Source organism: Dyella sp. BiH032 (genome assembly GCF_031954525.1).
GTDB lineage: Bacteria > Pseudomonadota > Gammaproteobacteria > Xanthomonadales > Rhodanobacteraceae > Dyella_D.
Window position 1 is genome coordinate 173,015 of sequence record NZ_CP134867.1, and the last position, 55,837, is coordinate 228,851.

At 68.0% G+C, this 55,837-nt stretch carries 52 protein-coding genes and 1 pseudogene (1 of these 53 only partly in view); 19 read left to right on the plus strand and 34 right to left on the minus strand.

All coding sequences use genetic code 11. The features are described from left to right. On the minus strand, window positions 1–212 hold the start of the coding sequence (locus tag RKE25_RS00690) for an AraC family transcriptional regulator (RefSeq protein ID WP_311840350.1). The gene continues 751 nt to the left of window position 1, outside the view; the window shows 212 of its 963 coding nt (coding positions 1–212); the start codon lies at window positions 210–212; the stop codon falls past the left edge of the window. Between the two features lie 91 nt (window positions 213–303). On the opposite strand from RKE25_RS00690, the gene RKE25_RS00695 reads away from it, so the two are divergent. Then, entirely contained in the window at window positions 304–1,506 is a 1,203-nt protein-coding gene (locus tag RKE25_RS00695) for an MFS transporter (RefSeq protein ID WP_311840351.1), read from the plus strand. Between the two features lie 57 nt (window positions 1,507–1,563). On the opposite strand, the gene RKE25_RS00700 is transcribed toward RKE25_RS00695, so the two are convergent. Beyond that, complete coding sequence (locus RKE25_RS00700) at window positions 1,564–2,889, minus strand: NAD(P)/FAD-dependent oxidoreductase (RefSeq protein WP_311840352.1); 1,326 nt, start codon at window positions 2,887–2,889, stop codon at window positions 1,564–1,566. Between RKE25_RS00700 and RKE25_RS00705 the strand changes: the two genes are divergently transcribed. Together RKE25_RS00705 and RKE25_RS00710 are read left to right on the plus strand one after the other, a co-directional pair. Then, the gene (locus RKE25_RS00705) at window positions 2,888–3,703 is read left to right on the plus strand and encodes a helix-turn-helix transcriptional regulator (RefSeq protein ID WP_311840353.1); all 816 of its coding nucleotides are present in this window, start codon (window positions 2,888–2,890) and stop codon (window positions 3,701–3,703) included. The two genes, RKE25_RS00700 and RKE25_RS00705, sit on opposite strands and share 2 nt — an antisense overlap. 84 nt (window positions 3,704–3,787) lie before the next feature. Next, a complete protein-coding gene (locus RKE25_RS00710; protein ID WP_311840354.1) occupies window positions 3,788–4,333 on the plus strand; it encodes a hypothetical protein in 546 nt (181 codons plus the stop codon). On the opposite strand, the gene RKE25_RS00715 is transcribed toward RKE25_RS00710, so the two are convergent. The 3 genes from RKE25_RS00715 to RKE25_RS00725 form a co-directional block, all read right to left on the minus strand. Continuing rightward, the gene (locus RKE25_RS00715) at window positions 4,310–5,143 is read right to left on the minus strand and encodes an AraC family transcriptional regulator (protein WP_311840355.1); all 834 of its coding nucleotides are present in this window, start codon (window positions 5,141–5,143) and stop codon (window positions 4,310–4,312) included. The genes RKE25_RS00710 and RKE25_RS00715 overlap by 24 nt on opposite strands. A gap of 232 nt (window positions 5,144–5,375) precedes the next feature. Next, window positions 5,376–6,785 (minus strand): type I glutamate--ammonia ligase, encoded by a 1,410-nt coding sequence (gene glnA / locus RKE25_RS00720; protein WP_311840356.1) that lies wholly within the window; start codon window positions 6,783–6,785, stop codon window positions 5,376–5,378. Window positions 6,786–7,000: 215 nt separating this feature from the next. Further along, window positions 7,001–7,891, minus strand: coding sequence for a LysR family transcriptional regulator (locus RKE25_RS00725; RefSeq protein WP_311840357.1), 891 nt, complete (start codon window positions 7,889–7,891; stop codon window positions 7,001–7,003). A gap of 111 nt (window positions 7,892–8,002) precedes the next feature. Here RKE25_RS00725 and RKE25_RS00730 point away from each other — a divergent pair, with 111 nt between their 5' ends. From RKE25_RS00730 to RKE25_RS00740, 3 genes are all read left to right on the plus strand, one after another. Then, window positions 8,003–8,695: a glutathione S-transferase family protein gene (locus RKE25_RS00730; RefSeq protein ID WP_311840358.1), complete on the plus strand. Its 693-nt coding sequence runs from the start codon at window positions 8,003–8,005 to the stop codon at window positions 8,693–8,695. 670 nt (window positions 8,696–9,365) lie between these two features. Beyond that, window positions 9,366–10,163, plus strand: coding sequence for an undecaprenyl-diphosphate phosphatase (locus RKE25_RS00735; RefSeq protein ID WP_311840359.1), 798 nt, complete (start codon window positions 9,366–9,368; stop codon window positions 10,161–10,163). Window positions 10,164–10,313: 150 nt separating this feature from the next. Next, complete coding sequence (locus tag RKE25_RS00740) at window positions 10,314–11,894, plus strand: winged helix-turn-helix domain-containing protein (RefSeq protein WP_311840360.1); 1,581 nt, start codon at window positions 10,314–10,316, stop codon at window positions 11,892–11,894. An 11-nt stretch (window positions 11,895–11,905) separates the two neighbouring features. On the opposite strand, the gene RKE25_RS00745 is transcribed toward RKE25_RS00740, so the two are convergent. Then, complete coding sequence (locus RKE25_RS00745; RefSeq protein ID WP_311840361.1) at window positions 11,906–13,033, minus strand: serine hydrolase; 1,128 nt, start codon at window positions 13,031–13,033, stop codon at window positions 11,906–11,908. 223 nt (window positions 13,034–13,256) lie between these two features. After that, window positions 13,257–14,219 (minus strand): LysR family transcriptional regulator, encoded by a 963-nt coding sequence (locus tag RKE25_RS00750; RefSeq protein WP_311840362.1) that lies wholly within the window; start codon window positions 14,217–14,219, stop codon window positions 13,257–13,259. A 142-nt stretch (window positions 14,220–14,361) separates the two neighbouring features. Here RKE25_RS00750 and RKE25_RS00755 point away from each other — a divergent pair, with 142 nt between their 5' ends. The 4 genes from RKE25_RS00755 (at window position 14,362) to RKE25_RS00770 (ending at window position 21,123) form a co-directional block, all read left to right on the plus strand. Then, the gene (locus RKE25_RS00755) at window positions 14,362–15,552 is read left to right on the plus strand and encodes an efflux RND transporter periplasmic adaptor subunit (RefSeq protein WP_311840363.1); all 1,191 of its coding nucleotides are present in this window, start codon (window positions 14,362–14,364) and stop codon (window positions 15,550–15,552) included. A 115-nt stretch (window positions 15,553–15,667) separates the two neighbouring features. Then, window positions 15,668–18,865 (plus strand): efflux RND transporter permease subunit, encoded by a 3,198-nt coding sequence (locus RKE25_RS00760; protein ID WP_311840364.1) that lies wholly within the window; start codon window positions 15,668–15,670, stop codon window positions 18,863–18,865. Window positions 18,866–18,876: 11 nt separating this feature from the next. Next, entirely contained in the window at window positions 18,877–20,346 is a 1,470-nt protein-coding gene (locus RKE25_RS00765) for a TolC family protein (protein WP_311842296.1), read from the plus strand. A 9-nt stretch (window positions 20,347–20,355) separates the two neighbouring features. Further along, a complete protein-coding gene (locus RKE25_RS00770) occupies window positions 20,356–21,123 on the plus strand; it encodes an SDR family oxidoreductase (RefSeq protein WP_311840365.1) in 768 nt (255 codons plus the stop codon). Between the two features lie 76 nt (window positions 21,124–21,199). Here RKE25_RS00770 and RKE25_RS00775 read toward each other — a convergent pair whose 3' ends face one another. The 7 genes from RKE25_RS00775 to RKE25_RS00805 all read right to left on the minus strand — a co-directional run bounded on the left by RKE25_RS00775 (window position 21,200) and on the right by RKE25_RS00805 (window position 25,679). Then, window positions 21,200–22,351 (minus strand): AI-2E family transporter, encoded by a 1,152-nt coding sequence (locus RKE25_RS00775; RefSeq protein ID WP_311840366.1) that lies wholly within the window; start codon window positions 22,349–22,351, stop codon window positions 21,200–21,202. Further along, window positions 22,348–22,638: a hypothetical protein gene (locus RKE25_RS00780; RefSeq protein WP_311840367.1), complete on the minus strand. Its 291-nt coding sequence runs from the start codon at window positions 22,636–22,638 to the stop codon at window positions 22,348–22,350. Before RKE25_RS00780 ends, RKE25_RS00775 begins: the two co-directional genes overlap by 4 nt. Next, window positions 22,635–23,087, minus strand: a complete 453-nt coding sequence (locus RKE25_RS00785) for an ABC transporter ATP-binding protein (RefSeq protein ID WP_311840368.1) — start codon at window positions 23,085–23,087, stop codon at window positions 22,635–22,637. The genes RKE25_RS00780 and RKE25_RS00785 overlap by 4 nt, the downstream gene beginning before the upstream one ends. Window positions 23,088–23,180: 93 nt before the next feature. Beyond that, window positions 23,181–23,564 carry a hypothetical protein gene (locus RKE25_RS00790; RefSeq protein ID WP_311840369.1) on the minus strand — a complete coding sequence of 128 codons (384 nt, stop codon included), beginning with the start codon at window positions 23,562–23,564 and terminating at the stop codon, window positions 23,181–23,183. Window positions 23,565–23,638: 74 nt separating this feature from the next. After that, entirely contained in the window at window positions 23,639–23,794 is a 156-nt protein-coding gene (locus tag RKE25_RS00795; protein ID WP_311840370.1) for a DUF1328 domain-containing protein, read from the minus strand. 143 nt (window positions 23,795–23,937) lie between these two features. Beyond that, window positions 23,938–24,567 (minus strand): YbhB/YbcL family Raf kinase inhibitor-like protein, encoded by a 630-nt coding sequence (locus RKE25_RS00800; RefSeq protein ID WP_311840371.1) that lies wholly within the window; start codon window positions 24,565–24,567, stop codon window positions 23,938–23,940. A gap of 20 nt (window positions 24,568–24,587) precedes the next feature. After that, window positions 24,588–25,679, minus strand: coding sequence for a PQQ-dependent sugar dehydrogenase (locus RKE25_RS00805; RefSeq protein WP_311840372.1), 1,092 nt, complete (start codon window positions 25,677–25,679; stop codon window positions 24,588–24,590). Between the two features lie 181 nt (window positions 25,680–25,860). On the opposite strand from RKE25_RS00805, the gene RKE25_RS00810 reads away from it, so the two are divergent. Further along, window positions 25,861–26,475 carry a 2OG-Fe(II) oxygenase gene (locus RKE25_RS00810; protein ID WP_311840373.1) on the plus strand — a complete coding sequence of 205 codons (615 nt, stop codon included), beginning with the start codon at window positions 25,861–25,863 and terminating at the stop codon, window positions 26,473–26,475. A 15-nt stretch (window positions 26,476–26,490) separates the two neighbouring features. On the opposite strand, the gene RKE25_RS00815 is transcribed toward RKE25_RS00810, so the two are convergent. The 3 genes from RKE25_RS00815 to RKE25_RS00825 all read right to left on the minus strand — a co-directional run bounded on the left by RKE25_RS00815 (window position 26,491) and on the right by RKE25_RS00825 (window position 28,988). Continuing rightward, a complete protein-coding gene (locus RKE25_RS00815; RefSeq protein ID WP_311840374.1) occupies window positions 26,491–27,492 on the minus strand; it encodes an alpha/beta fold hydrolase in 1,002 nt (333 codons plus the stop codon). After that, a complete protein-coding gene (locus RKE25_RS00820; RefSeq protein ID WP_311840375.1) occupies window positions 27,489–28,289 on the minus strand; it encodes a lysophospholipid acyltransferase family protein in 801 nt (266 codons plus the stop codon). The genes RKE25_RS00815 and RKE25_RS00820 overlap by 4 nt, the downstream gene beginning before the upstream one ends. An 81-nt stretch (window positions 28,290–28,370) precedes the next feature. Then, window positions 28,371–28,988 (minus strand): TetR/AcrR family transcriptional regulator, encoded by a 618-nt coding sequence (locus tag RKE25_RS00825; RefSeq protein ID WP_311840376.1) that lies wholly within the window; start codon window positions 28,986–28,988, stop codon window positions 28,371–28,373. Window positions 28,989–29,058: 70 nt separating this feature from the next. Here RKE25_RS00825 and RKE25_RS00830 point away from each other — a divergent pair, with 70 nt between their 5' ends. Further along, window positions 29,059–30,351: an MFS transporter gene (locus RKE25_RS00830; protein ID WP_311840377.1), complete on the plus strand. Its 1,293-nt coding sequence runs from the start codon at window positions 29,059–29,061 to the stop codon at window positions 30,349–30,351. A 36-nt stretch (window positions 30,352–30,387) separates the two neighbouring features. Here the strand turns inward: RKE25_RS00830 and RKE25_RS00835 are convergent, their stop codons facing one another. Beyond that, the gene (locus RKE25_RS00835; RefSeq protein WP_311840378.1) at window positions 30,388–30,864 is read right to left on the minus strand and encodes an Lrp/AsnC family transcriptional regulator; all 477 of its coding nucleotides are present in this window, start codon (window positions 30,862–30,864) and stop codon (window positions 30,388–30,390) included. Window positions 30,865–31,020: 156 nt separating this feature from the next. Between RKE25_RS00835 and phhA the strand changes: the two genes are divergently transcribed. Continuing rightward, a complete protein-coding gene (gene phhA, locus RKE25_RS00840) occupies window positions 31,021–31,914 on the plus strand; it encodes a phenylalanine 4-monooxygenase (RefSeq protein ID WP_311840379.1) in 894 nt (297 codons plus the stop codon). 217 nt (window positions 31,915–32,131) lie between these two features. After that, the gene (locus RKE25_RS00845; protein ID WP_311840380.1) at window positions 32,132–32,737 is read left to right on the plus strand and encodes an OmpW family outer membrane protein; all 606 of its coding nucleotides are present in this window, start codon (window positions 32,132–32,134) and stop codon (window positions 32,735–32,737) included. A 79-nt stretch (window positions 32,738–32,816) separates the two neighbouring features. On the opposite strand, the gene RKE25_RS00850 is transcribed toward RKE25_RS00845, so the two are convergent. The 5 genes from RKE25_RS00850 to RKE25_RS00870 form a co-directional block, all read right to left on the minus strand. Continuing rightward, window positions 32,817–33,515 (minus strand): RES family NAD+ phosphorylase, encoded by a 699-nt coding sequence (locus tag RKE25_RS00850; protein WP_311840381.1) that lies wholly within the window; start codon window positions 33,513–33,515, stop codon window positions 32,817–32,819. A 78-nt stretch (window positions 33,516–33,593) separates the two neighbouring features. Further along, window positions 33,594–33,989: an MbcA/ParS/Xre antitoxin family protein gene (locus RKE25_RS00855; protein ID WP_311840382.1), complete on the minus strand. Its 396-nt coding sequence runs from the start codon at window positions 33,987–33,989 to the stop codon at window positions 33,594–33,596. Window positions 33,990–34,089: 100 nt separating this feature from the next. Beyond that, window positions 34,090–35,868 carry a DUF885 family protein gene (locus RKE25_RS00860; protein ID WP_311842297.1) on the minus strand — a complete coding sequence of 593 codons (1,779 nt, stop codon included), beginning with the start codon at window positions 35,866–35,868 and terminating at the stop codon, window positions 34,090–34,092. Between the two features lie 14 nt (window positions 35,869–35,882). After that, window positions 35,883–37,541, minus strand: coding sequence for a SulP family inorganic anion transporter (locus tag RKE25_RS00865; RefSeq protein WP_311840383.1), 1,659 nt, complete (start codon window positions 37,539–37,541; stop codon window positions 35,883–35,885). Next, window positions 37,538–38,155, minus strand: coding sequence for a ParB-like protein (locus RKE25_RS00870; RefSeq protein ID WP_311840384.1), 618 nt, complete (start codon window positions 38,153–38,155; stop codon window positions 37,538–37,540). Before RKE25_RS00870 ends, RKE25_RS00865 begins: the two co-directional genes overlap by 4 nt. 145 nt (window positions 38,156–38,300) lie before the next feature. Between RKE25_RS00870 and RKE25_RS00875 the strand changes: the two are divergent. Continuing rightward, a pseudogene (locus tag RKE25_RS00875) lies at window positions 38,301–39,494 on the plus strand (lytic murein transglycosylase); the annotation flags it as partial. A 703-nt stretch (window positions 39,495–40,197) separates the two neighbouring features. Here the strand turns inward: RKE25_RS00875 and RKE25_RS00880 are convergent. The 6 genes from RKE25_RS00880 to RKE25_RS00905 all read right to left on the minus strand — a co-directional run bounded on the left by RKE25_RS00880 (window position 40,198) and on the right by RKE25_RS00905 (window position 43,408). Further along, a complete protein-coding gene (locus tag RKE25_RS00880; protein WP_311840385.1) occupies window positions 40,198–40,902 on the minus strand; it encodes a YafY family protein in 705 nt (234 codons plus the stop codon). Between the two features lie 67 nt (window positions 40,903–40,969). Beyond that, window positions 40,970–41,611 (minus strand): glutathione S-transferase, encoded by a 642-nt coding sequence (locus RKE25_RS00885; RefSeq protein ID WP_311840386.1) that lies wholly within the window; start codon window positions 41,609–41,611, stop codon window positions 40,970–40,972. A 25-nt stretch (window positions 41,612–41,636) separates the two neighbouring features. Then, complete coding sequence (locus RKE25_RS00890) at window positions 41,637–42,041, minus strand: GFA family protein (RefSeq protein WP_311840387.1); 405 nt, start codon at window positions 42,039–42,041, stop codon at window positions 41,637–41,639. A gap of 10 nt (window positions 42,042–42,051) precedes the next feature. Beyond that, window positions 42,052–42,267, minus strand: a complete 216-nt coding sequence (locus RKE25_RS00895) for a hypothetical protein (protein WP_311840388.1) — start codon at window positions 42,265–42,267, stop codon at window positions 42,052–42,054. A 10-nt stretch (window positions 42,268–42,277) separates the two neighbouring features. Further along, window positions 42,278–42,889 carry a DJ-1/PfpI family protein gene (locus RKE25_RS00900; protein ID WP_311840389.1) on the minus strand — a complete coding sequence of 204 codons (612 nt, stop codon included), beginning with the start codon at window positions 42,887–42,889 and terminating at the stop codon, window positions 42,278–42,280. A gap of 147 nt (window positions 42,890–43,036) precedes the next feature. After that, window positions 43,037–43,408, minus strand: a complete 372-nt coding sequence (locus RKE25_RS00905) for a VOC family protein (protein WP_311840390.1) — start codon at window positions 43,406–43,408, stop codon at window positions 43,037–43,039. Window positions 43,409–43,599: 191 nt separating this feature from the next. On the opposite strand from RKE25_RS00905, the gene RKE25_RS00910 reads away from it, so the two are divergent. The 4 genes from RKE25_RS00910 (at window position 43,600) to RKE25_RS00925 (ending at window position 48,538) form a co-directional block, all read left to right on the plus strand. Further along, on the plus strand, window positions 43,600–44,616 hold the full coding sequence (locus RKE25_RS00910) for a class 1 fructose-bisphosphatase (protein ID WP_311840391.1): 1,017 nt from the start codon (window positions 43,600–43,602) through the stop codon (window positions 44,614–44,616). Between the two features lie 54 nt (window positions 44,617–44,670). Continuing rightward, on the plus strand, window positions 44,671–45,369 hold the full coding sequence (locus tag RKE25_RS00915; RefSeq protein WP_311840392.1) for a 2OG-Fe(II) oxygenase: 699 nt from the start codon (window positions 44,671–44,673) through the stop codon (window positions 45,367–45,369). Window positions 45,370–45,468: 99 nt separating this feature from the next. Next, a complete protein-coding gene (locus RKE25_RS00920) occupies window positions 45,469–46,401 on the plus strand; it encodes a patatin-like phospholipase family protein (protein WP_311840393.1) in 933 nt (310 codons plus the stop codon). 109 nt (window positions 46,402–46,510) lie between these two features. Further along, window positions 46,511–48,538 carry a S9 family peptidase gene (locus RKE25_RS00925; RefSeq protein ID WP_311840394.1) on the plus strand — a complete coding sequence of 676 codons (2,028 nt, stop codon included), beginning with the start codon at window positions 46,511–46,513 and terminating at the stop codon, window positions 48,536–48,538. A gap of 57 nt (window positions 48,539–48,595) precedes the next feature. Here the strand turns inward: RKE25_RS00925 and RKE25_RS00930 are convergent, their stop codons facing one another. From RKE25_RS00930 to RKE25_RS00950, 5 genes are all read right to left on the minus strand, one after another. Further along, entirely contained in the window at window positions 48,596–49,384 is a 789-nt protein-coding gene (locus RKE25_RS00930) for a hypothetical protein (RefSeq protein ID WP_311840395.1), read from the minus strand. Between the two features lie 111 nt (window positions 49,385–49,495). After that, window positions 49,496–50,590, minus strand: a complete 1,095-nt coding sequence (locus tag RKE25_RS00935; RefSeq protein WP_311840396.1) for a PA0069 family radical SAM protein — start codon at window positions 50,588–50,590, stop codon at window positions 49,496–49,498. Window positions 50,591–50,982: 392 nt separating this feature from the next. After that, window positions 50,983–52,047, minus strand: a complete 1,065-nt coding sequence (locus RKE25_RS00940; protein ID WP_311839232.1) for an IS30 family transposase — start codon at window positions 52,045–52,047, stop codon at window positions 50,983–50,985. Window positions 52,048–52,275: 228 nt separating this feature from the next. Continuing rightward, window positions 52,276–53,355 (minus strand): PA0069 family radical SAM protein, encoded by a 1,080-nt coding sequence (locus RKE25_RS00945; protein WP_311840397.1) that lies wholly within the window; start codon window positions 53,353–53,355, stop codon window positions 52,276–52,278. A gap of 79 nt (window positions 53,356–53,434) precedes the next feature. Continuing rightward, entirely contained in the window at window positions 53,435–55,666 is a 2,232-nt protein-coding gene (locus tag RKE25_RS00950; RefSeq protein WP_311840398.1) for a hypothetical protein, read from the minus strand. Window positions 55,667–55,837 lie beyond the last annotated feature (171 nt).

Here is a 55,837-nt window from a genome sequence, read left to right on the forward strand (position 1 = left end):
TCCAGGCGATGCATGGCGCCGTTCGGGCTGCGCAGGAACACCGGTCCGCGCGCCACGAAATGGAACTGCGCGCGCTCCGGCGCTTCGCCGAAGGCCAGCCCGAACGGCGGCGCCACTTCGATGCGCCGGTACTGCACGCCCACCAGGCGCATGCCCAGCAGCAGCTCGCTGGCCAGGTCGTGGGGGATGGACGGAGAAAGCGGTGCGTCCATGGCGTTCCGGACGATCGATCAACAATCAAGGAGCCGACATCATAGACCGTCCGTACGCTACGCTGCATCGCAACATACGATGGGATGACTGATGGACACGAACGTACGGAGCTTGGAACCCGGCGCAGCCCCGGACCGGCCCGCCTGGGGCGCGGTGTGGTCGTTGACGCTGGGTGTGTTCGGCCTGGTCACGGCGGAATTCCTGCCGGCCAGCCTGCTCACGCCGATGGCCGCCAGCCTGGGCGTGACCGAGGGCCTGGCCGGCCAGGCGGTGACCGCCACCGCGGTGGTGGCGATGGTGACCAGCCTGCTGATCTCGACCGTGACACGAAACATTGATCGGCGCTGGGTGCTCGTCGCCTTCTCGGTGCTGCTGATCCTGTCCAACCTGCTGGTGGTGTTCGCGCCGAACCTTGTCGCGGTGCTTGCCGGACGCGTGTTGCTGGGCATCGCCATTGGCGGTTTCTGGACCATGTCCGCGGCGACCGCGATGCGGCTGGTGCCCGAGGCGCACGTGCCGCGCGCACTGTCGCTGATCTTCGCCGGCGTCTCGCTCGCCACCATCGCCGCGGCGCCGATGGGCAGCTACTTCGGCGCGCTGATTGGCTGGCGGAACGTGTTCCTGCTGGCGACCGTGCTGGGCGCGGTCGCGCTGGTGTGGCAGCTGGTCACCTTGCCGCGCATGCCGCCCAACGGCACCACCAGCCTGCGCACGCTGGTGGAGGTGCTGCAGCGGCCCGGCATGGCGCGCGGCATGCTGGCCTGCACGCTGGTGTTCACCGGCCACTTCGCCTTCTTCACCTACCTGCGCCCGTTCCTGGAGAACGTCACCGGCGTGGGCGTGAGCGGCCTATCGGCGATTCTGCTCGGCTTCGGCATCGCCAATTTCGTCGGCACGTCGTTGGCCGGCATGGTGCTGGAGCGCAACCTGCGCGCGATGCTGCTGGCGATGCCTCTATTGATGAGCGCGATCGCCATCGCCTTGGTCACGATCGGCCGCGTGCCGGCCGCCCATGCGGTGCTTGTCGCGCTGTGGGGCATGGCCTTCGGCGGCGTGCCGGTGGCGTGGTCCACCTGGATCACGCGCACGGTGCCCGACCAGGCCGAGAGCGGCGGCGGCCTGATCGTGGCCGGCGTGCAGCTGGCGATCAGCCTGGGCGCGGCGCTGGGCGGCGCGATCTTCGACGCCGGCGGCGCGCGCGGCGTGTTCGCGGGCAGCGCGCTGGTACTGGCGGGAGCGGCGCTGCTGATTCTGTTCGGCTTCCGCGTGCGCGCGGCCGCCACGGCGTCCTGATCGCCGCGGTGAAAGCGGAACGGGCGCCGAAGCGCCCGTTCCCTCTGGCACGCGTTTCTATGCATCGCTCGCTGCGGTACCCGACAGCAGTCGCTCGGCGGCTTCCCGCGTCGCGTGCAAGGCCCGCCGCGCTCTTTCGCGCATCGCTTCTTCGTAGTGGCGCACGGCGTCGATCAACGTGCCCGGGCCATCCACCCGCACCAGCAGGCTCGCCAGGCTCGCTGCGTCCGACAGCGCCGTGTTCGCGCCGAGGCCGCCCGCGGGGCTCATGGCATGGATCGCATCGCCGAGCAGCGTGACGCGACCGGTGGGCCAGACTGGCACGTCGCGCGCCATTCGCACAGGACGCGCGCTCAGCGAAGCGGTATCGCTCAGTGCGACCATGCGGCGTACCGCCGGATGCCAGCCTCGCGCGGCCTCCAGCGCGCGTTCCATCAGGTCGGTCGCAGCGATCCCGCGCGCCAGCGGGCCGCCGAGCCGCTCGGCGCGGCCGACGAAGGCCCAGTACAGATAATCCTCCACCACGCCCAGTTTGCAGCCCGGCAGATAGGCGTGCGCGAGTTCCGGCAGCGGCGCGCGGAAGCGCATGGGTTCGACCACGAGGCTGACGCCGTCGCCGAAGACTACCGTGACGCCTTCGAGCCACCTGGCATCCGGTAGCGCGCCGGCTGAAGGCGCGAGCGGGACCTTGCCGTAGATCGTGATCGCTCCCGTGTCGTCAGGCGCCGCCTCCGCGAGCAGGCGATCGCGCAGTCCCGACGACACGCCATCGGCGGCGACCAGCAGATCGAATCGGCGGCGCCCGCCGTCGGCGAGAATGGCGTCCACGCTGTTCTCCGCCGGCAAGACATCGAGCACCGGTCGGCCGAGATGAATTCGCTCCTCCAGACCGTGGCGCAGGATGTCGCGCAGCGTCTGCCGGTGTGCGCTCAAATCACCCACCTGACCTTCGTCCCCGGCCTCGCTCGTCGCCTTCCAATGAAGCGGTCGTCGTTCTGCCAGCAGGCCAAGCTGCGGATCGACGAAGCGGCTGGTCGTGTTGCGCGCCGCGCAGCTGTGGCGGAACAGATCGTAGGCGCCGGATGACAGGCAGGCGGTCAGTGCGCGCTGGCCGTCGGGATCGATGCGCAGGCGATAGCCCTGCCCGCGCGCGTCCAGGGTCGCGTCGCGCTCGAAGACATCCACGCGGTGACCCGCTTTCGTCAGGCCCTGGGCGAGGCAAAGGCCGCCCAGGCCGGCCCCGACAATGCCGATATGCAAGACATGCATGCCGTTCTCCATGTTGGCTGATGCGCCGAAGGGCGCGCGCCCGGTCATCGTCCGGGCTGGCGGGCGTGACGCGATAGCGGCACAAGCGCAGGAAATGATGAAATCCAACCACATGCACGCCCAGCCCCCTTCCATCTCCGTCGACCTGAGCGAAGCGCTCGACGGCCCCTCGCTGATCGCCTTGCGCGGCGACGACGCTGCCGGCAACGAATACCGGCTCGGCACGCGCGAGTACGCCTGGCACCAGCACGCCCGTGGCCAGGTGTTCTGCGTCGACAGCGGCTTCCTGGACGTGCGGACGCCGCACGGGGCCTGGCTGCTGCCGCCGCACCGCGCCGGCTGGATACCGCCGGGCCTGCCGCACGAGGTACGGGTCAGCGGCGCGCTGGCCGGATGGAGCCTGCTGGTCGCGCCGCGCGCGGCACGCCGGTTGCCCGCACAACCCTGCGTGATCGGCGTGTCCGATGTGCTGCGTGCCCTCGTGCGGCGTGCCGAGACGTGGGACAAGCGCGCTCCGCTGACACCTGCGCAGGCGCGCGTGGCCGCCGTGATCCTTGACGAGATCGGCCGGTCGCCACGCGAGTCGCTGCATCTGCCGATGCCCCGCGACGCCCGGCTTCGGCGCGTCGCCCAGGCCTTGCTCGATGCGCCCGGAGATCCCCGCACGCTCGACGCCTGGGCCGCGTGGGGCGCCATGTCGCCCAGCACCTTGCGGCGCCGGATGGCGGCGGAAACCGGCCTTTCCTTCGCGCAATGGCGCCAGCAGGCGCAGCTGGCCCGTGCGCTGGCGATGCTTGCGGATGGCCAGCCGGTCGCGCAGGTTTCCGATGCGCTCGGCTACGCCTCGCCAAGCAATTTCATCGCGATGTTCCGGCGTGCGTTCGGCACATCGCCGGCGCGCTATTTCGCGATGCGGGCGCGCTCCTGAAAAAGCCCGCCGGAGCAATTTTCTCCAAGCCGCCGCCGCGGCACGGCGCGAGCATGGCGTTCCCTTTGCGATGGAGCGAACGCCATGCCCGACACTTCACCCATGCTCGAAGCCCTGCACGCCGATGGCCCCGCCCCGGATCGCGCCGAAGCCATGCGCCTGTATGGCCGCTTCGTCGGGTCCTGGCGCGGCACGCTGAGCTATCCGGAAACCGACGGTAGGCGCCGAGAAACTAGCGCCGAGGTGCATTTCGACTGGGCGCTGCAAGGCCGCGCGGTGCAGGACGTATGGATCGCACCGGCGCGCGACCTGCGCCAGCCCGGCGAGCCGGAAGTGATCTACGGCACCACGCTGCGCATCTACGATCCCGCGCAGGATCATTGGCACATCGTGTGGAACGACCCGGTGCGCCAGGCCTACGATCATCTGATCGGCCGCGCCGTGGGCAACGACATCGTGCAGGAATTCCGCCTGCCGTCCGGCGCGCGCTGCCAGTGGATCTTCACCGATATCGCGGAGGACTCTTTCCGCTGGCTGCGGCGCGAGTCGAGCGACGAAGGCGCAACCTGGGAACGGCGTGGCGAATTCCTCCTGCGCCGCGTCGCTTCACGCCCGGCCAGGGCGGCCTGAACGCGGTCCCTGCGCACGCTGGCGGAAGCGCCCGGGCGATTCTCCGGCGGCGCGGCGGAAACTGCGCGTGAAATGGGAGAGATCGGCGAAGCCGACGTCGTAGGCGATGTCGGTGACCGGTCGCGCGCTCTCCGCCAGCTGCCGCGCGGCGCGGCGCAGGCGCGCGCGGATCAGGTACTGGTGCGGCGTCACGCCGAGCGTCCGCCCGAACACGCGCAGGAAGTGGAAGGCGCTGAGACCGGCCTCGCGCGCCAGCGTGTCGAGATCGACCGTCTGCTCGGCATGCGCATCGATCCACAGCGCGGCCTCTACCGCGCGGCGACGGTCGGCGGCGCGCGCGGCCAGGGGCCGGCGCGTGCGTCCGCCGGCGAGTTCGACAAAGCGCATCGCGAGCGCGTGGCCCGCTTCGTCCAGGCCGACGTCGCTGTCGCCGTTCGCCACGGCCTGCGCGAGTTCGCCCAGCACCATCAGCTCGGCCAGCGGCGGCATGGCACCCACCCGCCAGGTGGAGGACGCCTCGTCCAACGCCTGCACTAGCTCGGGCGATAGATGGAACGACAGGCATTCGTCGCCGCAGGCATGGTGCTCGTGCGTGCACATGAACTCGTCGCCGCGGTGCCCCACCAGCACCGCGCCGGCCACCAGGTCGTAGCTGCGTCCGCGCATGCGGCAGCCGAAGCTGCCGCGCCGGACGTAGGACACCGAGTGGCTGCCGAACCGTTCCACGAAGGGGACGTCGCCCGGACCGGCGTTGCACCGGTAGTCGATCACCGACAGCAGGTCATTGCGCCAGAGCGTGGTGGACGGCATGCGCCGAGTGTATCGCGCCGGTGCGAGCGCGGCCCGCCGCGACCGCCTGCCTGCGCTGTCGGCCAGCGGCTTCGTGATGACGCACGTGCATTACCGGCGAGGCAAGGAAGGGAAGGCACGCTCTTCCGGCAGCCGCTCGCCCTCGCCTCGCCGCAAGCAGCGCTGCATCAGCCGGCGCGCAAAAAGAACGGGCGCCGAAGCGCCCGTTCCTTCCCCCACATGCCGACGCGCGTCAGAGCGCGTAGTACATCTGGAACTCCAGCGGATGCGTGCTGGCGCGGTAGCGGGTGACTTCCTGCATCTTCAGCGAGATGTACGCGTCGATGAAGTCGTCGGTGAACACGCCGCCGGCCTTCAGGAAGTCGCGGTCCTTGTCCAGCGCTTCCAGCGCCTGGTCGAGGCTGGAGCACACCTGCGGGATGTTCTTCTCTTCTTCCGGCGGCAGGTCGTAGAGATCCTTGTCGGCCGGCGCGCCCGGGTCGATCTTGTTAATGATGCCGTCCAGTCCGGCCATCATCAGCGCGGTGAACACCAGGTAGCCGGAGTTCATCGGATCGGGGAAGCGCACTTCGATGCGGCGGCCCTTCGGGTTGGACACGTACGGGATGCGGCAGCTGGCCGAGCGGTTGCGGGCCGAGTAGGCCAGCATCACCGGCGCCTCGAAGCCCGGCACCAGGCGCTTGTAGCTGTTGGTGGTGGAGTTGGCGAACGCGTTGATGGCCTTGGCGTGCTTGAAGATGCCGCCGATGTACCACAGCGCGGTCTGGCTCAGGCCGCCGTACAGGTCGCCGGCGAACAGGTTCTTGCCGTCCTTCGAGAGCGACTGGTGCACGTGCATGCCGCTGCCGTTGTCGCCGACGATCGGCTTGGGCATGAAGGTGACGGTCTTGCCGTTCTGGTGGGCGACGTTCTTGATGACGTACTTGAGCGTCATCAGTTCATCGGCCTTCTTCAGCAGCGTGTTGAACTTCACGCCGATCTCGCACTGGCCCGCGTTGGCCACTTCATGGTGGTGCACTTCCACCACCTGGCCCAGGGACTCCAGCACCTTGCACATGTCGGCGCGCAGGTCGCCCAGCGAGTCGACCGGGCTGACCGGGAAGTAGCCCCCCTTCACGCCCGGACGGTGGCCGGTGTTGTTGTCTTCGTACTTGTAGCGCGACGACCAGGCGGCCTCTTCGGAACCGATTTCGTAGAACACGCGGCCCATGTCGTTCTGCCAGCGCACGGAGTCGAATACGAAGAACTCCGGCTCCGGACCGAAGAAGGCGGTGTCGGCAATGCCGGTGGACTTGAGGAACGCCTCGGCGCGCTTGGCGATGGAGCGCGGGTCGCGGCCGTAGGCCTGCATCGTGCTCGGCTCCAGCACGTCGCAGTGCAGGACCAGCTGGGTGTGCGCGCTGAACGGATCGAGGTAGGCCGTTTCCGCGTCGGGCAGCAGGACCATGTCCGACTCGTTGATGCCCTTCCAGCCCGAGATCGAGGAACCGTCGAACATCTTGCCGTCCTCGAAGGTCGACTCGTCGATGGCATGGGCCGGGAACGTGACGTGGTGGTGCTTGCCGAGCATGTCGGCGAAACGCAGGTCGACGAACTCGACGTCGTGTTCCTTGATCAGGTCGAGCACTTTCTGGGCGGACATGACAAACCTCGGCGGGTAGAGATGTGGGAAAACGCAAAGCTCTTTGGCAAGCAGCGTGCCAAGCTCGGGACCACCGGCGCATCAGTGACTTGCGTCGCGGCGGCGTGAAGATCGTTCCGGCGTTCGCACCATCATCGCCCTAAGGGCTGAAGCCGTTTGCACCAGAATCGATCATCACGCCGGACCTGCCCGAGGCCGGTCCGCCATCCTAGCCTTCAAGCCTCGCCCAGGCACGTGACCAGGAACTCGATCGCCACGCGCACGCCCGGCAGCAGGCCCCGGCGATGCGGCATGACCAGCGTCGTGGCAACGCTGCCAGCGGTCCAGTCGGGCAGGACGCGCTCAAGCGCGCCGGCCTCCATGGCCGCCCGGCACATGCGTGCGGGCAGGCAGGTCACGCCCAGTCCCGCCGTCGCCGCATGCAGGAGCGCGACGGATTCGTTGGCGGTCATGCGCGGCCGTGGCGCCACGCGGACGCCACGCCCCTCGCCGTCGGCGAGCTGCCATTGGTCGGCGCCGGGCGCGGTGAGCAGGCCGTCGTGTCCAGCGAGCGCCTCCGGCGTCGCAGGTGTGCCGTGCTGCGCGAGATACGCTGGCGCCGCGACCAGTACGATCGGATCCACGCGCACACGCCGCTGCACCAGTCCGGAATCGGGCAAGGGCGCGAAGTGGCTGCGCACCGCGATGTCGTAGCCCTCCTGCACCACATCGACGAACCGGTCGGTGACGTCGAGCCGCAGGTGCAGCCGCGGGTACATGCGGGCAAGCCGCGGCAGATGCGGCGCGAGATCGAACTGCGCCGTGGGCACGGCAGCGGTGATGCGCACCGTGCCGCTCGGCTCGCTGGCGCGGCTGCGCACGACGTCCTCGGCGGCCTCCGCCTCGATCAGGGCGGCGCGCGCGTGTTCGTGGAAATCCCGTCCGGCCTCGGTCAGGGCGAAGCTGCGCGAGGTGCGCAGGATCAGGCGCGCACCCAGCGCCGTTTCCAGCTCGGCGACCCGCTTGCTCACCGTGGACTTGGGCACACCCAGCCGACGCCCCGCCGCCGCAAAGCCACCATGCTCGACGGCCGCGGCGAAGAATTTCAGGTCGTTGAGATTGAGCACGCAAAGGCCATAGATGTGGACGATAAGTCCATTCTTGGCCGGCTACTGCCGCGAAGTCCACGCCGGTAGCTTCACCGCCACGCCGGGACGTCCCCGGCATGGAGAAATCGCATGACACCCATCCTGTTCTACGGCGTGCCCTCGGGCTGCTCCTTCGGCTCCATCGTGGCGCTCGAATGGCTGGGCCAGCCCTACCGGCTGTGCCGCGTCGAGATGCCCCGCGACGTCACCACCGACACCTTCAAGCGCATCAACCCCGTCGCGGAAACACCCGCCCTGCTCACCGCGGACGGCCGCACGCTCAGCGAAAGCGCCGCCATCCTCCACCACCTCGGCGCCCTCGGCCTGGACCGCGGCCTGGCCTTCCCGCAAGGCAGCCCCGGCTTCGACCGGTTCAACCAGGTGCTGGGCTTCCTCAACACCACGTTCTTCAGCGCCTTCGGCCCGCTGTGGCACGTGCTGGAACATGGCAGCGAAGGCGAGGAGAAACGCGTACTCACCGACTACGGTCGCGCCCGCGTAGCGCGTGCGCATGCCCTGCTGGATGAGATGCTCGGCGACCGCCCATGGCTGGCCGGCGAACAGCGCACGGTCGCGGATGCGTACTTCGCAGGCATCGCACGCTGGACCGACTACCACGATGTGGCCGGCCGCATGGGTTATCCGCGCCTGCAACGTTTGTTCGAGAAGTTGGAAGCCGACCCCGCGGTGGCGTTTGCACATGCGATCGAGGGGCAGCGGGAGGCGCGGAGTGCGGGTGGATTTCTGGGGGAAGTGGCGTTGGAGGCGGCGGTGGCAGCGTAAGGAGGTTTTGGGCGGCGTTGCAGCAGTGTCGCCGTGGAGTTCGCATTGGCTCTGGCCAAGTTCCCGCGAGCCCCCGCCCCTCATCCCGCCTTCTCCCCAGAGGGGAGAAGGAGAAGTGCGGTACCGCGGCGAGCAAAAACAAAACAAGAGCGAGCGAAGCGACGCTCCGTCGCGCTCTTGATCTCCCGGGTTCCCTTCGCGGCGGTGAGGGCTGGACGATCAGGCCGCCGCAGGCGGGCGGGGACAGGACGTCCCCGCCTTTTCGATCAGGGCAGGATGCCCTGTCGAAAAGCCCGGCCAGCCCTCAACGCACCCGGAGGTGGCGAAGGCCACCGGAGGGCGCCGCGCAGGGTGCCTTTTCTTCTTGGTTACTTCTTCTCGAGGTCCCCCTTGAGGGGATTGGGCAAGCAAAGAAGATGTAACTCGCTCTCCGGCAGGAGAGCGAAACCCTCGCCCCGCGAGGGGCGAGACAAGGCTGGCGACCACGTCGCGACAACGAGCGCTATCACCGCAAGAGATGACAACGCGACGACAACCCACGCAACAACACCAGCCAATCCACCGCAAAAACATTCGCATGAACCGGCCACGAGCGACCTGACACATCCACACGCCCCAAGACGCAAACGACCGCTTAAGCTATGACGCTTTGCAGCCCGGAGTCGCCCGCGTGCCCGATATCGTCAACGTCGTCCTGCTCGGCATCATCGAAGGCATCACCGAATTCCTGCCCATCTCCAGCACCGGTCATCTGCTGATCGCGGAAAAGCTGGGCCTGGGTGCGCGCTCGGACCTGTTCAACGTGGGCATCCAGGCGGGCGCGATCCTTGCCGTGACGCTGATCTACTGGAAGCGTATCTGGCTGCTGCTCACGCAGTGGCGCGAGCCGGCCAACCGCGACTACGTGCTGAAGCTGTTCGTCGCCTTCATGATCACCGCGGTGCTGGGCTATGTGGTCACGCACATGGGCTTCAAGCTGCCGGAAGCGGTGACGCCCGTGGCCTGGGCCCTCGTGGTGGGCGGTTTCTGGATGATCGGCGCGGAGCAGATGGCAGCGCGCAAGACCGACCGCACCGAGGTGACCTGGACAGTGGCGATCCTGGTCGGCGTGGCGCAGATCGTCGCCGGCGTCTTTCCCGGGACGTCCCGCTCGGCCGCAACCATCTTCGCCGCGATGCTCGCCGGCACCAGCAATCGCCCCGCCGCGACCGAGTTCGCCTTCCTGGTGGGCATTCCCACCATGTACGCGGCCACCGGCTACGAGCTGCTGAAGGTGCTGAAGAACGGCGGTGCCGCGCACGAGGACTGGACCGCACTGGCGGTGGGCTTCGTAGTCTCGGCCATCGTGGCGTTCGTCGCGGTGAAGTGGCTGCTGGGCTATATCCGCACGCATCGCTTCACGCCGTTCGCGATCTACCGCATCGCGCTGGGCGTGGCCCTGCTCTTGCTGATGCCCGCCGGTGCGTAAGCTTGGAGTGAGCCGCAGGCGGACCCCGGCATCGGCGACTCGCCCATCGAAAACGGCTCGTTCAAAGCCAGCACGTTCAAAACATATCTCAGCGTGGGAGTGCGCCTTTGGCTCACCCCGACCTGCGGTTCCATGACATAGTCCGCGCGCATGGAACAGCCGCGCCACTATCGACTCCTCGACCTGCATGTCGACCTCGCTCGCCAGCACGTGATGCGCGATGGCGAGCCGCTCGACGTGCAGGGGCTGAGCTTCCAGCTGCTGGCCTGCCTGCTGCGGCACGGCGACGCAGTAGTGGATTTCGACACGCTGATGACCGAAGTCTGGGCGCCGGCGGTGGTCAACGAGGAGACCGTCACCCAGCGCGTGAAGCTGCTGCGCCAATCGCTGGGCGACGATGGGCGCAATCCACGCTATATCCGCTCGGTACGCGGCCGCGGCTATCAGTTGTGCGAACCGCCCCAGGTCGCCGAAGCGCTGATCGCGGATGAGCCGGCAGTCCGGCAACGTTGGCCCGGCGTATGGGCGATCGGGCTGGGTGTGCTGGTCCTCGCGACGGCAGGTGGCGCGTGGTGGTGGCATCGCGCGTCGGTGGACGCTGGTCGCGTCGACCCCGAACGGACGTTGTTGAACCGTGCGATGTATTACGCGGGCATCGGCCAGAAGGACAACAACGAGCGCGCGATCAACCTCTATCAGCAGCTGCTGGCGCGCGCGCCAGGCAACGCGCCGGCCCACGTCGGCCTGAGCCGCGCGTATAGCGCGCGCGTCTGTCTCTACAACTTCCCTTACGAATGGGCACGGCGCGCGCAGGACGAGGCGGAGGCGGTGCTGCGGACCGAACCCGGCAACGCCGCGGCCTGGGCCGCGCTGGGTTATGCGCACGATTGCAGCGGCGAGTTGAGCCAGGCGCTGCGCGCCTATGAGAAGGCCGTGGCGCTGGATCCGAAGGACGACGCCACGCGCGCATCGGCGGCCTATCTCTATCAGGAACAGGGCCGGCTGGCCGATGCGTTGCGCGCCAACCTGGACATGCGCGGCGATCCGGCGCGGGTGCGTTTCCGCGACGTGCAGATCGCGCGCGAACTGGAGCTGCTGGGTTTCGAGGAAGCGGCGGAACGGCGTTTTCGCGAGAGCTTCCAGCTCTATCCCGACAGCGTGTTCTCCAACATCGCCTGGCCGCGCCATCTCTTTCTGCAGGGGCGTTTCGAGGACGCGCGCACGGCGCTGGACCAGGCCCTTGCGCGCAACACGCCGCATGTGGACCTGTACCTGCTGGCCGGCGAACTGGCCTTGTTGCGCGGCGATCGTGCCGCGGCCCATCTCGCGTTCGCGCAGGCGCAGCAGCTGCGCCCGCAGATGAGCCTGCCCGGGACGCTGGCGGCGCTCTATGCCGACACGCCGCCGGCACCGGCCTGGCTGGACGGGCGCATCGCCGAGCTGAGCAAGCAGTTCGACGCGGGCGCGGGCTTTCCCGTCGACCGGCTCGAACTAGCCTTGCTGCAGGATGCCCGCGGGCGACGCACCGATGCGCTGCGCAGCGTGGCCGACGCGGTGCGGGAGGGCTACAGCGACCGCTTCTATCTGCAGACTTCGCCGCTGCTGCGCGGGCTGGCGGGCGAACCCGCCTATGCCGAGGCCATCGATGCGCTGAGCCGGCGCGTCGCCGCGCTGCGCGCGCAGGTGCTCGCGGCCGACTGGCGGCCCGCGGACCTGCGCGAGGCCCGCTGATCGGCATTACTTCACTTCGGGGCGAACGCCTTCAGCACGTAATCGCGCAGGATTTCCTGCGACTGCGGATGGGCATAGCGCTGGTTGTAGGCCGTACTGGTGACCACGGCGACCAGCCGTCGCGATGGAATCACGAAGACGTAGTTGCCGCCGTTGCCGCCCATCGCCCACACCGGCTCGTCGATGCCGGTCACGGGCTTGCGGAAGCACCACCACAGATAGCCGTAGTCCGCATCCTCGCGCGCCTGCGCGTGCACGGCGAGCATGGCGCGGATCCATGCGGCGGAAATCACCTGCTTCCCGCGCCAGCGGCCTTCCTCCAGGGCCAGTTCGCCGAGCTTGGCCAGGTCGCGGCTGCGATAGCGCGTGCCGCCGCCGCCCATGCCGATGCCGAGCGGCGAAGCGTTCCATTGCGCGCGGTCGATGCCCAGCGATTTCTCCAGCGCTTCGGCGGCGAAGCGCGACAGCGGCATGCGTGCGGCGCGCTCCACGACCGCGCCGGCGACGAAGGCGCCCGCCGTGCAGTAGGCGAACGCGCGCCCGTGCGGGCTGTCCGCCGGCTTCGTCATCCACGGGGCGAAGCCCTTGATGGGGAGGTCCAGCGCGAACTGCAGCCAGTCCTCGGTGACGTACATGCGTTCCTCGTTGCCCGAGGAGAACTCGTTCTCGTCGTTGCATTCCCACAGGGAACTCATGGTGAGCAAGTCTTCCAGCGTGATCGCCTGCTTGCGCGGGTCCGGGTGTTGCACGGGCTGCTTGTCGGGAAAGAAGCCGTAGACCTTCGCTTGCGCGCCCGGGATCAGGCCCCGATCGATGGCCGCGCCGACCAACAGCGCGGTGACGCTTTTGCTGGCCGAGCGCACGTCGTTGAGGCGGTCGGCATCGCTGCCGTTGAAGTAGCGCTCGTAGGCCAGCTTGCCGTCGCGCGCGACGAGGACACTGGTGATGCCCTTGTAGCTGCCGTCGGCGATCTTCGCCTCCAGCGCATCGAGCCGCGCGGTATCCGCGTGCGCGGCCCGGGCGTCGGCGACCGGCCAACCGTCGTCCCGCGTGACGGGCGGTCGGTAGTCGGCGGCGACCAGCGGAAGGGCCGCGGCGAGCAGCAAGGCGGCGGTGAGGGAACGGCGGGTGCGATGCATCGATGAGCTCCGTGACGGGTGTGCCGGGAGTTCATCGGAGGGAAGAATGAAGCGCCGGAAAGGCGAATGAAGAATAGTGAAGGCCTTGCGGCTCAGGGGGTTGCGCGGGTCGGCGTGGAGAGCCCCCATTAGGGAGGTCGGGTTGCGGAGGACGCGCTTCGCTCCGTAGACCCCCTCACCCCAGCCCTCTCCCCAAAGGGGAGAGGGAGTTAATGGTGTGCCGTCAGGCCGTCATGCGTTGCGGGGGTTGTTCCGCCTTCTCGGCGGGAACCGGCAGCTTTTTGTATCCGGGTTCATTGGTGCGATCGAACAACTCGCGCACCCATTCGATGAACGCCTGCACGCGGGCGGAGAGATGCTTCTTCTGCGGATAGACGATCCACACCGGCTTGCCGGTGGAGATGGTGTCGGTCATCACCAGTTCGAGCATGCCTTTGTCGAGCATGCAGCAGACCAGCATGTGCGGCGCCTGGGTGATGCCGAGGCCGGCGGCGGCGGCCTGGATCACCGATTCGCCGTCGTTGATCAGCAGGTGCGCATCGATGTCCACGCTGACCTGGCCGCTGGGCGTCTCGAATTGCCACTGGCGCGGACGGCCGTTGGGATAGACGTAGTTGATGCAGCGGTGTTGCTTGAGGTCTTCGATGCTGCGCGGCGCGCCGTACTTGGCCAGATAGTCCGGCGAGGCGCAGACCACGTTGCGCAGATAACCGATCTTGCGGGCGATCAGGCTGGAATCTTCCAATTCGCCCACGCGGATGGCGCAATCGATGCCTTCTTCATTGAGATCGGCCGGGCTGTCGCTCATGGACAGTTCCAGGCGGATATCCGGGTAGCGGCGCTCGAATTCGTCCAGGCGGGGAATGACCGCCGCCCGCCCTACGGCCAGCGAGATGCCTACGCGGAGCCTGCCCGTCGGCTTGCGGTTGGCGTAGTTCAGGGCCTCGGTGGCCTCGGCCAGATCGGCGAGGATTTCCTTGCAACGCGAGTGGAACGCGGCCCCATCGTCGGTCAATCGCAGCGAACGTGTCGATCGGAACAGCAGGCGGGCACCGAGCCGTTCCTCCAGGCGGGACACGGCCCGGCTCACGCCGGACGGGGTCATGCCCAGCTGCGCGGCGGCGGCGGCGAAACTCTTGGCCTCGACTACCCGGACGAAGGCCGATATTGCGGCGAAGTCTTCCATAGGGACGATTCTCTGCTGATTCGTGACTCGGCGTCACTACTGCATTGCACAAGAAAGGGATTTTCTATACCGGAAGGTACACCTATTCTCTCGCGCCTCGAACGGTTTGAACGAATCGGTTCACTAATTCTCGGAGCGCATCATGAAGAAACGATGGATCTTCGCCACCCTCGCCGTGGTTGCCGTGGCCGGCAGCTGGGCGGTGCTCGGCAGCCGCGGCGAAACTCATGCCCAGGCCGCCGCCGGCGGACCGCCGGAAGTGACCGTCGCCCAGGTGCTGGTCCGCCCGGTCAGCGATTCCAACGAGTTCACCGGCCGCCTGCAGGCGGTAGACACCATCCAGCTGCGGCCCCGCGTGAACGGCTATGTCGACTCGGTGCATTTCACCGAAGGCGCCATGGTCAAGAAGGGCCAGCTGCTGTTCCGCATCGATCCGCGTCCCTATCAGGCTGAAGTGGATCGTCTGCAGGCCAATCTCAACCAGGCCCGCTCGGAATTGAACCTGGCCGAGGCCAATGCGGCCCGCGGCCAGCGGCTGCTGGAGCAGCACGCCATCTCCCGCGAGGAAGGCGACCGCCTGACCACTGCGGCGCAGAGCGCGAAGGCCCAGCTGGCCTCGACCGGCGCGGCGCTGGAGGCGGCCAAGCTCAACCTGGGCTTCACCGAGGTGCGCGCGCCGATCGACGGCCGCGTCAGCAATGCCCTGGTCACCCCCGGCAACCTGGTCACTAGCAACGACGTGCTGACCAGCGTGGTCAGCGTGAACCCGGTGTACGCCTACTTCGACGTGGACGAGAACAGCTACCTGAAGCTCGAACAGCTGCGCCGCGAACGCGGCGTGGCGCCGAAGGTGGCGATGGCGCTGGCCAACGAGCAAGGCTTCCCGCATGCCGGCCGCATCGACTTCGTCGATAACCAGCTGCGCGCGGGCTCCGGCACGATCCGCCTGCGCGCGGTGTTCGACAACGCCGATGGCAGCTACACCCCCGGCCTGTACGTGCGCGTGCAGCTGCGCAGCGACACCCAGCGCCCGCGCGCGTTGATCGATGACCGCGCCGTCGCTTCCGACCTGGGCAACAAGTACGTGCTGGTGCTGAAAGACCGCAAAGTCGAGTACCGCCGCGTCGTCACCGGTCCGCTGCTGGACGGCCTGCGCGTGGTCGAGGACGGCCTGGGCAAGGACGACGTCGTGGTGGTCAACGGACTGCAGCACGTCCGCCCCGGCGTCGAGGTGAATGCCACCAAGGTGGCCATGGAAAGCCGCAGCCAGGACGCCAGCAAGCAGTTGGCGATGAACGGCGGCGGCGCGGGCAAGGTCGCCGCCCAGAACTGACCGACGGCAAGGCCCCTGCGCCATGCCGGCGCAGGGGAAGGAACGAACCGCCACGAACGGCGCGCCACGTGCGCGCCATGGGGGCGGCTTGTCCAAAGCACTCAGGACCGATCCGATGAAAATCGCCCAATTCTTCGTGGACAGGCCGATCCTGGCCGGCGTCCTCTCCGTACTGATCGTCATCGCGGGCGGCATTTCGCTGTTCCGCCTGCCGATCGCCGAGTACCCCGAAGTGGTGCCGCCCACCGTGGTGGTGCGCGCCAGCTATCCCGGCGCCAACCCCAAGGTGATCGCCGAGACCGTCGCCACGCCGCTGGAAGAGCAGATCAACGGCGTGGAAGGCATGCTGTACACCTCCTCGCAGTCCACCAGCGACGGCGCGATGACGCTGACCGTCACTTTCGCGCTGGGCAGCGACCTGGACAACGCCCAGGTGCAGGTGCAGAACCGTGTCGCACAGGCGCTTACCAAGTTGCCGCAGGAAGTGCAGCGACTGGGCGTGACCACGCAGAAGAGCTCGCCCGACCTGACCATGGTCGTGCACTTGACCTCGCCCGATAACCGCTACGACATGCTGTACCTGTCGAACTACGCGCGCCTGCACATCAAGGACCAGCTGGCGCGCCTGAACGGCGTGGGCGACGTGCAGCTGTTCGGCGCAGGCGAATACAGCATGCGCGTGTGGCTCGATCCGGAAAAACTGGCCTCGCGCCAGCTGACCACCGGCGACGTGATCCACGCCATCCAGGAGCAGAACGTGGCCGTGGCCGCCGGCGCGCTCAATGCGCCGCCCGGCCCCAGCAATGCCGCGTTCCAGCTCAACATCAACACGCAAGGCCGCCTGGTCAACGAGGAAGACTTCCTCAACATCATTGTGCGCACTACCGCCGATGGCGGCGTGACGCATCTGCGCGACGTGGCCCGCGTGGAACTGGGTTCCAACAACTACGCACTGCGCAGCCTGCTGGACAATCAGCCGGCGGTGGCGATTCCGATCTTCGCCCGCCCGGGCTCCAACGCTATCCAGATCTCCGACGAAGTGCGCGCCACCATGGCGGAGCTGAAGAAGGAATTCCCGCAGGGCGTGGATTATCACATCGTGTACGACCCGACCGTGTTCGTGCGCGGTTCGATCGAAGCGGTGGTGCATACGCTGTTCGAAGCCATCGCCCTGGTGGTGCTGGTGGTGATCCTGTTCCTGCAGACCTGGCGTGCCTCGATCATTCCTCTGGTGGCCGTGCCCGTATCGCTGATCGGCACCTTCGCGGTGATGTATCTGGCGGGCTTCTCGCTCAACGCGCTGTCGCTGTTCGGCCTGGTGCTGGCGATCGGCATCGTGGTGGACGATGCGATCGTGGTGGTGGAGAACGTCGAGCGCCACATCGAGCACGGCATGCGGCCGAAGGAGGCCACGCGCCAGGCGATGAAGGAAGTGACCGGCCCGATCGTGGCCACGGCGCTGGTGCTGTGCGCGGTGTTCGTGCCCACGGCCTTCATCAGCGGCCTGACCGGCCAGTTCTATCGCCAGTTCGCACTGACCATCGCCATCTCCACGGTCATCTCGGCGTTCAATTCGCTGACCCTGAGCCCGGCGCTGGCTGCCATCCTGCTGCGCGATCGCGATGCGCCGAAGGACAAGCTCACGGTGTGGATGGACAAGGGCCTTGGCTGGCTGTTCCGTCCGTTCAACCGCGTGTTCACCACCGGCGCCAACCGCTATGTGGGCGGCGTGAAGCGCATCCTGCGCGCGGGTACCGTCACGCTAATGGTGTACGGCGGCCTGGTGGTGCTCGGCTTCCTGGGCTTCGCTCACGTGCCGACCGGCTTCGTGCCGCAGCAGGACAAGCAGTACCTGGTGGCATTCGCGCAGCTGCCTGATGCGGCTTCGCTGGACCGCACCGAGGACGTGATCCGCCGCATGAGCGAGATCGCCCTGAAGCAGCCGGGCGTGGAAAGCGCTGTGGCCTTCCCGGGCCTGTCGATCAACGGCTTCACCAACAGCACCAACTCCGGCATCGTGTTCGCCACGCTCAAGCCGTTCGAGGAGCGGCGCGACGCCTCGCTCTCGGCCAATGCCATTACCGGTGCGCTCAACCAGAAGTTCGCCGCGATCCAGGATGCCTACATCGCCGTGTTCCCGCCCCCGCCGGTGATGGGCCTGGGCACGATCGGCGGCTTCCGCATCCAGATCGAGGACCGCGGCGACGTCGGCTTCGAGGAACTGTTCAAGCAGACGCAGAACCTGATCGCCGAAAGTCGGAAGACGCCGACCCTGGCCGGGCTGTTCTCCAGCTATCAGGTGAGCGTGCCGCAGATCGACGCGAACGTGGACCGCGAGAAGGCCAAGGCCGAAGGCGTGGACCTGGCCGACGTGTACCAGACCATGCAGGCCTACATGGGCTCGCTCTACGTCAACGACTTCAACCGCTTCGGCCGCACCTACCAGGTGAACGTGTCCGCCGACCAGCGCTTCCGCCACGAGCCGGAAGACCTGCTGCAGCTGCGCACCCGCAATGCGCGCGGCGAGGCGATCCCGCTGGGTTCGTTCCTGTCGGTGCACCAGGGCGTGGGCCCGGACCGCGTGCAGCACTACAACGGCTACCCCACCGCCGAGATCAACGGCGGCCCGGCGCCGGGCTTCAGCTCGGGCCAGGCGCAGGACGCGATGGAGAAGCTGGCGCGCGAGAACTTGCCCAACGGCATGTCGTTCGAATGGACCGAGCTGACCTATCAGCAGATCCTCGCCGGCAATACGGCGGTGCTGGTGTTCCCCTTGTGCGTGTTGCTGGTGTTCCTGGTGCTGGCTTCGCTGTACGAGAGCCTGACCTTGCCGCTGGCGGTGATCCTGATCGTGCCGATGGTGCTGTTGTCCGCGATCTCCGGCGTGTGGCTCTCGGGCGGCGACAACAACATCTTCACCCAGATCGGCCTGATCGTCCTCGTCGGCCTGGCCTGCAAGAACGCGATCCTGATCGTGGAGTTCGCCCGCGAAGCGCAGATCCTGGAAGGCCTGGACCGCAAGACGGCCGTGCTGGAAGCCGCCCGCCTGCGACTGCGCCCGATCCTGATGACGTCCATCGCGTTCATCATGGGCGTGGTGCCGCTGGTGACCTCGCACGGCGCCGGTGCGGAAATGCGCCATGCGATGGGCGTGGCGGTATTCGCCGGCATGCTGGGCGTCACCTTCTTCGGCCTGATCTTCACCCCGCTGTTCTACGTGATCATTCGCGGCTGGAGCGAGCGCGCCGAAGCGCGCCGCGCCGCCCGCCGCGCCGCCAAGGGCCTCAATACGCCCGCGCTGGAGGAACACTGATGTCCACTTCCATGACTGAAACCGTGCAGGGCTGGTTCGCCCGCCGCGCCCCGCGGCAGGCCCGCCTGAGCGCGCTGGCCGCCGCGCTGCTGCTGGCCGGCTGCGTGAGCGTCGGGCCGGATTACCACCGGCCCGACGAGAAACCAGTGGCTCTGCAGGAAGCGAACGCGAAGCAGGTGAGCGCGGAGAATTTCCAGGCCGCGTGGTGGAAGCAGTTCAACGACCCTGCGCTCGATGCCTTGATCCAGCGCGCGGCGACGAACGCGCCGGACCTGAAGATCGCCGTCGCGCGCCTGAAGGAATCGCGCGCACTGCTCGGCGTCACCCGCGCCGACCAGTGGCCGACCATCAACACGGATATCGACTACCAGCGCAGCCGCGGGCAGCAGCCGGGCTTCACCACTGATCGCGTGACGACCGAAAGCTACCGCGCCGGCTTCGACGCCAGCTGGGAGATCGACCTGTTCGGCGGCGTGCGCCGCTCGGTGGAAGCGGCCGGCGCGCAGGCCGAGGCGAGCGCGGCATCGCTGCAGGATGCGCAGGTGACCCTGTTCGCCGAGGTGGCCCGCTACTACTTCGACCTGCGCGGCACGCAGCTGCGCATCGACGTGGCCAAGCGCGACATCGACAACCAGCGCGAGAGCATGCGCCTGATCCGCGCGCGCTTCGACATCGGCACCGGTTCGGAACAGGACGTGGCCAGCGCCAACGCGCGGCTTGCCGCGGTCGAAGCACAGCTGCCCGTGCTGCAGACGCAGGCGCACGCCGACGAGGCGCACCTGGCGGTCCTGCTGGGCGTGCGTCCGGGCGAACTGGACGTCGACCTGTCGCCGGCGAGCTTCAAGCCGATCGACGTGGCGCTACCTATCGGCAACGCAGGCGACGTGCTCGCCCGCCGGCCCGACGTGCGCGTGGCGGAACGCGAGCTGGCCGCGGCCAATGCGCGCATCGGCGTGGCCAAGGCCGACTGGTTCCCGCACATCACGCTGGGCGGCTTCGTCGGCTTCCTGGCCGGGCGCAGCAACGACTTCGGCGGCGCCGATTCGCGGGCGTGGTCGGTGGCACCCAGTATCAGCTGGCCAGGCCTGAACGTGCAGCGCGTGCGCAACAACGTGAAGGCGAGCGAAGCACGCGCCGATGCGGCGCTGGCCAATTACCAGCGCACCGTGCTGCAGGCGGTGGAAGACGTCAGCAACTCGCTGCTGGGTTTCAACCTGCAACGCGAGCGCGTGCAGAAGCTGCTGGACCAGGTGACGCAGAGCCGCCGCGCGACCGAACTGGCGCGGGTGCGCTACAACGAAGGCGCGGCGGATTTCCTGCAGTTGCTCGATGCCGAACGCACGCAGCTCTCCGCCGAGGACGCGCTGGCCGAGGCCGAGGCGGCGATCAACCTGCGCGCAGTGGCCGTATACAAGGCCATCGGCGGCGGCTGGGAAGCCTGCGGCGACGAGCGCTGCAGCCAGGTCGCGCAGGCGCCGTGAGTCGCGGCCATGAGCCCTCCGCTCCCGTTTCCCCGCCGCGCGCCGCGTGAGCGCGGCCTGGGTACCGAACCGCCGCCGAGCCAGCGCGTCGCGCTGGTCAGCGGCGCCAACCGCGGCCTCGGGCTGGAAGTATCCCGCCAGCTCGCGGCCGCCGGCATGACGGTCCTGCTCGGTGCGCGCAACCCCGCCGCCGGAGAGAAAGCAGCCAAGGCACTGCGGCGCGAGGGCGGCGACGCCATCGCGGTGCAGCTGGACGTCACCTCCCAAGCCGACGTCGATGCGCTGGTCGAGCGGATCGGGCGCGACTATGGACGGCTCGACGTGCTGGTGAACAACGCCGGCGCGTTCTTCGATGTCGGGGACCGCGCCTCCAGCGTGGACCTCGCTCGCGTGCAGAGTGCGCTGGACACCAACCTGCTGGGCGCCTGGCGTCTCGGCGAGGCGGTGATTCCCTTCATGAAGCGCCACGGCTACGGGCGCATCGTCAACGTCTCCAGCGGCTGCGGCGCCACCGACAGCGACGGCGAGGACTGCCCCGCGTATCGCGTCTCCAAGGCGGCGCTCAACAGCTACACGCGCATGCTCGCCACGGAGCTGAAAGGCAGCGGCATCCTGGTGAACGCGGTGTGCCCCGGCTGGGTGGCGACCGACATGGGCGGACCCGGCGGCCGGCCGGTCGCCGACGGTGCGGCCGGGATCGTCTGGGCCGCCTGCCTGCCGCTGAAAGGTGCGGTCACCGGCGGTTTCTTCCGGGATCGCACACCGATCCCCTGGTGAAGCGCGACGATGCGGTCGCGCGTGGGTGCTAGCCCGGCATGGCATCCCGTGATGGAAGCGCCCACTACGCGCTGGATCAGCGCTGCACCACCAGCGCGAACCAGCGCCAGCCGCGAAGCTTCTCGGCGATCAGTTTCACGCTGGTGAGCATCGGCACGGCGAGCAGCGCGCCGGGTATGCCCCACAGCCAGCCCCACACCAGCAGCCACAGCAGGATGGCCACCGGGCTCAGGCGCATGCGCCGGCCCTGGATCAGCGGAGTAATCAGATTGCCCTCGACCGCGGTGATGCCGGCGAACGTCAGCGCGGGAAGCAGCGCCTGGCCGGGCTGATCGAAGTGCATCAGGCCGACCAGGGCGAGCAAGGTCGTGGTAGTGATCGAGCCGACGTAGGGAATGAAGTTGGCGATCATCGCCACCGAGCCCCACAGCAGGGGATCGGGCACCGCGTAGGCCCACAGCATGGTGGCCGTAACCACGCCGAGCGTGGCGTTGATGACGATGGTGGTGAGGATGTAGCGCGACACCTCCACCTGGATGCTGCGCACGATGGATACCGTGCGGCGCTTGTAACGGAAGTTGGGGGCGATCTCCACCAATCGTCGCAACAGCGAATCGCCGTAGATCAGGAAGAAGAACACCAGCAGTACCACCGTCAGCACGGCCGCGAGCACCTTGGGTGTGCCGGCGATCACGTCCCACGCATCGATGGCTACCGTGGCGGTGCGCGGCGCCTGGCGCACCGCCTGTCCACTCACCAGACTCTGCGTGGCGCGGTTGGCCGCCTCCAGCGGTTGCATCACCGCGCGCAACTTGGGCACGAAGTTGCGCACCAAGCTCGGCGCGTCGTGGAACCACTCCAGCGCTGGCGGCGTCAGGCGCGCGATGCCGGTACCGATGCCGGCGATGAGCGCGATCACCAGCACGCTCGCGCTCAACCAGCGCGGCACGCGGCGGCGCGCGGCGAACGCCACGATGGGATTGAGCGCCAAGCCGATGAAGCCTGCCAGTACCAGCGGGATGAGCAAGCCGCGAACGATGGTGACCGTGTACAGCAGGGCGAGCACCAGCAGGATGTTGAGCACCACGCGAATGCGCAGCAGGTGCCGCTGCGTGATGCGCGCGACCGGCATCCGGCGCTGGCGCGACGGCGGCAGGCCCAGGGGCGAGGGCACGCGGGCATCGCCGCCGCTGGCAGGCGGCGGCGCGAGAGGACCGGTGGCGCTCATGACGGGTCGAAGCCGCCTTCGCTGAATTCGGTGACCAGGCGCGCGGCCTGCGCGACCAGTTCGGCGGCGCTGCCGCTGAGCAATGCGCCGAGCCCCGGCACGCGCAGGGGATGCACGTTCAACTGCCCCAGCACGAAACCGATGCCTGCCGCCACGCCGACCGTACCCAACGGATGCCGCCGACCGCGGGCCAGCAGCGCGCCAGCCGGCTCGGCCAGGGCCTGTCGGGCCTCGCCGACGCGGCTGCTCGCTTCGCGTACGGCGCGAAGATGCTTGAACATGCTCATGTACCCTCCTCCCGGTGTACGCCGGCCTCGCCAGGCGCGGTCGGCGCTTCGCCGCGTTCGGACCGGCGCATCGCCTGCCGTATGGTCTCACGCCATTCGCGCCGTGAGGCGGGCAGCGTCAGCCAGTGCATGCAGCGCCGGAACAGGGCGATCATCCCCCAGAGGAACAGCGCCTGCAGCAGGCCCAGCACGACCAGCGCCCAGGGCCAGGAATGCAGCCACGACGCCAGCAGGACGCCGGCCAGCGCCATCAGGGTGAGACCCAGGCCCACGCCCGCGACGGTGGCGGCGAGGCCGGCCAGGAGCATCCAGGACACGGCGCTGCGCGCCAGTCCCAGCTCGGCGACGAGCAACGAAAGCTGCGCGCCGAACAAGTGTTTGGCCGCGCGCCCGGCGCGGCCGATCTCGTCGAGTACGCCCGGATCCCCGGGCGCGGAACGGTCGGACAAGGGCGGCTCGCCCCCGGACGCCGCGGGGCCTTCCTCGCGCCCGCCTTCCTCACGACCGGGATCGTGCATCCGCTGACCTCGCTTCGTGGAGGATCAGCGACGCAGGATGCGGCCGAGCAGCCAGCCCGCGCCCAGCGCGATGGCCACCGACTGCACCGGCTTCTCGCGTACGTAGTCGCGTGCCTTTTCCAACCACGCGTCGGCGCGGTCCATGGCCTCGTCGTAGACTTCGCGACCGCGCTCGCTGTATTCGCCCGCCTTCTCGGTCGCCCGTGTCGCCGCGCCGGCCGCCTTGTCGGTGGCGCGATGCAGCCCGTCTTCCACGCGGTCCGCGACGTGATCGACCTTTTCCTTGGCATGGGCCACCGCATCGGACGTGGCGCGCTTGAAGCGCTCGGCGCCCTCTTCGATGCGGCTGCCGCCCGTGCCGATAGCCTGCTCCGGAACCGTATCGTTCGCCTGGACTTCTTTGTTCATGGCGGTCTCCTTGGGACGGGATGGTTGACTCTAGCGAATTTCCCGCCCGGGTGTATGCGGGGCGACGCGCCCGTTCAGCTGGCTCGCCGGAAGAAAGCGATCACGGCGAGGATCAGGAAGATGACGAACAGGATCTTGGCGATGCCCGCCGCGGTACCCGCGATTCCGGTGAAACCCAACAGCGCCGCGATGATGGCGATGACCAGAAAGACCAGGGCGTAGTGAAGCATGGCGCGATTCCTCGATGACGGAACGGAATCCCCTGGTGCGCATTCATCCATAGGCCGCGCCTTGCCCGCGTGAAGGCCGCGCGCCGCGGCCTCCACGTTGTCACCACATCGTGGCGTTACGTCAACGGGCGGCTAAACACCCGCTAAGCGCGGACCACCGCTTCGGCGTAGATCGCATAGGTGCCGACGATCTCCGCTTCAGCCAGCACGTGACCATGCATCGCCTTGCGCAGCTCGTCCAGCGTGAAACCGTCGGCGAGATAGAGCGTTGCCACGTCCAGCGCATGCACGCGGAAGTGATAGTGATGCACGCGCTCGTCGTTCCACGGCGGACACGGGCCGTCGTAGCCGAGGTACTCGCCGGCCATCTCTTTGTCGCCCTGGAACCAGCCCGTGTAGTCGTTCCTGCCCTGCACGCTGCCAGGCGGACCGGAAGGCGCGCGCTTGCCGCGCACGACGATGCCTTCGCTGCAGGCGCCTTCGCCCAGTTCGACGCATTCGACCGGAATGTCGGCGATCAGCCAGTGCACGAATTCCACGCGGGGGAGATCGGCCGGCACCGTACGGTCCGGCTGGTTGACGTCGTCGCCGCGGCTGGGCACGTCCGTGTCGATGCAGGTGAGCACGTAGGAGCGCGCCGCGGGCGGCGCGCCCTTCCAGGCGAGATGGGGGCTGAGGTTGTCCGACAAGGCCACCGGGTCGCCCGGCTTGCCGAAGGCGAAGCGGAAGGGAATCGGCTGGCCGTTCGCGAAGCTGTCACTGCGAAGTTGCACGTCGTGGTCCTCCGTTCGGGTCATTTGGCTTGATAGGTGACGCGATACACCGCGCCGGCCTCGTCATCGCTCACCAGCAGACTGCCGTCGGGCAGCGGCTGCACGTCGGCCGGACGTCCCCAGGCCTTCTCGTCCTGCATGAAGCCTTCGATCAGCGGCTCGTAGGAGACCACCTTGTTGCCGTTGAGCCGCACGGTCATCACGCGGTAGCCGGATTTCTTGGTGCGGTTCCACGAGCCGTGCTCAGCGACGATCAGCGCGCCCTTGTAGCTGGCCGGGAACTGCTTGCCCTCGTAGAAGCGCAGACCCAGCGAGGCCACGTGGGCGCCGAGCTTCAGCACCGGCGCGGTGTAGTCCTTGCAGTTCTTGCCCTTGCCGAACTCGGGATCCAGCGTGTCCCCCTGATGGCAATAGGGATAGCCGAAATGCTCGCCGACGCGCGTGGCGCGGTTGAGTTCGTCACTGGGCAGGTCGTCGCCCAGCAGGTCGCGCCCGTTGTCGGTGAACCACAGGTCGTTGCTGCCGGGGCGCCAGGTGAAGCCGACCGTGTTGCGGATGCCGTAGGCCACGTCCTCCAGGCCGGTGCCGTCCTGGTTGAGCCGGGTGAGCTTGGCGTAGTCCTTGCCTTTGTCGCAGATGTTGCACGGCGCGCCGATCGGCACATACAACTTGCCGTCCGGGCCGAAGGCGATGAACTTCCAGCCGTGGGCCGTATCGGTGGGGAACTTGTCGTACACCACCTCGGGCTTCGGCGGATCGTCCAGGTGATTCTCGATGTCGCGCAGCACCACGATCTTGCTTACCGCGGACACGTACAAGTCGCCGTTCTTGAAGGCGACGCCCACCGGCAGTTGCAGCCCGGTGGCGATGACGCGCACCTTGTCGGCCTTGCCGCTGCCGGTACTGTCGGTGAGCGCATAGACCTTGCCGGCGTCGTTGGAACCTACGAACACGGTGCCCTTGGCGCCCAGCGCGATCTCGCGTGCGTTCGGGGTCCGGTCGGAATAGACGGCGATATGGAACCCCTTGGGCAGGGTGAGCTTGTCCAGCTGGGGTTCGGCCAAGGCGGGGAAGGCGAGCAGGCCGAGCGCAAGAGCGAGGAGCGGACGCATGGATGACCTCCGGTGGCGGGATCGGACAGCCTATAACGGCGCGGATGAAGTTGCCTCTGCCGCTCTGATATCGTGCGCGGCCCCGGCCATGGGCAAGCGAGGGCCGGCATCGTCATGGTGCACGCACCGGCCCGGAGCCGTGCCACGGCGGGCGCGGCGCTCCCGCCACTCGAGGTTTCGCATGGATCCCTTCACCGCCCATATCGACACCGCCATCGACGCGCTCGCCACGCACGGCTGGTGCGTGCTCGAAGGCTTGCTCTCCGAGGCAGCCACCGCTGCGCTGGCCGACGAATGCGCGGCCATGCATGCCTCCGGCGAACTGGCGGCGGCACGCGTCGGCCGTGAGAAGACGCTCTCGACACTGCGCGGCGACCATACCCGCTGGTTCGATATGGCCACGCCGACCGCAGCGCAGCGGCCTTACGTGGAAGCACTCGAGGCGCTGCGCGTGGCGTTCAATCGCGGCCTGATGCTGGGCCTGGTGGAGAACGAGGCCCACTATGCGGTCTATCCGCCCGGCGCCCGCTATGCGCGCCATCTGGACCAGCCGCATCAACGCGAGGCGCGCGTGGTGTCGGTGGTGTATTACCTCAATGCGGATTGGCAACCGCAGGATGGCGGCGCGCTGCGGCTGTACCTGGACGACGGCAGCCATCGAGATGTCCTGCCGCACGCCGGCCGCATGGTGCTGTTCCTGTCCGACCGCTTCGAGCACGAAGTACTGCCGGCCACGCGCGAGCGCATGAGCATCGCCTGCTGGATGCGGCGGCGCGAGCCGGGCGCGCTGATCTGATCCGGCGCTAGGGCTTTAACCCGCCAGCGCGTTGAAGCGCGCGGCGATGTAGTCGTCGGTGAAACTGGTCATGTCCATGCCGCGGATGAAGCCGCAGTGGCCGCCGTGGGGTGCGATGTCCAGTTCCACGTTCGGCGGCAGTTCCAGCTTCTCGAACGCATCGACCGGGATCACCGGATCGTCGCGCGCGGTGAGGATCGTGGCCGGGATGCGCATCGCCTTCAGGGCGGCGCCGGCCACGGAATAGCCGTCCAGATAGGCCTGGAGCGATCCGAAATCGGTATGGCGCAGCACCAGCGATTCGGTGAGGCCCCGCAGGTTCTGCTTCAGTTCGTCCAGCTCGAAATACTGCCGGTGCGGGAACGCCGCCTGCTTGGCGCGCAGCGAGCGGCGCCACTTGCGCAGGAAATAGGCCTGGTAGAACCAGGGCGCCGCTTCCTCCAGCGAGAACAGACCTTCGCCCGGATCGATGATGGGGCACACCGCCAGCGCGTAATCGAGCGGCACGCCGGAGGCCGGCGCGCGCAACGCGGCGCGCAGCGCGAAATTGCCACCCAGCGAGAACCCGGCCAGCGCCATCCGGCGCGCGGGCCAGCGCCGGGCGATATCGGCGAGCGCGTGTACCACTTCGTCGATGCGGCAGGAATGGAACAGCGCCTCGTTGAGCGGATGGCTGTCGCCGTGGTCGCGGAAGTTCAGGCGGAACACGTCCCAGCCGTCAGCCAGCAGGCGGCTGCCCGTCTGCAGCACATAGGTGGAATCGACGCTCCCTTCCCAGCCGTGGAACAGCACGGCGAGGCCGCGCGCTTCCGCCAGGGCCTTCTGCGCGGTGTATGCACCCGTGAGGCGCACGCCGTCGCCGCCGTCCACCATCACCGGCTCGGCGCCCTCGCGCACGGTCTGCGCGGAGCGCGGCAGCAGGCGGCGGCGGACGCCGCTGGAGGAAAGCATGGTCTGGATGTGGCCGCTGTTGAGCGGCCATGGCGGGCGGAAATCGGCGCCGCGCGGGAGCGTCATGCGGCGCGGTCTTCCAGGGCGGCGGCAATGCGTTCGCGCGAGAGCTCGGCCATGCGGCGACGCGCTTCGGGTGTGGCCGGCACCGGTTCAAGGAAATGCACCTCGGCATCCAACGGCGCTTCGCCCAGCAGACGCAGGAAGTTCTGCAGGAAGTTCTCGTGCTCGCGGAAACCCGCGTCGATCACGCGCCGGCCGTCGCGGGCGAAGCGCAGGGCCACCGGCTGCACGGGCACGTCCGCATCCAGCGCAGCCTGGAAGATGCGGGCATGGAAGACCCGCAGCACACCGTTGTGGCCGGTGCCGCCCTCGGGAAACACGGCCACCGAGCGGCCGCCGCGCAGGCGGTCGACCATCACCTGCATCACCGTCGCCAGCGAATGGTTGCTGCCGCGGCGGTGGAAGATGGTGCCGCCGCTGGCCGCCAGCCAGCCGACCAGCGGCCAGCTGGCTATCTCGGCCTTGGCCACGAAGCAGGCGGCGCGCTGGCTGTGCAGCAGCTCGATGTCGATCCACGAGGTGTGGTTGGCGACGAACAGCACCGGGTCGCGCAGCGGCTGTCCGAAGCGGACGGAGCGCAGGCCGAAGATGCGCAGCAGCTTGGTCGACCACCAGCGGATCATGCGATGCGCGAACGGCTCGCGGCCGTCCTTCATCACCACGTGCTTGTTCCAGCTCAGGATGCCGGCGCACAGCAGGACACCCAGCACCACGTGCAGCAGCAGCAGGGGCACGCGCCAGAAATAGCGCAAGGGACGAAGGGGATCGCGGTCCGGGGCGGAGACGGTATCGGTGCTCATCAGTCCGGTTAGTTTAGCGTTAGTCGGACAATACGTCGGCGATTCGCGCGCGTATTGTCCGACCGGCATGTACCCGGATGTTTAAAACTGCTTCGCTGCCAGACTGGCGTCGATCAGGCATCGCGCCGCCGCGCCGAGGACCCGTGCCGGACCGCCTTCGCCGAAGGTCTGGCCGGAGACGTAGCTGCCCTCGATCAGGAGCAGCAGGCCATCGGCCAGTTCGTCCGGATCGCGCGCGCCCATGGCGCCGCACATCTCCCGCAGGCGGTCGCGCAGCGCCTGCTTGCTCTGCACGCCGACCTGGTGCGCGGGATGCGCCGGATCCGGGTACTCGATCACCGCGTTGGTGAGGCCGCAGCCGCGATAGCCGTCGCTGCTGGCGCGCCCGGCAAGGTAGTCGAGATAGGCCAGCAGGTGCGCCTTGGGATCGTCCGGGTGCTCGGCGCCCGGCGCCTCGAAGCGCTGACGGAAGCGCTGGTCGTAGTCGCGCAGGTAGTCCGCGATCAGCTCGTCCTTGGACTCGTAGGCCCGGTACAGGCTGGGCTTGGTCACGCCGGCGCGATTGACGATCTCTTCCACGCCGATGGCGCGGATGCCTTCCTTGTAGAACAGGTCGAAGGCGGTATCGCGAATGCGGTCGGCGGCGCGCCGTGGGGCGGCGGGCGTGGCGGAGGTGGCGGGCGTTTTCGAGCGGGGCATGTGTCGGACCTATTGACAGTGTTACCGATCGGTACGTACTCTGCGCTTCCGCAACGTACCGATCGGTAACATGACTATACAACAGCGCCGGCCGTTCGGCCAAAACTACGCCTTCGTGGTCGTAGCCGTGATCTTCCTGGCCCTGCTCGCCTCGGCCGGCATGCGCGCGACGCCGGGCGTGCTGATGCTGCCGCTGGGCCGCGCCTTCGGCTGGAGCCGGGACAGCATTTCCTCGGCGGCGGCGGTCGGCATCCTCCTGTACGGCCTGATGGGACCGTTCGCGGCGGCACTGATGCAGCGCTTCGGCATCCGCCGCGTGCTGCTGACCGCGCTGGCGGTGATGGCCGTCGCCGCGGCCTCCAGCGCACTGATGACCCAGCCCTGGCAGCTTCTGGCGACCTGGGGCGTACTGTCCGGCGCCGGCACCGGCTGCGTTGCCGTGGTGATGGGCGCCACCGTCGTGGGTCGCTGGTTCAGCACGCATCGCGGCCTGATGATGGGCCTGCTCACCGCCAGCACCGCCACCGGCACGCTGATCTTCCTGCCCGGACTGGCGGCCATCGCCGAGTACGCCGGTTGGCGCGCGGTGGTGCTCACGATCGCCGCCGTGTGCGCGGCCCTGATCCCGTTGGCGCTTTGGCTGCTGCCGGAGCGGCCGTCCGAGATCGGTCTGCGCCGGTATGGCGCCAGCACCGACGAACCGGCGGAAGCCGGCGCGCCGAGCGGCAACCTGTTCGCGCTGACCCTGGGCACACTGCGCCGCGCCACCGGTAGCGGCACGTTCTGGCTGTTGTTCGCCACCTTCTTCGTGTGCGGCTTCACCACCAACGGCCTGATCGGCACACATTTCATCGCATTGTGCGGCGATCACGGAATTCCGGAAGTGCGCGCGGCCGGGCTGCTGGCGATGATGGGCATCTTCGACCTGGTGGGCACCACCGCGTCCGGCTGGCTCACCGATCGTTTCGACCCGCGCAAGCTGCTGTTCGCCTATTACGGCCTGCGCGGGCTTTCGCTGATCTACCTGCCTTACTCGGATTTCTCGCTGTCCAGCCTGTCGCTGTTCGGCGTGTTCTATGGCCTGGACTGGATCGCTACGGTGCCCCCGACGCTGCGCCTGACCACCGACGCCTTCGGCGAGCGCGACGCACCGGTGGTGTTCGGCTGGGTGGTGGCCGGGCACCAGGTCGGCGCCGCCGCCGCCGCCTTCCTCGCGGGCGTGCTGCGCGTGCAGTTGGGCAGCTACCTCACACCCTTCGTGATTGCCGGCGCCACCGGCGTGGTCGCGGCGTTCCTGGCGCTGCGCATCGGGCGCCGCAGCGATCGCGGAACGCTGCCGGCGCTGGCGGGCGAAACAGCATGAGGCACGTGGGCAGGGCGCCGATGGCCCCCGCCCGGATCAGCCTTCCAACTGCGACAGCGGTAGTGCCGCCGGCCGCTTCACCGTGCGCAGCACGAAACTCGAATTCACATCCGCCACGCCGGAGGCGTTGAGCAGGCGATCGAGCAGGAAGCGGGAGAAATGCTGCAAGTCGGCGACGTAGACGTGCATCAGATAATCCATGTCGCCCGTCAGTGCGTAGCAGGCCACGATCTCGTCCCATTCGTTCACTTGCCGCACGAAGCGTTCGATCGACTCGCTCTCGTGCTTGGCCAGCTGCACGCGCACGAAGGCCTGCAGGCCCAGCCCCACCGCCTCCGGGTCCACCTGGGCGCTATAGCCGGTGAGGATGCCCTCGCCTTCCAGCCGCTGCAGGCGGCGCAGGCAAGCCGAGGGAGACAGGCTCACGCGCTCGGCCAATTCGGCGTTGGTGATGCGCCCTTCGCTCTGCAGGACGGCAAGCATGCGCAGATCGGTACGATCGAGGTTGGCCATGCAAGATGCTCCGGTGTTGCGTCAGCGAAACGCAATAATATTGCACTTTTCTCGCATTACAGTGCAACAAAACAACCTTCATGCGCGGTCTTCGCCGTATCCTGTTGATCGGCTGGCCCGATCGGGGTTGGCGATCACGTTCACCGGAGGCCCGCCATGGACCACAGCACGCCACGCAAAGTCGAACACCAGCAGACCGATCGCGGTTACGTGCCGGTGTACGCCACCGGCGTGGTGGAGCAACCGTGGTCCGGCTACACCCGCACCGACCATGACGTGTGGAACACCCTCTACGCGCGCCAGCGCGAGCTCCTGAAAGGCCGCGCCTGCCAGGAGTTCCTCGACGGCGTGGAGCGCTTCGGCATGGGCGAGAATGGCATTCCGAAGTTCGCCGATCTCAACCAGGTGCTGGGCAAGACCACCGGTTGGGAGCTGGTCGCGGTCGAAGGCCTGCTGCCGGACGAAGTGTTCTTCGATCATCTCGCCAACCGCCGTTTCCCGGTCAGCTGGTGGATCCGCCGGCCTGACCAGCTCGATTACCTCAGCGAACCGGACCTGTTCCACGACCTGTTCGGCCACGTGCCGCTGCTGCTCAACCCGGTGTTCGCCGACTACATGCAGGCCTATGGCCGCGGCGGCATGAAAGCGTTCGGCATCGGCCCGGAGGCGCTGATGAACCTGACGCGCCTGTACTGGTATACGGTGGAGTTCGGCCTGATCAACACCGGCGAAGGCATGCGCATCTATGGTGCGGGCATCCTCAGCTCCAAGGGCGAGTCGATCTACTGCCTGGATTCACCCGCGCCGAACCGCATCGGCTTCGGCCTGGAGCGCGTGATGAACACACGCTACCGCATCGATACCTACCAACAGACGTATTTCGTGATCGACAGCTTCGAGCAGTTGTTCGACGCGACGCGGCCGGACTTCACGCCGATCTATGCAGCGCTGAAGACGGGTCAGCCGCACGCCGCCGCCGACGTGCTCGACACCGATCGCGTGTTCAACCGCGGCACGCGCGAAGGCTTCGCGACAGACGCAGACACGTGAAACGGTTTCGCTCGCCTTCCTGGCTCCACTTATGAAAAGGCCCGCATCTGCGGGCCTTTTGCTTGCGAACAGCGGGAAGTGTGATGCACGACACACGTGCGGCGGATCGTCGCGTTCGCTCTTCACAAAGCCTTGCAATTGATTCAGATCAGATGCGCGGCCACGGCGCAGGGCCAGCATGGATGCGCTACTCCGATACGTCACTCAAGGACACACCATGAAGACCCTGCTCCCGCTGCTGGCCGCGGCCAGCCTGGCTATTGCTTTGCCCGCTCACGCCGACGAAGGCCCGTGGGTGCTGCGCTTTGGCGCGCACGCGGTCGATCCGAAATCCGACAACGGCACCTTGGCCGGCATGAAGGCCAAGGTCAGCGGCGATCTGAAGCCAACCGCCAGCATCGAATACATGGCCACGCCGAACTGGGGCGCCGAATTGCTGGTGGCCGCCCCGTTCCGCCACAACGTGCGCCTCAACGGCACTAAGGTCGCCGAAGCGCACCAGCTGCCGCCGGTGCTGGGTGTGAACTATCACTTCCTGACCGACCAGACCGTCTCGCCCTTCGTCGGCCTGGGCGTGAATTACACGCGCTTCTTCAACGTCGACGGCAAGGGGCCGCTGAAGGGCGCCGATGTGAAGATCGACAGCAGCTGGGGCGTGGCTGCGCATGCGGGCGTGGACGTGAAGATCGCGCCGCGCTGGAGCATCACGGCCGACGTGCGCTGGATCGATCTGTCCAGCGACGTGAAGGTCGAAGGCGCGAAAGTGGGCCACGTCACCGTCAACCCGCTGGTGTACGGCGTGAGCTTCGCCTACCGCTTCTGAGGTTCCGCTCTCTCCGCGGGGAGCGACGCGGGCCACAGCTACCCGGTGGCCCGCGTTTTTCTTCTCGTGGCGACGGCGTTCATCGCACCGGTTTCTTGCCGCGCTTGAGTTCGCTCACCGTGAGCACTTTCGCGATGCGCTGGCCGTCCCAGCAGTAGCGCAGGTGTTCGGCCTGCACGCACGGCGCCACGCAGTCGGGATAGAACACCGCCACGCACTCGCCGCCGGGGTGGCGCACGCTGTCGTACACGATGCCGTCCGAGCCGTTCTCGCGCAGCCGCCGCGCCAGCGCGACGCCGGCGACGTAGCTGTCTGGATCGTGTTCCGCCGGCCAACCCCCGCGCAGGTCATGCAGCTTGGCTTGCACGCTCGTGCGGTAGCAGCGCATCTCCACGTCGCAGGGCGGTTCGGCGGTGGCGGCGAGGAAGCGCTCGCGGTGGTAGACGGTTTCTTCCACCGCGGTGATCAGGCTGTGCGCGGCATAGAACACGCCCCAAGTGCCGTCGGAGAAGCGGCTGCCATCGGGGTTGAGATGCGTGAAGGCGGCCATCACCGGCGTCGTGCCAGGTCCGCTCACGCGGCGCTCCTTCGGCACCAGCGGCAGCACGCCGAGTTCGTCGCGGATGCGCGGATTGGTCATCGCCTCGATGGCGAACAGTGCGTCGAGGTCGCCAGGATCGGCGATGCGGTCGTACACGCCCACCGGCGGAAAGCGGCTGGGCACGATGCGGTAGGCATGGCTCCAACGGATGCGTTTCAGGGGCGGCGTGTCTGCCATGACGTCTCTAGTCCTGCCGGGGCGACGAAGTATGCGGCCCCGAGGTATCGCCGACTGCGACGCGCGCCGCGGCGGCGATCACCAGCCACGCTGCGCGTCGAGGTACTGGCGCACCACGTAGAGATCGGCCACGTTGCCCGAGAGCATGCGCTGCATCGCCGATCCGCCGCCGAACAGCGGCGCCGTGTTGGGCTTGTGGACCCACGCGTCGGCCTGCTTGGCGTCGGTGAACAGGATCTGCAGGTCCTTGTAGATGCCGAGCAGATAGCTGATGCGCTCCAGCACGTCGCGACTCAGGCTGCCTTCCTGCTGGCGCTTCCACTTGTAGAAGGTCGATTCCGGGGGATCGCCCAGCAGCTTGCGCTGGTCGCTGATGCGCAGGTCCCAGTGTTCGGCGAGCTTGAAGAAAGCGCGCAACGCCGGCCCACCGAGTTCGGCCGTGGGGACGGCTTCGGGTTGGAGGTGCGCCGCCATTATCGACTCTCCTTGTGAAGTTGACGTGCAGTCTACTCCATATATGCACCCGACGCCACCGACGGCCAAGCTCCTGCCTCGGGGCCGGCAGGCACCCGGATCAGGACTTGCCGCCGCCCGTGGCGCCGGCGTCCCTGGCGCAATCGCAGCCAAAGTCCGGCGCCGGTCCGCCCTCCTGAATGAAGCGGTCGATTCGCTGCTCCAGCACCGGCAGCGGGACGGAACCGATCTGCAGCAGCGTGTCGTGGAAATGGCGCAAGTCGAACTTCGTGCCCAGCTCCTGCTCGGCCTTGCGGCGCAGCTCGAGGATCTTCAGGTAGCCCAGCTCGTACGACAGCGCCTGTCCGGGCCAGCTGATGTAGCGGTCCACCTCGTTGGCGATCTCGCGCGCCGACAGCGCCGTGTTGTCGGTGAGGTAATCGATGGCCTGCTGCCGGCTCCAGCCCATGTGGTGAATGCCGGTGTCCACGACGAGCCGGCAGGCACGCCACATCTGGTAGGTGAGATAACCGAAGCGATCGTAGGGCGTCTTGTAGATGCCCATCTCGTTGCCGAGGTATTCCGAGTACAGGCCCCAGCCCTCGCCGTAGGCGGAAATGTAGCCCTCGCGGCGGAACGCGGGCTGGCCCTTCTGCTCGGCGGCCAGCGCCAGCTGCAGGGAATGGCCCGGCGCGGATTCATGCAGGGTCAGTGCCGCCACGTTGTACAGCGGACGCGACGGCAGGTCGTAGGTGTTCACCAGATAGGCGCTCGCGCCGCCGCGGCCGGAGGTGTAGTAGGGCGCGATATCCGGCGCCACCGGCACGATGGCGAAGCGCTGCCGCGGCAGGCGACCGAAGAACTTGCCGAGCTGGCCGTCCACCTGCTTGGCCACCCAGGCGCTGCGCATCAGCAGCTCGTCGGGCGTCTTGGCGTGGAACTGCGCGTCGGTACGCAGGAATGTCAGGAACTCGGCGAAGCTGCCCTTGAAGCCGGTCTCCTGCATGGTCTTGACCATCTCGGCGTGGATCTTCGCCACCTGTTCCAGGCCGACCTGGTGAATGGCGCCGGGGTCGAGGTCCAGCGTGGTGTATTCGACGATCTGCTGCCGATACCAGGCCTTGCCGTCCGGCATCGCCTCGGCTGCGAGCGTGGTGCGTGCGTGCGGCACGTATTCCTCGCGGAAGAACTTCAGCAGTGCGGCATAGGCGGGGATCACCTTCCCCGCGATGGTCTGCTTCGCTTCCTCGCGCATCCGCGCCGCCGCCTCGGCGGGCACGCTCGGCGGCATGTGTTCGAACGGCTTGTAGAAACTGCTCTGCGTCGGGTCTTTCAGGTTCGCCACCGCGGCGATGGAGACGTCGCGTCCGTCGAGCACCTCGCGCGGCACCGTGAAACCGCGGTTCAAGCCGTCGCGCATGTTGTCCGTCTGCTGCGCGAAGTACGCGGGCACCTGGCCGAGGCGGTCGAGGTAGCGGCGATAGTCCTGGGGAGTGCGCAGGTCGTCTGCATTGAGCACGTAGCCCAGGTCGCTCCAGAACGCCGAATCGCTGTTGAACGGCATCTGCCATTGCTTGAAGCGCTGCGCGGCGAGCAGGTTCTGGATCTGCGCGCGGTACACGGCGTAGTTGATCCGGTCCTCCGCGCCGAGCTGCTTGGGATCGATCGTTCCCAGGTCGTCCAGCGTCTTCTGCCATACATCGAGCCGGCGCTGCTGGCTGGCCGCGTCGACGTCGTCCAGGCGCGCGTTGCTCGGCTGTGCCTCGCCGGCGTTGCTGATCCCGGCCTGCCCATTGCGCCAGGCCCATTCCTGCTCGTAGATCCGGCGAAAGCGCGCGGTGGCGTCCTGGGCCCAGGCGGGTGCGGCGAGGGCCAGCGCGGCCAGCGCCAGCCAGGCCATGCGGGTAGAGTGCTTCACTTGGTCGTGTCCTTTGCCTCGGCGACGGAAGAGGCCAGCACGGCATCCTCCACGCTCCAGTATTCCAATGCCTGTGGCGGAAGCTGGGGCAGCGCCATGCGCTCCAGCGCTTCGCGCGCGGCGTCTTTCAGCCGCGCGACGCGCAGCACGATACCGCGCGTATCCAGCCATGCGGTGAAATCGCCCAGCGACTCCAGCACGGTGCCGTCCAGGTCCGGCGATTCCTCCAGGCTCAGCACCACCACGCGCAGTCCCTGGCGGTCGGCGGCGCGATGGCGCAGCTGCGCCAGCACGGCCTCGGCGTTGGCGAAGAACAGCGGTTCTTCCGGCCGCGCGATCAGCACACCCGGCACCTCGCGCGCATCTGAGTGCGCGGCGATGTCGACGAAGTCGTGACCATCGGCGAGACGACCCAGCACGCTCAGCCGCGGCGAAGCAAGCCGGCGCAGCAGCATGATCAGGCTGAAGGCGATGGCGACCAGCAGGCCGTTGAGAATGCCCAGCGCCAGTACCGACAGCACCGCCGCCAGGGCGACGAGACGATCGCGGCGCCAGCGCAGGTAGGGCGTGAACACCGACAGGCGCAGCGACTTGCTCACCGCATGGATCACGATAGCCGCGAGCACCGGCATCGGGATGCGCTCGATCCACGGCAACAGGAACAGCACCATCAGCAGCACGCAGCCAGCCGCGACCAGCCCGGCCACGCGCGAACGCGCGCCCGCGGCCTCGTTGGCGGACGTCGCCGAATAGCCGGCGCCCACCGGCATGCCGTGCAGCAGGCCGGACGCGACGTTGGCCACGCCCAGTACCGCCAGGTCGCGATTCAGGGCCACCTTGTCGCCGTGCTTGAGCGCGAAGTTGCGGATCGAACCGTACGACTCGGCGTAGAGGATCAGCAGCAGCGCGGCGGCCAGCTCCACGCTCGGCAGCCACTGTTCGCCCGAAGGCCAGGTCGGCCACACCCACTGCGGGACCAGGTGCATCGCGCCCACCACCGCCACACCGTGCCGCGCCAGCCAGCCGGAAGCAGCCATGCCCAGGGCGATGGCGAGCAGGCTGCCGGGCAGCCCCTTCGTACGCTCGCAGGCGAACAGCAGCAGCAGCGCCACGGCGCCGGCCGCCAGCGCCCAGGGATCGGCTTGGCCGAGGTGGCCGGCCAGATCCGTCAGCAGCCGTGGCAAGAAGTCGCCGTGCAACGCCGGCACGCCCAGCAAGCCGGGCAACTGCTTCAGCGCGATCACGCAGGCCAGGCCGAAGGTATAGCCGCGCAGCACGGGGCGCGCGATCAGATGCGAGAGGCCGCCAAGCCGCGCCGCGCCGGCGATCAGGAAGCACAACCCGGTCAGCACCACCAGGCCGGCCGCGACGGCGGCGCGCGAAGCGGCGTCGCCACCTTCCAGGGCGAGCGTGGCAGCGGCCAGCACCGCGGCTGACGACGAGGTGGCCGAGACGATGGCATAGCGGCTGCGGCCGAGCGCGCCGTAGCAGACCAGACCGGCGAACAGCGCCATCACGCCTGCCTGCGGCGCCAGGCCCGCGATGCCCGCATAGGCCACGGCTTCCGGCAGCAACAGGCCGGCGATGGCGGTACCGGCCAGCACGTCGGCCGCCAGGCTGCGCGCGGCCGGCGCAGTGGAAGGCTGCGCGTTCACCCGATGACGCCGGTCCATCCCGGCAGGTAGGCCGCGTCGTGCGTGTGGGCATGCAACAGGGCGTCGTCCAGGGTCCGCTTGCTTACCTTGCCGCCGGACAGCGTCAGGCGGCGGCGATAGAAGTCCGCCCATAGGAATTCGGCGTACGGCGTGACGTCCTTGGCGTAGCCCCCCGCTTCGCGCACACGCGCGGCGAGAGTGCGATACGGATCGTCGACGAGCTTGTCGAGGGTCGCTGGAAAAGTGTCGTAGGCGACGCGCTGGCCGCGAGCATCGTACGGATGCGCCCAGCGGTTGAATTCCATGGTGCGCCAGAACACCTCGTTCTCCAGCCAGGAGAAGTCACGCTGCACCATCACCGGCACGCTCTTCACGCCCTCCTCGAGCAAGGCCAGGCCCAGGTGGTGGTGGTCGACGATATAGACCTTGTTCTTCGGCCCCAGCACACCGGGAAACCAGTGCGCCTCGATCATCTCCTTGCGCTTCTTCTTGCCCAGGCTGCGCCAGATGTCGCGCTTCTGGGCGACTTCGGCCTTGCCGACGGTGAGCTGGGTGGGTCGCAGCTTGTCCGGCGCGACGTTGAGCAAGGGGTGGCGCACATGCGGCTCGGACATGGACAGCTCCTTGGCGGACAGCGGGAACGGCGGCCGGGCCGAGCGTAGCCGAAACGCGGCGCGGCTTTTTGCGCCGAACGGCAGCCGCTCAGGGTGCGGCGGCTAGGCTACGCTGACCTTCCCCACCGCCGACCATGGCCATTCCATGCCCACCGTCCGCCTCGCCCCCCTGGCCATCGCCCCGCTCCTGTTCGCCCTCGCGGCGCCGGCCCTGGCCGACGATTTCGCGCAATGCCTGGCCGACCTCGCGCCCAAGGCCCAGCAGCAGGGCATTCGCGCCGACGCCTACCAGCGCTATACGCGGGAGCTCACCGCCGACTCCACGGTGATCGACGCACTGAATCATCAGCCGGAATTCACCACGCCGGTGTGGGATTACCTTTCGGCGCTGGTCGACCAGGAGCGCGTCGACGATGGCAAGGCACGGCTCAAGCAATGGGCGGATGTGCTCGATCGCGCGCAGCAGCGCTACGGCGTGGATCCGACCACGGTGGTAGCCGTGTGGGGCGTGGAGAGCAACTACGGCCAGCAGTTCGGCCAGCGGCCGTTGTTGCAGTCGCTGGCGACGCTGTCCTGCATGGGGCGGCGCCAGCCGTACTTCCGCGGCGAGTTCTTCGCGGCGCTGCGCATCGTGCAGAGCGGCGACATCACGGCGGACGAGTTCAAGGGTTCGTGGGCCGGCGCGTTCGGGCACACGCAGTTCATGCCTTCGACCTTCGAGCGGGTCGCCGTGGACTTCGACGGCGACGGACGCCGCGACCTGATCGCCAGCGTGCCCGACGCGCTGGGCTCCACGGCGCACTACCTGCAGATGTCGCATTGGCAACCGGGTCAGCCATGGGGCTACGAAGTGAAGCTGCCCGCGCCGTTTGACAGCAAGGTGAGCGGCCGCGAGGCCAAGCGTCCGATGAGCTACTGGCGCGCGCAGGGCGTACGCCTCGTCGACGGCTCGCCCCTGCCCGACGGCGACACGCCGGCCGCGCTGGTGCTGCCGGCCGGCGCGCAGGGGCCGGCCTTTCTCACCTTGCGCAACTTCGACGCGATCTATGCGTACAACGCGTCGATCAGCTACACGCTCGCCATTGCCCTGCTGTCCGACCGCCTGCGCGACAAACCTGGCCTGGTGGCGGCGTGGCCTACCGACGACCCGGGCACGTCGCGCGCTGAGCGGCGGGAGTTGCAGCAGTTGCTGATCGCGCGCGGTTATGACATCGGCGCGGTGGACGGCATGATCGGCGACAAGACGCGCGAGGCGATCCAGCAGGAGCAGCGCAAGCGTGGGCTGCCGGATGATGGTCGGCCGGGGCAGCGTATTTTGAAGGTGTTGCGGCAGTCGCCTTGAGGGGCGGGTGCTTTTGTGTCTCTGTGGTTATGTTGTCGCTCTGGTTTCGCTTTTCCTGTGCGAGGGGTTCGCTCTCTGAGCACGTAGGTTGGGGTGAGCCCGCGAACCCCAACGGGAACTAAGGGTCGCCGCCCATTTACCTACTCGTCATTCCGGCGTAGGCCGGATGGAGCGCGTCGCGCGGAGAACGCCCGAAGGGGCGAGAGCTGCGAGTCATCTAGTGGCGACATGGCTCGGTCGTCGCGACGTGGTCGCCAGTCTGGTCTCGCCCCTCGCGGGGCGAGGGTTTCGCTCTCCTGCCGGAGAGCGAGTTACTTCTTCTTGCTTGCCCAAGAAGAAGTAACCAAGAAGAAGGGCCCCCTGCGCGGCGCCCTCCGCAGCCTTCGCTGCTCCGGGTGCGTTGAGGGCTGGCCGGGCTTTTCGACAGGGCATCCATGCCCTGATCGAAAAGGCGGGGACGTCCTGTCCCCGCCCGCCTGCGGCGGCCTGATCGTCCAGCCCTCACCGCCGCGAAGGGAACCCGGGAGATCAAGAGCCACACGGAGCGTCGCTTCGCTCGCTCTTGTTTTTGTTCTTGCTTGCCTCGGTACGCACTTCTCCTTCTCCCCTCCGGGCGACCCGAAGGTAGTCCCCGTGGGAGAGAAGGCGGGATGAGGGGTGGGGCTCGCCACAACGTCCCTGATAACATTGAAGCCCCGATCTAATCCATCCCTTCGTAATAACCCCGCATAGCCTCCAGATACGCATCCAGATCACGCCCGGGCTTTGCCATGAACCGTTCTCCGGTGACACGGCAGTCGGCGATGCGGTCGGGGCGGAAGTTGCGGAAGCTTTCGCGGAGGCGGCACCAGGTGCCTAGCGTCCATTTGCCGCCCCAGAAGGCCAGGCACAGCGGTTCCACTTCGCGCGTGCTGGTGCGGCCGGCTTCGTCGGCGTAGTCCAGGCTCAGCACCTGGCTGTCGCTGATTGCGCCGTTGAGGCGGTCGATCATCTCGGCGAAGGCGACGCGGCCGGGGTCGCGCCAGATCGGTGCGTAGATGCGTGTGCGCGAGGCGCGCTCGCGCAAATCGGGCGGCAGTACCGCTTCGATCTTCAGCAAGGCCGCCTGTGCACCGGCCGCGAGCTTCTCGCCGGCGAAGGCGCGTACGAAACGCGTGCCGACCACCAGCGATTCGAGTTCGTCGGCGGTGAACATCAGCGGCGGGATGTCCGAACCCTTGCGCAGCACATAGCCGACGCCGGCCTCGCCTTCGATCGGCACGCCGGACAGTTGCAGGTCGGCCACGTCGCGGTACACGGTGCGCAGCGACACGCCGAGCGTGTCCGCCAGGTGACGCGCCGGCAGCGCCGTGCGGCGTCCGCGCAGGGCGTGGATGATGAGGAAGAGGCGATCGGCGCGGCGCATCCGCGCATGATCGCCGAGCGGCCCGGCGGCGGCCAGCGCCGGACGTCACGTCGCGGCGCGCCCGGCATCACGCGACGCGTTCCTTCTGCGCCGCGGCGAGCGCGGCATCCTTTTCGTGCGCCCGGACGATGGCCGGCCGATGCATCACCCGCTCGACATAGCCGGCGACCACCGGCAGGTCGGGCAGCAGCTTGAACAGCGTCATCCATTGCAGCGCGTTGCCCCACAGCACGTCCGCCGCGGTGAACCGCTCGCCGAGCAGGTACGGTCCCAGCGCCAGCTGGCCGAGCAGCGTGCCGAGCATGGTGTCGTAGTCGCCATAGGGACAGGTCGAGGGCGGCGGCACCGGTTCGCGCTTCAGCGCCTTGTCCAGCATCGCCGGCTCAAAGTCGGAGCCGTAGAACACCAGCCAGCGCAGGTAAGGTCCGCGCAAGGGATCGCCGATTGGCGGCGCCAGCTGCTTCGCCGGAAACAGGTCGGCCAGGTAGATATAGATGGCCGGCTGCTCGGTGACCAGGGCGCCGTCGTGCACGATGGCCGGGACCTTGCCCATGGGATTGACGGCCAGGTAGTCGGGCGCGCGCTGCTCGTGCCGGCCCAGGTCCAGCACATGCAGGTCGTAGTCGGCCTCCAGTTCTTCCAGCAAGGCCAGGGTGCCTCCCGAGCGGCTGTTCGGCGCGTGGTAGAAGGTGACGCGCGGCGTATTCATGATGTGCTCCTCGTGAACTGGGCGATCACAAGTGCCGGGTCTCGTCCGGCGTGTGCATCCAGTTGTTGTGCCGGCCGTCGAAGTACCGCACCGGCGCGTCGATCAGCTCCTGCGGCTGGACGTCGTCCAGGCAGGCGAGATTGACCGAGACGTAAGCGCCGCCAGCTTCTTCGATGTAGCCGCGGTTGAACGGATGCACGCCGCAATGCGCGCAGAACACGTGATGGCAGCTCAGGGTGTTGAACTGGTAATCGGTCAGCTCGCTCTCGCCATCGGTCAGGCGGAACGCTTCGGGCTTCACCACCGCGCCCCAGAAGCGCAGCTTCCAGCAGATCGAGCAGTTGCACTTGCCGGTACCGGCGGCCAGGTCGATGTCCGCTTGGTAGCGGACGCGTCCGCAATGGCAACTGCCGTGATAGGTCTTGAGCATGAGGTCGTCCCTAGAGCTGACGCCGCGCGGCGGCGGCAATGGCGGTGCCGGCGAGCAAGCCGCTCGGCCCCGCGGCGTTCTGTGAAGCCGGCGGCGCGGCCTGCGCCCCGCGGCCGCGTGGCGGCGGCTCGGGCGACGGGAGCAGGCGGTACTGCCCATCCATCAGCAGACCGCGCAGATAGAGCGGCCGGTACGCCATCAGCACGCGGTTCATGAGGCTGCCCATGGTTCGCTCCTCAGACGGCGACGACTTTCTCGCCGGCGTACCAGGGCGGCGGCGCGGCGTGCTTGAACAGGCGGTACCAGTGTTCGCGATCGCTGCCGCTGTACAGGTCGAGTGTGCGGATCACTTCGTGGGCGAATTCCACGCTGCCCAGGCTGCTGGCGGTGATGAAGCCACCGTCGCTCAGCGCCAGCGCATCGGGGTCATACTTCTCGGACCCCTCGTAGGACACGCCATAGCCGCCCACGAAACCGGTGAAGTTGCCGGTATGCCGGCTGCGGGCCAGCAAGCCGTGCCGGGCCAGCGCCAGCACCGCGCTGCTCACCGCCGCCACCGTACCGCCCGCGGCGTGCACGCGTTCGGCGGCGTCCATGGCCTCCGCCCCTTCGCCGCGCTGCCACAGGTGGCCGCCCGGCAGGACGAGCAAGGCGGCGCGGGACAGGTCGATCCGGTCCAGCGTCTGGTCGGGCGTCACCCGCAGGCCGCCCATCGACGTCACGGCGCGAGGCGAGAAGCCCACCGTCACGATGCGCCAGTCGCCCGGGCGGCGGATCTCGCACAAGGCCAGCGCGGCCTCCCAGTCGGCGTAGCCGTCGAACACCAGGAAATACACGGTGTCACGCATGTCGTTGTCCCTCCTCTCGATACGGTGCCGGAGCGCACGTCGCTCCCTGATAACGACGAATGACGGCCTGCTTTTTGGACATCGCGCCGCCCTGCCGGCCCGCGATGGCGGCTCCGCAGACGCAGGCCGCCCGGATGGGCCCGGTCACTACCGGGACCATAGGCCCACCCGGTTGCCCTCGCTGTCCCGGAATTGCGCGAATGCGCCGCGCCCCTCCGGCAGTACCGTGCGCGGCACGATCACCGCGCCGCCCGCGTGTTCCACCTTCGCCAGCGTGTCGGCCACGTCCGCCACGCTCAGGTACACCGTGCTGCCGTGCATGGACGGCTCGCACTGGTCCAGGCGCATCAGCGCGCCGGTGACGTGCTGTTCGGCGTCGTACGGGAACACCGCCAGCTCCATGCCGCCGAACGGCTCGCTCTTCAGCGCCGTACCCAGCGCGGCATCGTAGAAGCGGATGGCGCGGTCCATCTGGCGGACCGGAATTTCGAACCAGTTGGTGACGATCGGGTTCAGCATGGCCTTCTTTCCTTGGTGAGTGCCCCAGTGCGTGGAGCGCAGTCTGGGCACCCCCTGCTGCCAACGTGTTGTCAGCAGGGCGGGATCCGTTTCGTGACGACGCGGTGAAGGCGGCGCGGCACAGGGTTTCCGGCTGGCGCGGTTCAGCAACTGCCCGGACAATGCGCGTTCCTTTCCGTTACGGACCCGCCATGAAGCCCGTTTCGCTCATCCAGTTCCTGATCGAGGAACGCCGCGCCGGCCGCATCAACGCCGAACTGTCCTTGCTGATCGAAGTGGTCGCCCGCGCCTGCAAGCGCATCTCGGTGGCCACCAGCAAGGGCGCCCTCGGCGGTGTGCTGGGCAATGCCGGCAGCGAGAACGTGCAGGGCGAGGCGCAGAAGAAGCTGGACGTGATCTCCAACGAGATCCTGCTCGAAGCCAACGCCTGGGGCGGCCAGCTCGCCGCCTGCGCGTCGGAGGAGATGGAAGACCCGCAGCAGATTCCCGACATGTACCCGAAGGGCAACCACCTGCTGCTGTTCGATCCGCTGGACGGCTCGTCCAACATCGACGTGAACATCTCGGTGGGCACGATCTTCTCGATCCTGCGCTGCCCCGATGGCATCACCGTGCCCAAGGCCGAGCACTTCCAGCAGCCGGGCACCGAGCAGCTGGCCGCCGGCTACGTGGTGTACGGCCCGGCCACGCTGATGGTGCTGACCTTCGGCCACGGCACGCACGAGTTCACCCTGGACCGCGAGGTGGGCAGCTTCATCCTGAGCCGCCGCGACATCCGCATTCCGGAGGAGACCGCGGAGTTCGCTGTCAACATGTCCAACCAGCGCCACTGGGAAGCGCCGATGCAGCGCTACGTCGGCGAGCTGCTGGCCGGCAAGGAAGGTCCGCGCGGCAAGGACTTCAACATGCGCTGGGTAGCCTCGATGGTGGCCGACGTGCACCGCATCGTGACCCGCGGCGGCGTGTTCTTCTATCCGCTGGACGCCAAGATCAAGTCCAAGGGCGGCAAGCTGCGCCTGATGTACGAAGCCAACCCGATGGCCTTCATCGTGGAACAGGCCGGCGGCGCGGCCACCACCGGGCGCGAGCGCATCATGGAGTTGCAGCCCACCGGCCTGCACCAGCGCGTGCCGGTGTTCCTCGGCTCTAAGAACGAGGTCGAGGTGGCCACCCACTACCACCTCGAAGCCGACGGCGCGCAAGGCTGACCCACGCATGCCGGCGGGGCGACACGCTCCGCCGGCACGTTCCCAGGGAAGGACATGACGGACGATTTCATCGAGGTCTACCCGGAGGCGCTGGCGCAGGAGCACTGCGCCGCACTGATCGAGCGCTTCGAACGCAGCGGCCATGCCGTGCCAGGCCAGGTCGGCGGCGGCGTGTATCCCGAACTCAAGCGCAGCAGCGACATCACCATCAGCGGCCGGCCGGACTGGCGCGACGTGGAGACCGCGCTGAACCTCGCGATGCTCGGCGGCCTGGTGGCCTATCTGCGCCGCTATCCATACACCTTGATCGCGCCGCTGATGCTGCAGGTGCCGGACCCCGCCACGGGCGACCCGCGCCGCCTGACGGAGTCGGACGTGGCCGCGATGGACGATGCCGCGCTCGGCGCGCTCGCCCGGCAGGTCTTCGTGCCGGGGGCGATCAACCTGCAGCGCTACCGCGCGGACAGCGGCGGTTACCCCTACTGGCACTGCGAGCTATTCCCGCGCGACGCGACGGCGCAGACGCTGCACCGGCATCTGTTGTGGACCATCTACTTGAACGACGGCTTCGCCGAGGGCGAGACGGAGTTCCTGCACCAACGCCGCAAAGTGGCGCCGTGCACCGGCAGCCTGCTGATCGCTCCGGCCGCCTTCACCCACACCCATCGCGGCAACCGGCCGCGCGGCGGCGACAAGTACATCGCCACCAGCTGGGTGCTGTTCCAGCGGGCCGAGAAGCTATACGGGGGCTGACCCGCCCCGATCCCCGCCCTGCGCGCGCCGCGCGCCGCCCCGGGCAAGCCGTACACTCGCCCGCCATCCGCCCTCTCGTCCCACCGAGCTTCCGCCTTTATGCGCCGCCCTGCCCGCCTCGTCACGCTGCTGTCCCTCCTCGCGCTCGCCGGCTGCTTCGGCGGCGGCAAGCCCAAGCCCGCGCCCGCGACGAACCCGACGCCCGTGATCGTCGCGCCCAAGCCGCGCATCGGCCTGGCGCTGGGCGGCGGGGCAGCCAAGGGCTTCGCGCACATCGGCGTGATCAAGATGCTGGAAGCGAACGGCATCCGCGCCGACGTAGTGGCCGGCACCAGCGCCGGCAGCGTGGTCGGCGCGCTCTACGCCAGCGGCATGGACCCGTTCCAGATGCAGGAGCAGGCCTTCGGCATGGACGAGGCGAAGATCCGCGACGTGCAGCTGTTCTCGCGCGGCCTGGTGCAGGGCCAGAAGTTGCAGGACTACGTCAACCAGCTAGTGGCGAACCGTCCGATCGAGAAGCTCAAGCTGCCGTTCGCCGCGGTGTCCACTCAGCTCGAAGACGGCCATCGCACCGTATTCGTGCGCGGCAATACCGGCCAGGCGGTGCGCGCGTCCAGCAGCATCCCGGGCGTGTTCGAGCCGGTCGAGATCAGCGGGCGGCATTACGTCGACGGCGGCGTGGTCAGCCCGGTGCCGGTAGATGCCGCGCGCCAGCTCGGCGCGGACCTGGTGATCGCGGTGGACATCTCCAGCAAGGCCGACGGTTCCAATCCGCAAGGCATGCTCGGCGTGGTGGGCCAGTCGATCAGCATCATGGGGCAGAAGCTGGGCGAGCAGGAGCTGGCGCGCGCCGACGTGGTGATCCGCCCCAAGGTCAACCAGATCGGCGCCACCGATTTCGAACAGAAGAATCAGGCGATCCTGGAAGGCGAGCGCGCCGCCCTGGCGGCGATGCCGGCGATCAAGGCGAAACTGGCGGCGATGGAGGCGGCGCGAAGGAATCCCGCGGCGCCGGCGGTAGCCGCGCACTGACGTTTCGCGGCCCCCGCGCCGGTTCCCGCCGCTCCCATCCGCATGGCTGGTCCGCATGCCCGGCAACTGCTAGGTTGCCGGGCTTCTCAGCTGCTGCGGGAACCTGCCCATGCACCGCTCTATCCGCTGGCTTCCTCTGCTGGCGCTGGCCCTGGCTCCGCTGGGCCGGGCCGACCAGGCCGGCACTGATCCGCGCATCGAACGCCTGCTGGCCGACCTGGCGAAGACGCAGCCGATCAGCATGGTGCAGTTGTCGCCGGATGGGCAGCGGTTGGCGTGGGTCGTGCGCAGGCAGGGCAAGCCGCTGGTCGAGATCGCCAAGGCCGACGGCAGCGATGCGCACGCGGCCACCTCGGTCAAGCCGGGCAGCTGCAGCCAGACCGACATCGCCTGGGCGCCGGACTCGCGGCACCTGGCTTTCCTTTCCGACTGCGGCAGCGGCGGACGGCGCAAGGACCTGTACCTCGCCGATGCCGGCGACCCGGCCGGCCTCAAAAAGCTGGCGGAGCTCAACGGCCCAGCGCAGGACCTGAATTGGGCACCAGACGGGCACGCCATCGGTTTTCTCTATGTGGAGAACGGCACGCGGCGCTCCAGCGCGCTGTCGGCGGCCAAGCCGGCCACCGGCGAGATCGGCGTGGACGGCGTCGAGGTGCAGCGCGTCGCCGCCGTGAGCGCCTCCGGCGGCGCGCCCAGCCTGCTAACCCCCGCGAGCAGCCACGTGTACGAGTTCGCCTGGTCGCCGGACTCCGGGCGCCTGGCCTACGTGGCGGCCCAGCCGCCGGGCGACAACAACTGGTGGATCGCCAAGCTGATGGTGCAGGACGCCCAGGCCGGAGCCGCGCCGCGCGTGGCGGTCGATCCGGTCACGACGCGCGGCAGCCTGCGCGGCTTGCAGATTGCGTTGCCGCGCTGGTCGCCGGACGGCCAGCGCATCGCTTTCATCGGCGGGCTGATGAGCGACCAGGGCTCCACCGGCGGCGATATCTACAGCGTGCCCTCCACGGGCGGCGAACCTTCCAATCTCACGCCGGGCATCGGCGTCACGCCGGCTTGGCTGGCGTGGAAGGGCAACGACCGGATGGTGGTCAGCCAAGTGGCCAATGGACATGGCCAGGTCGCGGAATACACCGTCGCCGCCACCGCGGCGACGCCGGGCCGCGAGCTGTTCACGCTGCCCGCTACCATCGGCGACGGCGGCGATGCGATGGCGCTTTCCCTGTCGGACGATCGCTCCCGCGTGGCCTTCCTGCAGAGCTCGTTCGACACCGCGCCGGAAATCCATGCCGGCCCGCTGGGCCCTGCCGCGCCTCCGGCCGTCACGCACATCAATGCCGCGAGCAAACCGGCCTGGGGCAAGACCGAATCGGTCGAATGGGACAACGAAGGCCGTCGCGTGCAAGGCTGGCTGATCTACCCGGCCGGCTACGACCCGGCCAAGCGCTATCCGATGGTGGTGGTCGTCCACGGCGGACCCGCCAGTGCGGTGGTGCCGCGCTGGCCCGACGTGGGTTACGGCGGCGTGCCGTTCGCGGCGCTGGGCTACTTCGTGTTCATGCCCAACCCGCGCGGCAGCTTCGGCCAGGGCGAAGCGTTCGTCCAAGCCAACCGCAAGGACTTCGGCTACGGCGACCTTCGCGACACGCTCGCCGGCATCGACGCGATCGAGAAGCGCCTGCCGGTGGACGACAAGCGGCTCGGCCTCACCGGCTGGAGTTACGGCGGCTTCATGAGCATGTTCGCGCCCACGCAGACGCAGCGCTTCAAGGCGGTGGTGGCCGGTGCGGGCATCGGCAACTGGCAGAGCTATTACGGCCAGAACCTGATCGACCAGTGGATGCCGCCGTATTTCGGCGCCACGGTCTACGATGACCCCGCGGTGTACGCGAAGAGTTCCGCGGTGAACTTCATCAAGAAGACGACGGCGCCGACCCTGGTGGTGGTGGGCGACCGCGACGCCGAATGTCCCGCTGCGCAATCGCTGGAGTTTTGGCACGCCTTGCGCGCGCAGGGCGTGCCGACCTCGCTGGTGGTCTATCCCGACGAGGGCCACCGTTTCGTCAATCCAGCTCATCAGCGCGACGTGCTGCAGCGGACATTGCTGTGGTTCCAGAAATACCTGCCGGCGTCGCCGTAAGGCGCGCCTTTTGTTCGCGATGGATGGACCGGCGCGTACGCCGGTCCATCGCCGCACTCAGGACAGGTCGTTCTCGAACGCCGCGGCGGCAAGACCACCGATGGTGGTCGAGGAATCGCTGAGGAAGAACTGCTCGAAGATGTTGAGCGTGTTCCACTGATCGTCGATGCCCTTGTTCATGTACTCCTCCTGCAACTTGGAGTACTGCGATACCGGGCCCGGGCCGTTCTGCGGAATCTCGCCCTTCTTTTTCTTGTCGAGGTAGATCTCCACCTCGATGCCGGACACCTGGTTGTTGTACTTCTGCGTTTCCCAACGCGCGCGCAGGTAGTCGGCGGCGATGGCGAGGTTGCTGTCGTAGAAATGCGACGGCGTCCAGCGCATATCGCGCAGTTGCTCGAAGGCGCCCTGGATGTCGTCCGGATGCTGGTCCATGGCCTGCTTGATATAGGCATCGACCTTGCCGCGGTCTTCCGGCGTCCAGGTGGTGGCTTGGGTCTTGTAGTTGCCGATCGCGGCGTCCAGCGCTTCCTTGGTCGTGGCCGGCTCGCGATCGTGCCGGTCGCGGATGGCCTGGCCGTACTGGTCGACCAGTTGCTGGATCGTCGGCTCGCGTTCGTTCTTGTCGCGCTTGCCCAAGGTCAGGATCTGGTCGCCGATTTCCGCGTTGACCGCGTTCTGCAGTACCTGCCGGTCGGCTTCGAGTACCGAAGGGCTGGCATGGGCATCGAGGTCGGCCGTGTATTTGGCGATGGCCTGGTCGGTGGTGTAACTGTCGGAAGGGGGACCGTCGTCGGGGATGGGACGATAAGCGTAGAGGGGTGCGGCACTCAGCGGGGAAACCATGACGGCGTACCTCATGGCGGGGAGGAGAGCCGAACTTAATCCCGTATCGCGCCGCCGACAGCTCGGGCCGACCCTAGCCTGGGGAAAACCCCAAGCCGCCCGGACGGCCGCTCAGAACAACTGCCCCTGCGGGGACGGTTTGCGCGGCGGCGTGAAGCGGGTGGCGTCCAGGGTCAGTTCCCACGCGCGCCCGAAGCCGTGGCGTCGGCGCGCCACCTCGAAACGGCGGCGCAGCAGGTCCGCGAACACGCCCTGTCCGCGCATGCGGGTGGCGAAGTCGCTGTCGTAGTCGCGACCGCCGTTCATCTGCTGCACCAGGCTCATCACGTGGGCGGCCCGTTGCGGTGCATGTAACGCCAGCCATTCGCGGAACAGCTGCTTGAGCTCGTGCGGCAGGCGCAGCACCGTGTAGCCGGCGCTGTTCGCGCCCGCCTCGGCCGCCTGGTCGAGCACGGCTTCCATGTCGCGGTCGTTGAGCGCTGGAATGATCGGCGCTACCAGCACGCCTACGGGTACGCCGGCTTCGGCCAGGGCGCGCACAGCCTTGATGCGGCGGTGCGGTGCACTGGCACGCGGTTCCAGCTTCGCGGCCAGCTGGTTGTCCAGCGAGTTGATCGACAAGAACACTTGCACCAGACCCTCGCGCGCCATCGGCGCGAGCAAGTCGATGTCCCGCTCCACCAGCGCGTTCTTGGTGACGAGAGTGAGCGGATGGCGGCATTCGGCCAGCACTTCGAGCGCGGCGCGGGTGAGGCGCCAGCGCTTCTCGATCGGCTGGTAGGCGTCGGTATTGCTGCCGATGTTGATGGGCTTGGGAATGTAGCCCGGCTTGGCCAGTTCCGCGCGCAGCACCTCGGCCAGATTGCTCTTGGCGCGCAGCCGAGTCTCGAAATCGAGGCCCGGCGAGAGATCAAGATACGCGTGACTGGGACGCGCGAAGCAGTACACGCACCCGTGCTCGCAGCCACGGTAAGGGTTCATCGCCTGGTCAAAGCCGATATCCGGAGAGTCGTTGCGGGTGATGACGCTGCGGGCACGTTCCTCGCTCACCACGGTCTGCGGCCGGGGCCGCTCTTCGTCCAGCACCGCGTGATGCCAGCCGTCGTCTTCGGCATGGCGGCGGGTGGTTTCGAAGCGCCCCTCCGGGTTGGAGGCAGCGCCGCGGCCCTTGAAGGCGCGCAGGGGCGGGTCGGCGGGAGCGGTCATCGGTGCAGTGTGCGCTGATGACGTCTCAGTCTGGGCGACACATTGGAGAGGGAAGTTCGATGTTTGCGACGCTTTCGCGAGCACCCGCCCCTCATCCCGCCTTCTCCCCAGAGGGAGAAGGAGAAGTGCGGTACCGCGGCAAGCAGCCAACGACCCAACAAGAGCGAGCGAAGCGACGCTCCGTCGCGCTCTTGATCTGCCGGGTTCCCTTCGCGGCGGTGAGGGCTGGACGATCAGGCCGCCGCAGGCGGGCGGGGACAGGACGTCCCCGCCTTTTCGATTCGGGCATGGATGCCCGATCGAAAAGCCCGGCCAGCCCTCAACGCACCCGGAGGTGGCGTAGGCCACCGGAGGGCGCCGCGCAGGGGGCCCTTCTTCTTGGTTAGGCGGTGTCAATCTAGAAGTGCATCATCGATGGCCTGAGCGAGGTCATCGTGCCCCATGGCACGCATGAACATCTCCGCCGGACAGTGGTAGCCCAAGGTGGCTCGGGGCCGAAGGTTCATCTCCTGAGCGATGGCATCCAGCGCTCGCTGGCTATGCACGGACAGATCGGTGCCTTTAGGGAGGTACTGCCGCAGCAGGCCGTTGGTGTTTTCGCAGATGCCCCGCTGCCAGGGGCTGCGCGGATCGGCGAAATAAATGCTCAAGCCGGTACGTTCGGACAAGGTCTTGTACAGCGCCATTTCCTTGCCCTGGTCATAGGTCAGTGTCTGGCGAAGCTCCGGCGGCACGCCCTGGAAGGCGCGACTGAAGCCCTCCAGCGCCTCCTGGGCCGAACACCCCTTCATCTTGACCAGCTTCAGGAACAAAGTGCGTCGATCCACCAGCACCCCCACCGACGATCGGTTACGCGCCCCCTTGAGGAAGTCGCCTTCCCAATGGTCTGGTAACAGGCGCTCGTTGGCCTCCGGCGGGCGGTCATGAATACTCGGCAGATCCTGCATGCGGCCGCGCCGGTTCGCCCCTTGGCCACGCGGACGGCGTGCGCACTTGTGTTGGCGCAGCAAGGCCACCAGCTCACGCCGCAGTTCGCCACGCGGCATGGCATAAATCGCGGTGTAGATCGTCTCATGGGACACGTGTTTGGCCGGCTCGTCAGGATGCTGCCGGCGCAGTGTGCGGCTCACTTCTTGCGGTGACCAGCGGCGCGCTAACAGCTGGCGCACCAGGGGCCACAAGGCCCCATCACGATGTAGCTTGCGCCGTCGGCGTGCCTTGCGCGCGAGCCGTCGAGCCCGCGCACCGGCACGGCGGGCGTCATAGCCAAGTGTCGGACGACCCATGCGCGGACGCTCCGCCGGTTCGCGGTGCCCATTACGCGCCAATTCCCGGGAAATCGTGCTAGCCGAACGGCCTAGCAGCCGTGCCAGCTGCCGAGCGCTCTCGCCGCGTGCCTTGCCCACCATGATCGCGCCCCGTTCTTCGGCGCTCAGATGGCTGTAATGCTGTCCCATGCATCACCGTGTCGTGGGGGTGGTGCACTTGATGTTAGAGACCGCCTTACTTCTTCTTGGGCAAGCAAGAAGAAGTAACTCGCTCTCCGGCAGGAGAGCGAAACCCTCGCCCCGCACGGGGCGAGACCAGACTGGCGACGCACTCGCGGCAACCGAGCGACCGTCCGGCCTGCGCCGGAATGACGAATAGGTAGGGCCGAGCCCGAACCTCCCGCCATCGACGCCAACCTAAAAAAGCTCACCCTGCGGCGACAACCGCCGCGGCGGCACAAACCGGCTCGCATCCAGCGGCGCCAGCCGCCCGAAACCCAGCCGCGCATACGCCTTCGCGAAACGCTGCTGGATAAGCTGCGCGAACGGCCCCTCCCCGCGCATGCGCTTGCCGAACGTGCTGTCGTAATCCTTGCCGCCATGCATCTGGCGCATCAGGCTCATCACATGTTCGGCGCGCTCCGGATAGTGCAACTGCAGCCATTCGCGCCAGATCGTCTTGAGCTCGTGCGGCAAGCGCAGCAGCACGTAGCCAGCCGCCTGTGCGCCGTGCTCGCGCGCGGCTTCGAGGATGGCCTCCATTTCGCGGTCGGTGATCATTGGGATCAGCGGCGCCACCATCACGCCGACCGGCACGCCGGCCTCATGCAAGGCCCTCATCGCACGCAGGCGCGCATGCGGCGCGCTCGCGCGCGGCTCCATCCGCGAGGCCAGGCGGTTGTCCAGCGTGGTCACCGAAAAATACACGTTCACCAGACGCTCGCGCGCCATGGCGGCGAGCAGGTCGATGTCCCGCTCGATCAGTGCGTTCTTGGTGATGAAGCCGACCGGATGCTTGGTCTCGGCGAAGACTTCCAAGCATTGCCGCGTGATGCGGTACTTGCGCTCGATCGGTTGGTAGGCGTCGGTGTTGATGCCAAGCGCGATCGACGAACACCGGTAGCCGGGCTTGGCCAGTTCCTTGCGGAGCAGTTCCGCGGCATTGGTCTTCGCGAACAGCTTGGTCTCGAAATCCAGGCCGGGCGAAAGGTCGAGGTAGGCATGGCTCGGGCGCGCGAAGCAGTACACGCAACCGTGCTCGCATCCTTTGTACGGATTGACCGACTGGGAAAAGCCCACGTCCGGCGAATCGTTGCGGCTGATGATGCTGCGCGCGATGTCTTCGCGCACCTCGGTGGGCAGGCGCGGGGCTTCGCCCTCTTCCTGGTACCAGCCGTCGTCCTCCGCCACGTAGGTCCGTTTGTCGAAACGACTGACGGTACGGGAGGACGAACCCCGGCCCTTGATGGGCTGGATGGGCTTGGCGATCGACGACATAGGCGCGCAAGACTACGCCTGTGCTGTCGCAGCACCCGAGATTCCCGCGTCCACCGGGCGTCTCGCGCAGAGCGATACATCAGGGCGCCAACTGCGTCGCCAGCGCGTCGGCCATCGGCGCCAACGGATAGTTGCGCTCCAGCTGGCGCGCCATTTCGTCGAAGACCGGCGCGGAAATGGTCCAGCCCAGCGGTATCGGATACTCGCCGGGGCACAGGCGAAAATGCCACAGCATGTCGCCCCGCGCCGGATCGGCTATATCGGGCCGCAGGCCGAGCAGCATCTGCGTCCTGGCGTATTCACCGCGGGCGCTGCGCGTGTCCATCAGCGCCCGCAGCGGCGCGGTCACTTCGCCGCTCGGTGCGCTGCCCCTGCCGCCCGTTTGCTCGCCTGGGCAGGCGGTGGCGTACAGCGGCAGCGGATGGGCGGGATCGTGTCGGTCGACGAAGTCCGCCATCTCCGGATCGTTGCTGATGTGCAGCACGATGAAGCGCAGCGACAAGCCGCGCGCTTCCGCCAGTGTGCGCAGGCGCCGTTTCACTTCGATCAAGGTCGTGGCGCCGGAGTTCTCGAAGTAGCCGCCATCGACCAGCTGCAACCGGTTCGGCACGGGCGGCGTGACACCAGCCGGCGGCGCCGTCTCCAGCGTGCCGGCCGGGCTGACGTAGGTGAAGCGCGCACTGTTGAGCGCCGCCTCGCTCAGCGGCACGCGCGGATCGAGCCAGGCCGCGCCATCGAACGCCGCCGTCCACGGCTGCTGCTGCAGCGTGGCCATGGGGCGGAACGGATGCTGGATGAAGCGCCGCCCCTCGGCGACCGTCGTACTGTTGAGGAACAGTGCCGGCGTGCCGGTGTCCGGTGCGCCACCGGCCGTTTCGTAGAGAGTGCTGAACGGCTGCGCGAACGCCTCGGCGCCCTGCTGGCGCGCCGCGTGTTCCCAGGCGCGGGTCAAGGCGCGAGAACGGTCGTCGAACCACGCGCCCGGCAGCCAGCGCTGGGTGAAATCGACGAAGAGCATGTTGGCCAGCGTCGGGGCGAGGAAGTCGTGGTCGAGCAGGCCGCGCGCGCGCCGTTCGAGCGTATCCGCCCGCGCGCCGGCGGGCTGGCGCAGCAGGGACACATACGTCGCCAGTCCAAGGCTGCCGCCGGACACGCCGCTCCCGGCGAACAGATAGCGCGCCAGCAAGGGTTCGCCCTGCTGAGGCCGGCGTGTCTCCACCATCGCGGTAAGCCTGGCCAGCACCATCGCCGTCCAGGCCGCGCCGCGGATGCCGCCGCCTTCGGCGGTGACCAGTACCACCGGGCATGGCGACTTGCCGGCGCAGCGCTGGTCCAGCCAGGCCCGCGCGTAGTCGTCGAACGCCGGGCGGGTGTCCACGGGCGCGGTGGCGGGATGCTGGTGCGTGCTCATGCCCAGGTACTGGCGCACCCGATGGTTGTCGTTGAGGTGCAGGGCGTGGAGGGCGCCGCTGACCAGCAGCAGTCCGCTCAGCAGCGGAAAGCCGCGCCGGTCGGCCAGCATGCACAGCCAGCCGCCGTTGAGGCACAGGAACGCCGCGGCGATGAGCAGGATCGCCAACGGGCCGATGCCGTCCAGGAGCTCCGGCCGCAACCCGATCAGCACGGTAGCGGCGATGTTCGCGCCGATGGACACGGCGTACACCGTCCGTGCGGCGCGTCCCAGCCGCCCCACCCGTTCGACGCGCTTCTCTTCATCGGGCGACGCACATACCGCGGGAAAGCGGCCGCTCAAACGGGGCAGCGCGTTGAGCACGCGGCGGCGGGTCATGAAGAATACGATCAGCACGAGGGACACCATCAGCAGCCCCACCGCGCGCCACATCCGCCCCTGGCAATCCAGCGTGATACCGCACGGGCCATGCGGGAGACGGTGCAAGGCGAGCACATAGCCGAGCAGCACCAACAGCGGGATCGACGCGCCCAGGATGCGCGGCAGCCAGCTGCGCAAACCCTTGCCGCGAGCGTCCTGGAGCGCCGGCCAGCGCAGGTACATCAGGCGATAGGCATTGCGCGCGCCGTACCACACCGCCAGTCCGGCCAGGGCGCTGCTGCCGAGCAAAGCCAGGTAGCGCCAGAGACTCGGGTCGATCCACACGGCGATCAGGAAGAGCTCGGCCGCCTGATCCACGCTGGTGGCCACGACAGCGGCGATAGCCAGTATCCACAACGAGACGCGCAGCGGCTTGAGATGGTCGAGCAGCAGGGAAAACACGCCGCCCGCCCGGTCGAAGAGACGTTGCAGCCAGCCCGGCCGTCCGGCGTCCGCAGGATGGGTATTCGCCTTCCGCATGGCACTCCCCGCCGGTCGCAAAAAAACGGCTCGATGTTACGCCGAGGGCGAATGCGGTTTGTGCGCGGCGCGGCAAACCCCGAACGTTCGGCCTACTATGATCCGCGCCCAGGTGGGAGTAGCGTTTTGGCCGTTCCCGCGGCCGTACTTTCCCCGAGAACCGAGGTCTCC

Bases quoted from the DNA above. Each gene is read 5' to 3' on its own strand.
- RKE25_RS00695 (WP_311840351.1), top strand. From the start codon at position 304: ATGGACACGAACGTACGGAGCTTGGAACCCGGCGCAGCCCCGGACCGG.
- RKE25_RS00705 (WP_311840353.1), top strand. From the start codon at position 2,888: ATGCACGCCCAGCCCCCTTCCATCTCCGTCGACCTGAGCGAAGCGCTC.
- RKE25_RS00700 (WP_311840352.1), bottom strand. From the start codon at position 2,889: ATGTGGTTGGATTTCATCATTTCCTGCGCTTGTGCCGCTATCGCGTCA.
- RKE25_RS00710 (WP_311840354.1), top strand. From the start codon at position 3,788: ATGCCCGACACTTCACCCATGCTCGAAGCCCTGCACGCCGATGGCCCC.
- RKE25_RS00715 (WP_311840355.1), bottom strand. From the start codon at position 5,143: ATGCCGTCCACCACGCTCTGGCGCAATGACCTGCTGTCGGTGATCGAC.
- glnA (WP_311840356.1), bottom strand. From the start codon at position 6,785: ATGTCCGCCCAGAAAGTGCTCGACCTGATCAAGGAACACGACGTCGAG.
- RKE25_RS00730 (WP_311840358.1), top strand. From the start codon at position 8,003: ATGACACCCATCCTGTTCTACGGCGTGCCCTCGGGCTGCTCCTTCGGC.
- RKE25_RS00740 (WP_311840360.1), top strand. From the start codon at position 10,314: ATGGAACAGCCGCGCCACTATCGACTCCTCGACCTGCATGTCGACCTC.
- RKE25_RS00745 (WP_311840361.1), bottom strand. From the start codon at position 13,033: ATGCATCGCACCCGCCGTTCCCTCACCGCCGCCTTGCTGCTCGCCGCG.
- RKE25_RS00750 (WP_311840362.1), bottom strand. From the start codon at position 14,219: ATGGAAGACTTCGCCGCAATATCGGCCTTCGTCCGGGTAGTCGAGGCC.
- RKE25_RS00755 (WP_311840363.1), top strand. From the start codon at position 14,362: ATGAAGAAACGATGGATCTTCGCCACCCTCGCCGTGGTTGCCGTGGCC.
- RKE25_RS00760 (WP_311840364.1), top strand. From the start codon at position 15,668: ATGAAAATCGCCCAATTCTTCGTGGACAGGCCGATCCTGGCCGGCGTC.
- RKE25_RS00765 (WP_311842296.1), top strand. From the start codon at position 18,877: ATGACTGAAACCGTGCAGGGCTGGTTCGCCCGCCGCGCCCCGCGGCAG.
- RKE25_RS00770 (WP_311840365.1), top strand. From the start codon at position 20,356: ATGAGCCCTCCGCTCCCGTTTCCCCGCCGCGCGCCGCGTGAGCGCGGC.
- RKE25_RS00775 (WP_311840366.1), bottom strand. From the start codon at position 22,351: ATGAGCGCCACCGGTCCTCTCGCGCCGCCGCCTGCCAGCGGCGGCGAT.
- RKE25_RS00780 (WP_311840367.1), bottom strand. From the start codon at position 22,638: ATGAGCATGTTCAAGCATCTTCGCGCCGTACGCGAAGCGAGCAGCCGC.
- RKE25_RS00790 (WP_311840369.1), bottom strand. From the start codon at position 23,564: ATGAACAAAGAAGTCCAGGCGAACGATACGGTTCCGGAGCAGGCTATC.
- RKE25_RS00795 (WP_311840370.1), bottom strand. From the start codon at position 23,794: ATGCTTCACTACGCCCTGGTCTTTCTGGTCATCGCCATCATCGCGGCG.
- RKE25_RS00805 (WP_311840372.1), bottom strand. From the start codon at position 25,679: ATGCGTCCGCTCCTCGCTCTTGCGCTCGGCCTGCTCGCCTTCCCCGCC.
- RKE25_RS00810 (WP_311840373.1), top strand. From the start codon at position 25,861: ATGGATCCCTTCACCGCCCATATCGACACCGCCATCGACGCGCTCGCC.
- RKE25_RS00815 (WP_311840374.1), bottom strand. From the start codon at position 27,492: ATGACGCTCCCGCGCGGCGCCGATTTCCGCCCGCCATGGCCGCTCAAC.
- RKE25_RS00820 (WP_311840375.1), bottom strand. From the start codon at position 28,289: ATGAGCACCGATACCGTCTCCGCCCCGGACCGCGATCCCCTTCGTCCC.
- RKE25_RS00825 (WP_311840376.1), bottom strand. From the start codon at position 28,988: ATGCCCCGCTCGAAAACGCCCGCCACCTCCGCCACGCCCGCCGCCCCA.
- RKE25_RS00830 (WP_311840377.1), top strand. From the start codon at position 29,059: ATGACTATACAACAGCGCCGGCCGTTCGGCCAAAACTACGCCTTCGTG.
- RKE25_RS00835 (WP_311840378.1), bottom strand. From the start codon at position 30,864: ATGGCCAACCTCGATCGTACCGATCTGCGCATGCTTGCCGTCCTGCAG.
- phhA (WP_311840379.1), top strand. From the start codon at position 31,021: ATGGACCACAGCACGCCACGCAAAGTCGAACACCAGCAGACCGATCGC.
- RKE25_RS00845 (WP_311840380.1), top strand. From the start codon at position 32,132: ATGAAGACCCTGCTCCCGCTGCTGGCCGCGGCCAGCCTGGCTATTGCT.
- RKE25_RS00850 (WP_311840381.1), bottom strand. From the start codon at position 33,515: ATGGCAGACACGCCGCCCCTGAAACGCATCCGTTGGAGCCATGCCTAC.
- RKE25_RS00855 (WP_311840382.1), bottom strand. From the start codon at position 33,989: ATGGCGGCGCACCTCCAACCCGAAGCCGTCCCCACGGCCGAACTCGGT.
- RKE25_RS00860 (WP_311842297.1), bottom strand. From the start codon at position 35,868: ATGGCCTGGCTGGCGCTGGCCGCGCTGGCCCTCGCCGCACCCGCCTGG.
- RKE25_RS00870 (WP_311840384.1), bottom strand. From the start codon at position 38,155: ATGTCCGAGCCGCATGTGCGCCACCCCTTGCTCAACGTCGCGCCGGAC.
- RKE25_RS00880 (WP_311840385.1), bottom strand. From the start codon at position 40,902: ATGCGCCGCGCCGATCGCCTCTTCCTCATCATCCACGCCCTGCGCGGA.
- RKE25_RS00885 (WP_311840386.1), bottom strand. From the start codon at position 41,611: ATGAATACGCCGCGCGTCACCTTCTACCACGCGCCGAACAGCCGCTCG.
- RKE25_RS00890 (WP_311840387.1), bottom strand. From the start codon at position 42,041: ATGCTCAAGACCTATCACGGCAGTTGCCATTGCGGACGCGTCCGCTAC.
- RKE25_RS00895 (WP_311840388.1), bottom strand. From the start codon at position 42,267: ATGGGCAGCCTCATGAACCGCGTGCTGATGGCGTACCGGCCGCTCTAT.
- RKE25_RS00900 (WP_311840389.1), bottom strand. From the start codon at position 42,889: ATGCGTGACACCGTGTATTTCCTGGTGTTCGACGGCTACGCCGACTGG.
- RKE25_RS00905 (WP_311840390.1), bottom strand. From the start codon at position 43,408: ATGCTGAACCCGATCGTCACCAACTGGTTCGAAATTCCGGTCCGCCAG.
- RKE25_RS00910 (WP_311840391.1), top strand. From the start codon at position 43,600: ATGAAGCCCGTTTCGCTCATCCAGTTCCTGATCGAGGAACGCCGCGCC.
- RKE25_RS00915 (WP_311840392.1), top strand. From the start codon at position 44,671: ATGACGGACGATTTCATCGAGGTCTACCCGGAGGCGCTGGCGCAGGAG.
- RKE25_RS00920 (WP_311840393.1), top strand. From the start codon at position 45,469: ATGCGCCGCCCTGCCCGCCTCGTCACGCTGCTGTCCCTCCTCGCGCTC.
- RKE25_RS00925 (WP_311840394.1), top strand. From the start codon at position 46,511: ATGCACCGCTCTATCCGCTGGCTTCCTCTGCTGGCGCTGGCCCTGGCT.
- RKE25_RS00930 (WP_311840395.1), bottom strand. From the start codon at position 49,384: ATGGTTTCCCCGCTGAGTGCCGCACCCCTCTACGCTTATCGTCCCATC.
- RKE25_RS00935 (WP_311840396.1), bottom strand. From the start codon at position 50,590: ATGACCGCTCCCGCCGACCCGCCCCTGCGCGCCTTCAAGGGCCGCGGC.
- RKE25_RS00940 (WP_311839232.1), bottom strand. From the start codon at position 52,047: ATGGGACAGCATTACAGCCATCTGAGCGCCGAAGAACGGGGCGCGATC.
- RKE25_RS00945 (WP_311840397.1), bottom strand. From the start codon at position 53,355: ATGTCGTCGATCGCCAAGCCCATCCAGCCCATCAAGGGCCGGGGTTCG.
- RKE25_RS00950 (WP_311840398.1), bottom strand. From the start codon at position 55,666: ATGCGGAAGGCGAATACCCATCCTGCGGACGCCGGACGGCCGGGCTGG.